This window comes from Streptomyces sp. NPDC049954 (assembly GCF_040656295.1).
GTDB lineage: Bacteria > Actinomycetota > Actinomycetes > Streptomycetales > Streptomycetaceae > Streptomyces.
Genome location: NZ_JBFALS010000016.1, coordinates 1 through 57,671, shown reverse-complemented (window position 1 = coordinate 57,671; position 57,671 = coordinate 1). Strand labels below are relative to the sequence as shown.

41 protein-coding genes and 2 pseudogenes are annotated in these 57,671 nt (G+C 73.3%); 24 read left to right on the top strand and 19 right to left on the bottom strand.

The genetic code is table 11. The features are described 5' to 3' along the window. Positions 1 to 144 precede the first annotated feature (144 nt). Both AB0J21_RS28755 and AB0J21_RS28750 read left to right on the top strand, forming a co-directional pair. Positions 145 to 336: a ferredoxin gene (locus tag AB0J21_RS28755; RefSeq protein ID WP_363149061.1), complete on the top strand. Its 192-nt coding sequence runs from the start codon at positions 145 to 147 to the stop codon at positions 334 to 336. Positions 337 to 370: 34 nt separating this feature from the next. Next, a complete protein-coding gene (locus AB0J21_RS28750; RefSeq protein WP_363149060.1) occupies positions 371 to 1,585 on the top strand; it encodes a cytochrome P450 in 1,215 nt (404 codons plus the stop codon). A 188-nt stretch (positions 1,586 to 1,773) separates the two neighbouring features. On the opposite strand, the gene AB0J21_RS28745 is transcribed toward AB0J21_RS28750, so the two are convergent. Continuing rightward, a complete protein-coding gene (locus tag AB0J21_RS28745; protein WP_363149059.1) occupies positions 1,774 to 2,196 on the bottom strand; it encodes a hypothetical protein in 423 nt (140 codons plus the stop codon). Between the two features lie 644 nt (positions 2,197 to 2,840). On the opposite strand from AB0J21_RS28745, the gene AB0J21_RS28740 reads away from it, so the two are divergent. Beyond that, the gene (locus tag AB0J21_RS28740) at positions 2,841 to 6,389 is read left to right on the top strand and encodes a hypothetical protein (RefSeq protein ID WP_363149058.1); all 3,549 of its coding nucleotides are present in this window, start codon (positions 2,841 to 2,843) and stop codon (positions 6,387 to 6,389) included. A 71-nt stretch (positions 6,390 to 6,460) separates the two neighbouring features. Here the strand turns inward: AB0J21_RS28740 and AB0J21_RS28735 are convergent, their stop codons facing one another. Continuing rightward, positions 6,461 to 7,522 carry a LacI family DNA-binding transcriptional regulator gene (locus AB0J21_RS28735; protein WP_363149057.1) on the bottom strand — a complete coding sequence of 354 codons (1,062 nt, stop codon included), beginning with the start codon at positions 7,520 to 7,522 and terminating at the stop codon, positions 6,461 to 6,463. 82 nt (positions 7,523 to 7,604) lie between these two features. Continuing rightward, positions 7,605 to 8,288: an FCD domain-containing protein gene (locus tag AB0J21_RS28730; RefSeq protein WP_363149056.1), complete on the bottom strand. Its 684-nt coding sequence runs from the start codon at positions 8,286 to 8,288 to the stop codon at positions 7,605 to 7,607. Positions 8,289 to 8,603: 315 nt separating this feature from the next. On the opposite strand from AB0J21_RS28730, the gene AB0J21_RS28725 reads away from it, so the two are divergent. From AB0J21_RS28725 to AB0J21_RS28705, 5 genes are all read left to right on the top strand, one after another. Next, positions 8,604 to 9,446, top strand: coding sequence for a fumarylacetoacetate hydrolase family protein (locus AB0J21_RS28725; protein ID WP_363149055.1), 843 nt, complete (start codon positions 8,604 to 8,606; stop codon positions 9,444 to 9,446). Positions 9,447 to 9,802: 356 nt separating this feature from the next. Continuing rightward, positions 9,803 to 10,729: a VOC family protein gene (locus AB0J21_RS28720; RefSeq protein WP_363149054.1), complete on the top strand. Its 927-nt coding sequence runs from the start codon at positions 9,803 to 9,805 to the stop codon at positions 10,727 to 10,729. Between the two features lie 7 nt (positions 10,730 to 10,736). Continuing rightward, entirely contained in the window at positions 10,737 to 12,407 is a 1,671-nt protein-coding gene (locus AB0J21_RS28715) for a bifunctional 3-(3-hydroxy-phenyl)propionate/3-hydroxycinnamic acid hydroxylase (protein ID WP_363149053.1), read from the top strand. Positions 12,408 to 12,501: 94 nt separating this feature from the next. Beyond that, positions 12,502 to 13,257, top strand: coding sequence for a CoA transferase subunit A (locus AB0J21_RS28710; protein ID WP_363149052.1), 756 nt, complete (start codon positions 12,502 to 12,504; stop codon positions 13,255 to 13,257). Between the two features lie 32 nt (positions 13,258 to 13,289). Next, positions 13,290 to 13,919, top strand: a complete 630-nt coding sequence (locus AB0J21_RS28705) for a 3-oxoacid CoA-transferase subunit B (protein ID WP_363149142.1) — start codon at positions 13,290 to 13,292, stop codon at positions 13,917 to 13,919. Between the two features lie 64 nt (positions 13,920 to 13,983). Here the strand turns inward: AB0J21_RS28705 and AB0J21_RS28700 are convergent, their stop codons facing one another. Next, entirely contained in the window at positions 13,984 to 15,726 is a 1,743-nt protein-coding gene (locus AB0J21_RS28700; protein ID WP_363149051.1) for a sodium:proton antiporter, read from the bottom strand. Positions 15,727 to 16,002: 276 nt separating this feature from the next. On the opposite strand from AB0J21_RS28700, the gene AB0J21_RS28695 reads away from it, so the two are divergent. Both AB0J21_RS28695 and AB0J21_RS28690 read left to right on the top strand, forming a co-directional pair. Next, a complete protein-coding gene (locus AB0J21_RS28695; protein ID WP_363149050.1) occupies positions 16,003 to 17,022 on the top strand; it encodes an iron-containing redox enzyme family protein in 1,020 nt (339 codons plus the stop codon). Between the two features lie 289 nt (positions 17,023 to 17,311). After that, entirely contained in the window at positions 17,312 to 17,863 is a 552-nt protein-coding gene (locus AB0J21_RS28690) for a GH25 family lysozyme (protein ID WP_363149049.1), read from the top strand. 78 nt (positions 17,864 to 17,941) lie between these two features. On the opposite strand, the gene AB0J21_RS28685 is transcribed toward AB0J21_RS28690, so the two are convergent. After that, complete coding sequence (locus AB0J21_RS28685) at positions 17,942 to 18,787, bottom strand: NAD(P)-binding domain-containing protein (RefSeq protein ID WP_363149048.1); 846 nt, start codon at positions 18,785 to 18,787, stop codon at positions 17,942 to 17,944. Between AB0J21_RS28685 and AB0J21_RS28680 the strand changes: the two genes are divergently transcribed. Continuing rightward, positions 18,774 to 19,682 carry an ATP-binding cassette domain-containing protein gene (locus AB0J21_RS28680; RefSeq protein ID WP_363149047.1) on the top strand — a complete coding sequence of 303 codons (909 nt, stop codon included), beginning with the start codon at positions 18,774 to 18,776 and terminating at the stop codon, positions 19,680 to 19,682. The two genes, AB0J21_RS28685 and AB0J21_RS28680, sit on opposite strands and share 14 nt — an antisense overlap. Positions 19,683 to 19,718: 36 nt before the next feature. Here AB0J21_RS28680 and AB0J21_RS28675 read toward each other — a convergent pair whose 3' ends face one another. Next, positions 19,719 to 19,931: an EF-hand domain-containing protein gene (locus tag AB0J21_RS28675; RefSeq protein ID WP_363149046.1), complete on the bottom strand. Its 213-nt coding sequence runs from the start codon at positions 19,929 to 19,931 to the stop codon at positions 19,719 to 19,721. A 112-nt stretch (positions 19,932 to 20,043) separates the two neighbouring features. Between AB0J21_RS28675 and AB0J21_RS28670 the strand changes: the two genes are divergently transcribed. Then, positions 20,044 to 20,691 (top strand): GNAT family N-acetyltransferase, encoded by a 648-nt coding sequence (locus AB0J21_RS28670; protein WP_363149045.1) that lies wholly within the window; start codon positions 20,044 to 20,046, stop codon positions 20,689 to 20,691. Positions 20,692 to 20,786: 95 nt separating this feature from the next. Here the strand turns inward: AB0J21_RS28670 and AB0J21_RS28665 are convergent, their stop codons facing one another. The 4 genes from AB0J21_RS28665 to AB0J21_RS28650 all read right to left on the bottom strand — a co-directional run bounded on the left by AB0J21_RS28665 (position 20,787) and on the right by AB0J21_RS28650 (position 24,565). Continuing rightward, entirely contained in the window at positions 20,787 to 21,617 is an 831-nt protein-coding gene (locus AB0J21_RS28665) for a polysaccharide deacetylase family protein (RefSeq protein ID WP_363149044.1), read from the bottom strand. 150 nt (positions 21,618 to 21,767) lie between these two features. Continuing rightward, on the bottom strand, positions 21,768 to 22,274 hold the full coding sequence (locus AB0J21_RS28660) for an ATP-binding protein (RefSeq protein WP_363149043.1): 507 nt from the start codon (positions 22,272 to 22,274) through the stop codon (positions 21,768 to 21,770). Positions 22,275 to 22,506: 232 nt separating this feature from the next. Then, a complete protein-coding gene (locus tag AB0J21_RS28655) occupies positions 22,507 to 23,274 on the bottom strand; it encodes an enoyl-CoA hydratase-related protein (protein ID WP_363149042.1) in 768 nt (255 codons plus the stop codon). 127 nt (positions 23,275 to 23,401) lie between these two features. Next, entirely contained in the window at positions 23,402 to 24,565 is a 1,164-nt protein-coding gene (locus AB0J21_RS28650; protein WP_363149041.1) for an Ig-like domain-containing protein, read from the bottom strand. A gap of 516 nt (positions 24,566 to 25,081) precedes the next feature. On the opposite strand from AB0J21_RS28650, the gene glgX reads away from it, so the two are divergent. After that, positions 25,082 to 27,241, top strand: a complete 2,160-nt coding sequence (gene glgX, locus AB0J21_RS28645; RefSeq protein ID WP_363149141.1) for a glycogen debranching protein GlgX — start codon at positions 25,082 to 25,084, stop codon at positions 27,239 to 27,241. Between the two features lie 11 nt (positions 27,242 to 27,252). On the opposite strand, the gene AB0J21_RS28640 is transcribed toward glgX, so the two are convergent. Beyond that, the gene (locus tag AB0J21_RS28640) at positions 27,253 to 28,542 is read right to left on the bottom strand and encodes a hypothetical protein (protein WP_363149040.1); all 1,290 of its coding nucleotides are present in this window, start codon (positions 28,540 to 28,542) and stop codon (positions 27,253 to 27,255) included. A 167-nt stretch (positions 28,543 to 28,709) separates the two neighbouring features. Next, a pseudogene (locus tag AB0J21_RS28635) lies at positions 28,710 to 29,072 on the bottom strand (ATP-binding cassette domain-containing protein); the annotation flags it as partial. A gap of 196 nt (positions 29,073 to 29,268) precedes the next feature. Here AB0J21_RS28635 and AB0J21_RS28630 point away from each other — a divergent pair. The 4 genes from AB0J21_RS28630 (at position 29,269) to AB0J21_RS28615 (ending at position 36,061) form a co-directional block, all read left to right on the top strand. After that, the gene (locus AB0J21_RS28630; protein ID WP_363149039.1) at positions 29,269 to 31,179 is read left to right on the top strand and encodes an ABC transporter ATP-binding protein; all 1,911 of its coding nucleotides are present in this window, start codon (positions 29,269 to 29,271) and stop codon (positions 31,177 to 31,179) included. Then, complete coding sequence (locus tag AB0J21_RS28625) at positions 31,176 to 33,278, top strand: ABC transporter ATP-binding protein (protein ID WP_363149038.1); 2,103 nt, start codon at positions 31,176 to 31,178, stop codon at positions 33,276 to 33,278. The genes AB0J21_RS28630 and AB0J21_RS28625 overlap by 4 nt, the downstream gene beginning before the upstream one ends. 136 nt (positions 33,279 to 33,414) lie before the next feature. Beyond that, positions 33,415 to 34,011 carry a hypothetical protein gene (locus AB0J21_RS28620; protein ID WP_363149037.1) on the top strand — a complete coding sequence of 199 codons (597 nt, stop codon included), beginning with the start codon at positions 33,415 to 33,417 and terminating at the stop codon, positions 34,009 to 34,011. Positions 34,012 to 34,501: 490 nt separating this feature from the next. Then, on the top strand, positions 34,502 to 36,061 hold the full coding sequence (locus AB0J21_RS28615) for a M4 family metallopeptidase (RefSeq protein ID WP_363149036.1): 1,560 nt from the start codon (positions 34,502 to 34,504) through the stop codon (positions 36,059 to 36,061). A gap of 115 nt (positions 36,062 to 36,176) precedes the next feature. On the opposite strand, the gene glgP is transcribed toward AB0J21_RS28615, so the two are convergent. After that, positions 36,177 to 38,816: an alpha-glucan family phosphorylase gene (gene glgP / locus AB0J21_RS28610; RefSeq protein WP_363149035.1), complete on the bottom strand. Its 2,640-nt coding sequence runs from the start codon at positions 38,814 to 38,816 to the stop codon at positions 36,177 to 36,179. A 591-nt stretch (positions 38,817 to 39,407) separates the two neighbouring features. Here glgP and AB0J21_RS28605 point away from each other — a divergent pair. The 5 genes from AB0J21_RS28605 (at position 39,408) to AB0J21_RS28585 (ending at position 48,423) form a co-directional block, all read left to right on the top strand. Next, on the top strand, positions 39,408 to 41,408 hold the full coding sequence (locus tag AB0J21_RS28605) for an alpha-1,4-glucan--maltose-1-phosphate maltosyltransferase (protein ID WP_363149034.1): 2,001 nt from the start codon (positions 39,408 to 39,410) through the stop codon (positions 41,406 to 41,408). After that, positions 41,405 to 43,129 (top strand): maltose alpha-D-glucosyltransferase, encoded by a 1,725-nt coding sequence (gene treS, locus AB0J21_RS28600; protein ID WP_363149033.1) that lies wholly within the window; start codon positions 41,405 to 41,407, stop codon positions 43,127 to 43,129. The genes AB0J21_RS28605 and treS overlap by 4 nt, the downstream gene beginning before the upstream one ends. Before the next feature lie 355 nt (positions 43,130 to 43,484). Beyond that, positions 43,485 to 45,047, top strand: coding sequence for a maltokinase (locus tag AB0J21_RS28595; RefSeq protein ID WP_363149032.1), 1,563 nt, complete (start codon positions 43,485 to 43,487; stop codon positions 45,045 to 45,047). A 205-nt stretch (positions 45,048 to 45,252) separates the two neighbouring features. After that, on the top strand, positions 45,253 to 47,598 hold the full coding sequence (glgB, locus tag AB0J21_RS28590) for a 1,4-alpha-glucan branching enzyme (RefSeq protein ID WP_363149031.1): 2,346 nt from the start codon (positions 45,253 to 45,255) through the stop codon (positions 47,596 to 47,598). Between the two features lie 99 nt (positions 47,599 to 47,697). Next, positions 47,698 to 48,423: a 5-formyltetrahydrofolate cyclo-ligase gene (locus tag AB0J21_RS28585; RefSeq protein ID WP_363149030.1), complete on the top strand. Its 726-nt coding sequence runs from the start codon at positions 47,698 to 47,700 to the stop codon at positions 48,421 to 48,423. 157 nt (positions 48,424 to 48,580) lie between these two features. On the opposite strand, the pseudogene AB0J21_RS28580 reads toward AB0J21_RS28585, so the two are convergent. The 6 genes and pseudogenes from AB0J21_RS28580 to AB0J21_RS28555 form a co-directional block, all read right to left on the bottom strand. Beyond that, positions 48,581 to 48,790, bottom strand: a pseudogene (locus AB0J21_RS28580) (cyclase); the annotation flags it as partial. A gap of 282 nt (positions 48,791 to 49,072) precedes the next feature. Further along, on the bottom strand, positions 49,073 to 51,322 hold the full coding sequence (locus AB0J21_RS28575; RefSeq protein WP_363149140.1) for an AAA family ATPase: 2,250 nt from the start codon (positions 51,320 to 51,322) through the stop codon (positions 49,073 to 49,075). A 209-nt stretch (positions 51,323 to 51,531) separates the two neighbouring features. Then, complete coding sequence (locus AB0J21_RS28570) at positions 51,532 to 51,879, bottom strand: thioredoxin domain-containing protein (RefSeq protein ID WP_363149029.1); 348 nt, start codon at positions 51,877 to 51,879, stop codon at positions 51,532 to 51,534. Further along, on the bottom strand, positions 51,876 to 52,310 hold the full coding sequence (locus tag AB0J21_RS28565; RefSeq protein WP_363149139.1) for a MerR family transcriptional regulator: 435 nt from the start codon (positions 52,308 to 52,310) through the stop codon (positions 51,876 to 51,878). Before AB0J21_RS28565 ends, AB0J21_RS28570 begins: the two co-directional genes overlap by 4 nt. A gap of 83 nt (positions 52,311 to 52,393) precedes the next feature. Then, on the bottom strand, positions 52,394 to 53,203 hold the full coding sequence (locus tag AB0J21_RS28560; protein WP_363149028.1) for a carbon-nitrogen hydrolase family protein: 810 nt from the start codon (positions 53,201 to 53,203) through the stop codon (positions 52,394 to 52,396). 270 nt (positions 53,204 to 53,473) lie between these two features. Then, complete coding sequence (locus AB0J21_RS28555; RefSeq protein ID WP_363149027.1) at positions 53,474 to 54,895, bottom strand: cation:dicarboxylase symporter family transporter; 1,422 nt, start codon at positions 54,893 to 54,895, stop codon at positions 53,474 to 53,476. 292 nt (positions 54,896 to 55,187) lie between these two features. Between AB0J21_RS28555 and AB0J21_RS28550 the strand changes: the two genes are divergently transcribed. Both AB0J21_RS28550 and AB0J21_RS28545 read left to right on the top strand, forming a co-directional pair. Further along, positions 55,188 to 56,828, top strand: coding sequence for a sensor histidine kinase (locus AB0J21_RS28550; protein WP_363149026.1), 1,641 nt, complete (start codon positions 55,188 to 55,190; stop codon positions 56,826 to 56,828). 26 nt (positions 56,829 to 56,854) lie between these two features. Continuing rightward, on the top strand, positions 56,855 to 57,544 hold the full coding sequence (locus tag AB0J21_RS28545; RefSeq protein ID WP_363149025.1) for a response regulator: 690 nt from the start codon (positions 56,855 to 56,857) through the stop codon (positions 57,542 to 57,544). Positions 57,545 to 57,671 lie beyond the last annotated feature (127 nt).

Here is a 57,671-nt window from a genome sequence, read left to right as displayed (position 1 = left end):
GCACATCGCGGCCGGATCCTCCTCTGGCCAAAAGATGCCCTCTACACGCTTCGGCTCCTTCCCCGGTGCGGGGCCGGAGGCATACCTTCCGCGACAGGAGCTTGCTTTTGTTAAGTAACGTACGGCTCCGCGATCGGAGGCATCGTGCACATCACCGTGGACACCGAGAAATGCTGCGGATCGGGCCAGTGCGTCCTGTCCGCTCCCGCCGTCTTCGACCAGCGGGACGAGGACGGGGTGGTGGTCCTCCTGGACGAGCGCCCCGCCGAGGAGGAGCACGCGGCGAGCGAGGAGGCCGCGCAGGTCTGCCCCGCGGGGGCCATCACGCTCAGCTGACCTTCCCGCACCACCCGATGACGGAAGGAAAACCGTGACCCAGAGCCCTACCGCCACCCCCGCCTGGACCACCCGGCGTGCTCCCGGCTGCCCCTTCGACCCGCCGCCGGCCGCCAGCCGTCTGCTCGCGGAGGAACCCATCGCCCGGGTGACCCTGTGGAGCGGCGCCACCGCCTGGCTCGTGACCCGGCACGCGGACCAGATCGCGCTCCTGCGCGACAAGCGCGTCAGCTCCGACAACACCCGCGCGAACTTCCCGAACACGAGTCCGGCCGGGGAGGCGATGCGCTTCCGCAACCGCTCGTTCATCAACATGGACGGGCCCGAACACAGCGAGCACCGGCGCAAGTTCACCGGGGACTTCAGCGTCAGGCGGATGCGGGCCCTGCGCCCGCGCATCGAGCGGATCATCACCGAACTGCTCGACGGCATGGAGAGGACCGGTCCGCCCGCCGATCTCGTCACCTCGTTCGCCCTGCCCCTGCCCTCGCTGGTCATCTGCGAACTCCTCGGCGTCCCCTACGAGGACCACGACTTCTTCCAGCGCGCGAGTTCCGTCATCATCGACACCAGGACCGCGCCCGAGGCGGCGCTCAAGGCGAGCACGGAACTCTCCGACTACCTCGGCGACCTGACCGAGGCGAAGCTCAGGAACCCCGGGGACGACCTGCTGAGCCGGCTGGCGAGCGAGTACCTGGCCACCGGGCGCGCCACCCGCGAGGACTGCGCCAAAGAGGCCCGGCTGCTCCTGGTCGCCGGGCACGAGACCACCGCCAACATGATCGCGCTGGGCACCTGCGCGCTCCTCCAGCACCCCGCCCAGCTCGCGGCGGTCCGTGACGGGGACGCGGACCTCGTGGGCGGGGCGGTCGAGGAACTGCTGCGGTACCTGTCCATCACGCACCAGGGACGGCGCCGGCTGGCGATGGCGGACATCGAGATCGGCGGCGTCCTCATCAGGGCGGGCGACGCGGTCATCTGCGCCAACGACGTCGCCAACCGGGACCCCGAGGTCTTCGACGAGCCCGACGAGCTGAACGTGGAGCGCCGGGGCCGCCGGCACATCGCCTTCGGCACCGGCCCCCACCAGTGCCTGGGCCAGAACCTCGCCCGGATGGAACTCCAGCTCGCCTACCCCGCCCTGCTCAGGCGTTTCCCCGGACTGCGGCTGGACCGTCCGCTGAAGGACATCCCCTTCCGCGACGACATGATCGTCTACGGGGTGTACGAGTTGCCCGTCTCCTGGTGACCCGGCCTCGCGGCGGGCGGGACGGGCGGCGACGGGGCTTCGCTGGGGTACGCGTCGCCGCCCGGCGGCCGGGCCACTGAGCGTGGTCCCGGTACGGCCGCGCCCGGACACGCGCGGTCCGCACGGCATGAGGACGGCATGAGGGGCGATGCCGGTGGCATCGCCCCTCATGGTCTCCGTGGCGCGGGCTAGTGCCCGTGCAGGTGGAGACGTCGCCCGTGCCCGGCGGGCTGGGTCGGCCTCGCCGTGGGCGAGGAACCGCGGCCGCCGTTGGCCTGTTCCCGGTGCTCGTCACGTGCGGCGCGCTCCCGGTGCTCGTCGTCCAGCTGTCCGCGAAGACGGTCGCGTTCGGAGACCGCGTCGCGCGCCTCGTGCTTCTTCTTGGTCCGGCGCGCGAACAGGGCCGCGCCGCCCATCATCATCCACACCCCCAGACCGAAGATCAGCGCGAGAGCCAGTCCGCCGCAGAACGCGCCGAGCGTGCTGATGGTGAACGGATCGCTGCCGAAGAGGGAGACGGTGTAGTCCGGCCCTCCGGAGAGGTTGAAGGCGATCAGCAGTGCGGTGAACGCCGCGGCTGCCGCTGCCAGCAGGAGGCCAATGATCAACATTGGCGGCACCTCTTCACTACGAGTAGTTGCCCGCCCGCGTACGCACGGGCCTGTCAGGCCAGGGGGGCGGCTCGCCGCTCCCGTCGTCCCGCGCCGGGCCCCTCGCACGAGGTTCCCGGCCGGCCGGTCCGACGCCTCTTCCCACGGTGCTCCCCCTGTCCCGCGCCCGCATCTCGGGCAGCCGCGCGGACGGAGCGCGGCCTCGTCCCGGTCGTACGCCGCGTGACGCCCCTCGCACCCGGGGTGTGCCTCGCCGGGTTCGCCGTCGCCCCGTTCTTCCGGTACTATCGATCTTGAGCGAACGGCCAAGTCCCGGCCGTGACTCATGCGTTGGTGGTCCAAGGAAAGACGCCCCGCTTCCTGCGGGGAGATGCAAGTGCAAGGCTTGCCCAGCGCTCCAAGGAAACGCAAGAAAGTCCCTCCCCGGTGTTCCCGGGGAGGGACTTTCTTGCGTTTCCCGCGCTTTCGGCGACTCCCCCGGCCCTCGGTGGCCCCGGGACGGCCGCGCGCGGGCCCGGGGGCTGTACGGCGTAGGGTGCCGGGGCGCGCGGGACGCGTCGGCACGGCCGTCCACGCGCGGGTCAGCCGCACGAGCCGCACCAGCGGTTCCGGGTGTTCCCCCGGGACCTCAGGAGGTACCCGCCATGACGTCCGACCGCTTCCTGTGGCAGGCGCACCCCGCCGAAGGACCCGGACCCTGGCCCGTCGAGGACGGAGTGCCCACCTTCCGTACGGACGGCGGTGGTCCGGGGAAGGTGGCCTGGCCCGCCGTGCACCCGGGCATCCATGACGCGGACGGCGGTCACCGCGCGCACCGCGTCCTCGCCTCGTTCACCGTCGAACGGGCCGAGGACGCCGTGCTGCACCTGGAGTTCGCGGCGGAGCGCGGGCCCTGCCCGGACCTGGAGATCGTGGTGGACGGCCAGTACCGCGGTCTCCACCACCTCACCGTGCGGCGCGAGGACCGGAGCAGGACGGGCGAGCCGGGACCGGTCGCGGGCCACGGCGGTCTGCGCGTCGAACTGCCCGCGCGGTGGCTCGGTCCCGGGCGCCACGAGCTGAGCGTCACCACGGTGCTGGACGAGTCCGCGGCCACCGGCGCGCCCCGCCCGGCGTCCGGGGCACCCGCGTACCGGCCCGGTGAGGAGCTGCCGCCCTCGCGCGCCCACTACGGGAAGTGGTTCGGCTCCTACCTGCGCTGGACCGCCGTACGGCTGGAGCGGGCCGGTGGCCCGCTCCGTCGCGGAGTGGAGTGGAGCCTGCGGGCCACCCCGCTGTACGTGCACGGCGAGAAGTGCGGGGAGCCGGAGCCGGTGCCGCTGGTGGAGCTCACGGCGCACCTGCCCGCGGGCGCCGGGCCGCCCGGTGACCTCGCCCTCCACCACGGCGGGCACCGCGTCGAGGTGCCCGGCGCCCCGGGCGGGCGCGATTTCGGGATGGTCCGGTGGCGGCTCCCGGTGCCCGGCTTCACGCGGGCCGCGGACTTCTCCGTGCACGCGGACGGAGAGGTGGTGCACCGCGCGCGTCTGGTCCCGGCCCGCCGCTGGACGCTGCACCTGATCCCGCACGTGCACCTCGACCTCGGCTTCACCGACACGCAGGCCAAAGCCGTCGAGCTGCACTGCCGCAATATCGACCGGGCGCTGGACCGGCTGGCGACGGACCCGGCCTTCCGCTTCAGCGTGGACGGGTCGGTCGTCGTCCAGGAGTACCTGCGCACCCGTTCGCCCCGGCGCGCGGCCCGTCTGCGGGAGGCCGTGGCCGCGGGTGCGATCGGCGTGAACACCTTCCACAGCAACCTGCTGACGGGCGTCACGCACCTCGAAGAGCTGCGCCGGGCCCTGGACTTCGGGCTGACGCTGCCGCCGGGGCCCGGCGCGGTCCCGCGCTACGCCAACATCACGGACGTACCGACCTGGACGGGGGTGCTGCCGTCCGTGCTGCGCGGCGCGGGCGTCGACGCGTTCGTGGGGATGTCGAACCACCACCGGGCCGCCACCGAGGACAGCGACGAGGTGCACCTGGCCTCGCCGGTACGGTGGCGGGCGCCCGACGGGAGCGAGGTGCTGGCCCATTTCGCGGACCACTACTCGCAGGTGCGTTTCATCGCGGCCGATCCGCAGTCGGTGGCGGGCGCGGTGAACGGGCTGGAGCGCTATGTGGGGCGCTACGAACGGGCGGACTACCTGCCCTCGGACCTCGCGCTGATCGGCACCCACGCCGACAACGAGGATCTCGCCGACGGTGACACGGGCTTCGCCGGGCGCTGGAACGCCGCCTTCGCGTACCCCCGGATACGGGTCTCGACGTTCGCCGACTACCTGGGCGCGATCGAGCCCCTGCGGGACCGGCTGCCGGTGCACCGCGCGGAGGGCGGCAGTTTCTGGGAGGACGGGCCGGCCTCCTCGGCGGCGGACGCCGCCGCCTACCGGCAGGCCCAGGTGCTGCTGCCGGTGGCCGAACAGCTCGGCGTCTTCGCCCAGTTGCTGGACGAGCGCTACCGGCCCCACCGGGAGGCGCTGGACCGCGCCTGGGACGGTCTGATCACCGGCGCGGAGCACTCGTGGACCTGGGCCCGTGCCACCTCCCATCCGCACGCCCCGCAGGTCGAGGACCAACTGCGCTGGAAACGGCGGGCCATCGACGACGCGGCCCGCATCTCGCTGGACGAGAGCCGCCGCTCGCTCAGCCAGCTCGCCGAGGCGCTGGGGGTGGACGGGCCGAGCGTCCTGGTGCACAACCCGCACCCCTGGCCGGCCCGGCTCACCGCCGAACTCGACCTGCCGCGAGGCAGTGTGCCCCTGGACGCGCACGGCCGGCCCGTTCCCCTCGAAGTCCTCAGCGACTGCGCGGGGATGCTCCGCGTACGCCTCCTGTTGGACGAGCTGCCCGCCTACGGTTACCGCTGCCTGCCGTTGACCGACAGCGCCGGCACGGTGCCCGCCGGGGAACGGTCCGGCACGGAGCCGGACGAGAACGGGGGCGGGGACGAGGCCGGGGTACCGGCGTACGGCGGGTTCCCGGACGAGCGCGCGCCGGTGCGTCCGGTCCGGGACGCGCGGACCGTGACCAGCGGGGCGTGGGAGGTGCGGCTGCGCGCCGGGGACGGGCTGCCGGTCGGCCTGCGGCACCTGCCCTCCGGGCGTGAACTCCTCGATGCGGCAGCCCCGTTCGCCCTCGGTGAGCCGGTGCGGCTGCGGGCCGCCGCGGCGGCGGACAGCGCGCCCCACGACCGGACGATGATCGGCCGGCTCGACTCCCGCTACACCGCGGGCGGTCCGACGCCGCTCGCCGAGGAGCGGCCCGCACTGCGGCTGCTCGGGGCGCGCGACACCCCGGACGGGGTACGTCTGCGCTGGGCGGGCTCCGGCGCGGGGCTGAGCGCGGTCACTCTGGAGCTGCTGCTGAGCGACCGCGCGCAGCGCTGTGAACTGAGCGTGGAGCTGACCAAGCAGCCGGTCCTGGACATGGAGTCGGTGTCGCTGGCCTTCCCGTTCCTGGTGCAGGAGCCGACCGTGCGCTACGACCGGCAGCTCGGCTGGGTGACACCGCGCGTGGACCACGGGCCCGGAGCGTCCAACGAGTGGCTGAGCGCCGTCTCCGCCGTCACCGTCACCTCGCCGGACGGTCCGGGGGTGGTGTGGTCGGCCCCGGACAGTCCCCTCTTCTCCTCCTCCGACCTCGTCCGGGGCACCTGGCCGCGGCGGTTCTCGGAGCGCGACGGGCAGCTGTACGCCTACGTGATGAACAACTTCTGGCCGTGCAACACCCCGCCCGCCCAGTCGGGTCCGGTGCGCCTGCGCTACGTTTTCGCGCCGGTCGCCGGGCACGACCCGGAGGCCGCCTCGCGGTTCGGCGCCGAGGCGCGTCTCGGCGCCCTGGCCCAGGAGACCGGTCCGCTGGACCGGTTCCCGGCCGGACGGGAACCGCGGTTCGCCGAGGGCCGGCTGCTGGACCTGGGCGAGCTGCCCGGCTGCCGGGTCGCCCTGTCGGCCGGGGCGCGGGGCCGTCTTCTGGTGCGGCTGGCGAACCTGCGCGCCGAGGACCACGAGGTCGTCCTGCGCCTCCCGGACGGGTGGTGGCCGGTGGGCGGGGCTGATGCGCCGGCCGGCAAGGAGGGCGCCCTGCGGGTGCGGCTGCCGCGCTTCGGCCTGGCACAGGTGCTGCTCGACGGCCCCGGGGACGACCGGTGAGGCGCGTCCGGACGGGGCCCGGCGGCACCGGGTGAGGCGCGTCCCGACGGCCCGGGAGCCGGTGGGACGGGTCAGGCGCGGCCGGCCGTGGACTCACGGACGTGCAGGCGGTGGCCGACGACGTGTTCGCGGGCCGGGAGCGTCGGGTCGTCCATGCGTTCCTGGAGCAGGCGCAGGGCGGTGCGGGCGATCGCGTCCTTGTCGGGGGCGACGCTGCTGAGGCTCGGCACGCTGAACCGGCCCTCGTCCACGTCGTCGAAGCCGATGACCGCGATGTCCTCGGGGACCCGCAGGCCCCTCTCGTGCAGGACGCGCAGGGCGCCGAGGGCGAGCAGGTCGTTGAAGCAGAACACCGCGTCCGGGGGCTGCGGCCGCTCCAGCAGCGCGGCCATCGCCCGGGCCCCGTCGCTGCGGTGGTAGCCGATCGTCTCGCCCTCGCGGCCGGTGTCGACGGGCAGTCCGGCGGCGCGCAGTGCCTCCTGGTAGCCGGTGGAGCGCAGTTGGGGCGTGCCGACCTCGGTGTCCCGTTGCAGTCCGATGGCGGCGATCCGGCGGCGGCCGAGGCCGATGAGGTGCTCGACGGCCTCGCGGGCGGCGCGCACGTTGTCGACGGCGACGTGGTCGGTGAGGCCGTTGCTCGGGCGTTCCCCGATAAGGACGACGGGCATGCTGCGCAGGTGGTCGGCGAGCGCCTTGCCGCGCAGGGTCAGGGGGTTGAGGACGATGCCGTCCACGACGCGTTCGCCGAGGGCGGTCAGCACGTCCTGCTCGCGGCGCCGCTCGCCGAGGGTCTGCTCGATGAGGATGGTGCAGGTGCCCTCGGCCTCGCGCAGGAAGCAGCGGGAGAGCTCGGCGAAGTAGGAGTTGTCCATCTCGGGGACGACGAGCCCCACCATGCCGGTGCGGCCCCTGCGCAGGTTGCGCGCGGAGCTGTTGGGGCGGTAGTCGAGGACCCGGATCGCGTCGAGGACCCGCTCCCGGGTCGCCGGGGTGACGTGCACGAACTCGTTGATCACGTTCGACACGGTCTTCGGGGAGACCCCGGCGAGGGCGGCCACGTCCTTCATCCCCACGCTGCGGCGGGCTCCGGGTGTCGTGCCTGCTCCCGCGCGGCGCCCTTTCGTCGTGGCCATGGCCCCATGCTAGAACACCGTGCTCAGCGGCCCTGTGGTCCCTGGGGCGCACCGCCGCCTCGCCCCGGCGCCCGGCTCGGGCTCACTCCTCGGCGAGGCTCGTGTTGTGGGAGTGGATGAGGCGCAGCGCCGCCTCCCCATCCCGCCGGTCGAGGGCGTCGACGAGATCGGCGTGCAGGCGGTGACGTGCGGTGATGTACTCGTGCAGCGGGATTCCGCTGAGCGGCAGGACGGTCAGCGTGTGGGACTCGATGAGGTCGAGCAGGTTGCTGTAGACCGAGCGCAGCAGCGCGTTCGGGCTGATCTCGGCGATCCTCGCGTGCAGCCGCCAGTTGGCGTGCACGAAGGCGACCGGGTCGGTGGTGGTGACGGCCTCGGCCATCGCGGCGAGCGGTTCGCGCAGCGCGGCGATGTCGGCGGGCGAGGCGTGCCACAGGGCGTCCTCGATGAGCAGCGGGTCGAGCGCGTCCCGTATCCGCACCGCCTGGGCGACGTCGGCCTCCTGGGCGTCGAGGGCGAGCAGGGAGTGGCCGAGCCGCACCATCGGTGACTGCTCGGCGGTGAACACCCCGCCGCCGGGGCCCGGCCGCACGGTGATCAGGCCCCGGGCCTGGACCAGGCGCAGCGCCTCGTTGAAGGTGCCGACGGAGACCTGGCAGCTCTCCCGCATCTCCCCCTTGGTGCCCAGACGCGTTCCCGGGCCCGCCTTCTCGGCCAGCTCTGCGAGCCGGTGTGCGGCGGTCTCGGCCCGGCTCGCGGTGCCCATGCGGCTGCTCCCCTCGTCGGCGGCCTTCCCTGAAGTCCGCCGCAGTGTGAACCTGACGGTGGTCCGGTCGCGCTCCGGGACCCGGTTCCGGACCCGGTCGTGGGCCTGAACCCCGACACGGCACCGGACGTGATCCCTGAATTGATTATGAAGGTTACCCGCCGAAAGTCTTGACGTCACCGGTCACGTACGCGCAACATCAACGTAATCATCATGCTGAATTGAACCGGCGAGGGCGCCGGACCGGCTGACTCCCGGTCGTGGACCCGCGTGCGGTTCTGATCGGCTCCTCAGACAGACCCCCGGGAGCACGCCGTGCGCATCGCCAATCTCCGTAACCGTCTCGTCCTCGTGCACGAGGGCCTGGCCATCGACGTGGAGCAGGCCAGCGACGGCCGCTTCTCCTCGGACCCGCAGGCCGTCTACGGCCGCTGGGAGGAGTTCCTCGGCTGGGCGAAGGAGGCCCGGCTCACCGGCGGCGTGGCCTTCGAGGCCGCCGAGCTGGGTTCCCCGGCGCCCGCCCCGCGCCAGACCCTCGCCATCGGCCTGAACTACCGCGACCACGCCTCCGAGTCCGGCTTCGAGGCGCCGACCGGGCAGCCGCCGGTGTTCACCAAGTTCGCCTCCAGCATCAGCGGTCCGGTCACCGAGGTGAAGCTGCCCGAGGGCGGCCGCACCGACTGGGAGGTCGAACTGGTCGCGGTCATCGGCAAGGAGGCGCGCGGGGTCTCCCAGGAGGACGCCTGGCAGTACGTCGCGGGCCTCGCGGCGGGCCAGGACATCTCCGAGCGCGTGATCCAGCTCGCCGGTCCCGCCCCGCAGTTCAGCCTCGGCAAGTCCTACCCGGGCTTCGCCCCGATCGGCCCGTGGCTGGTCACCCCGGACGAGTTCGCGAACCCGGACGACCTGGAGCTGAGCTGCACGGTCAACGGCGAGGAGGTCCAGAAGGGCCGCACCCGTGACCTGATCTACTCGGTCCCCGCGCTCATCGCCTCGCTGTCCGCGGTGCTGCCGCTGCTGCCCGGCGACGTCATCTTCACCGGCACCCCGGCCGGCGTGGGCCTGGGCCGCGACCCGCAGCGCTGGCTGCACGAGGGCGACGTGCTGGTCTCCTCGATCGAGGGCATCGGCGAGCTGCGCCAGACCTTCGTGGCCTGATCCGTACGGGGACGGCGTCCGCACCGCCGTCCCCGTGCCGAGCCGCGTACGGGTTCCGTGCCCGACCCCGTACGGGGCCCGTACCGGCACCCCTCCCCGGCACCCGCCCGGTGTCGCGGGACCGAGCACCTCTTCGTGGCAAGGCCCGGCGTGCGGCCCGGAGCGATCCGGCGCACACCCCCAGGGCCCCCTCACTCCCCGTACGCCCGGCTTCCCCGCCCGCCCGTACGCCTCCCCGCCGCGACGGCCTCCGCCTCCGTCGCGGGCGGACCTCTCCGCACCGCCCGTCCCCGCCCCGCAGGGCGGAGCCCGCCCGTCCCCGCTTCCCACTCCATCTCGCCTCTCAGGGAGTACCCATGGCGCTCCATCGCCTGACCTCCATCACCATGGGGGTCCCCAATGTCGCGGAGACCTCCGCGTACTACGCGGACTTCGGGCTCGCCCCCGACACGGACGGCTGGTTCCGCACCCGGGACGGGGGGCGGCAGCTGCGCGTGGTCGCGGCGCCGACCCGCCGGCTGATCGAGGTCCGCATCGGCGTCGACGACCAGGACGACCTGGACGCGGCGGCCTCGCGGCTGGCCCGGCTGAACGTCCTGTCCGAGCGTGGCACCGACAGCCTCACGGCCTACGAGAAGGTGACCGGCGTCCGGGCCGTGCTGGAGGTCCTGCCCCGGTTCACGCAGGAGACCGTACCGGCGACCCCGTACAACGGTCCGGGCCGTGTCGAGCGCGCCGGGGGCCGGGCGCCGGGGGTGCTGCGCACCGCGGCGGTGGCCCCGCGCAAGCTCGGGCACGCCGTCCTCGGTTCCACCGACTTCGAGACGACCACGTCCTTCTTCCGGGACGGTCTCGGCTTCCGGGTGAGCGACTACATCAAGGGCGAGGGCGCCTTCATGCGGTGCTCCACCGACCACCACAACATCCTGGTGCTCAACGCCCCGGTGGACTTCCTGCACCACACCTCCTGGCAGGTCGACGACGTCGACGAGGTGGGCCGGGGCGCCTTCGCGATGCTGGAGGACCACCCGGAGCGGCACGTGTGGGGGCTCGGCCGGCACCACGCGGGCTCGAACTTCTTCTGGTACCTCAAGGACCCGGCGGGCAACTTCTCCGAGTACTACTCCGACATGGACTGCGTCGTGGACGACCAGCTGTGGAAGCCGGAGGTGCTCGAAGGGGCCAGGGGCCTGTTCAACTGGGGCCCGCCGCCGCCCCCTTCGTTCCTGCGCCCCGACGACCTCGCGGCCATCATGACCGGCAACCACAGCCCGAAGGGGTGAGAGCGGTATGAGCACCACCACCACGACCGGGGCGCAGTCCCCCGCCGTCCACGACATCGCCGTCGTCGGCTTCGGGCCCGTGGGCCAGACGCTCGCCCTGCTGCTGGGGCGGGCCGGTCACGACGTCCTGGTCCTGGAGCGCTGGCCGCACTCCTACGACCTGCCGCGCGCCGTCCACTTCGACCACGAGATCGCCCGGATCTTCCAGGCGGCCGGGGTGTCCGAGGAGGTCTCGGCGGTCACCGACCCGGTGCCGGACTTCTACGAGTGGCGCAACGCCGCCGGTGAGGCCCTGGTGCGGATCGACTGGTCCGGCACCGGTCCCTCGGGCTGGCCCACCGCGAACTTCTTCAGCCAGCCCGAGCTGGAGGGCGTGCTGACCCGCGCCGCCGAGGCGCTGCCGAACGTCACGGTGCGCCGCGGCCGGAAGGTCGTCGCCCTGGAGGAGCACGGGCCGGCGGAGGGCGGCGACGGATACGTCACGCTCACCAGCGAGGTGCACGGCGGCGGCGTGGAGAGCGACCGCGCCCGGTACGTCATCGGCGCGGACGGGGCGAACAGCTTCGTGCGCGAGCACATGGACACGACCGTCACCGACCTCGGTTTCTTCTTCGACTGGCTGATCGTGGACGTGCTGCCGCACGACCGCGAGGAGGTCTGGTCGCCGATGAACTGGCAGCTGTGCGACCCGGCCCGCCCCACGACCGTGGTCTCCGGCGGACCCGGGCGCAGGCGCTGGGAGTTCATGCGGCTGCCCGGGGAGACCAAGGAGCAGCTCAACACGGAGGAGGCGGCCTGGGAGCTGTTGCGTCCGTGGGGCCGCACTCCCAAGAACACGACGATCGAGCGGCACGCCGTCTACACCTTCCAGGCCCGCTGGGTGGACCGCTGGCGCGCGGGCCGCCTGCTGCTCGCCGGGGACGCGGCCCACCAGATGCCGCCGTTCGCCGGGCAGGGCATGTGCTCGGGGCTGCGCGACGCGGCGAACCTGAGCTGGAAGCTGGACCTCGTGCTGCGGGGGCTCGGCGACCCCGGGGTGCTGGACAGCTACACGAGCGAGCGCAGCGCGCACATCCAGCACGCGATCAGCATGTCGATGGCGCTGGGCCAGGTCATCTGCGTACTGGACCCGCAGGAGGCGGCCGCGCGCGACGCGCGGATGACGGCCGCCGGGGCCCACCCGGCCACGGCCCTGCCCCCGATGCCGCCCGAGGTGCTGGGCGACGGCGTCCTCCAGCGCGGGCCGGACGGCCGGCGGGCCGAGTCGGTGGGGCACCTCGCGCCCCAGTGCCGGATGACGCTCGACGGCCGCACGGCGCTGCTCGACGAGCTGACCGGCGGCGGGTTCGCGCTGCTCACCGACGGACCGGACCCCCTGTCCGGAGTGGGCCCGGAGGAGACCGAGTTCTTCCGCTCGATCGGCGGCACGATCGTGCGGATGTACGCCGACGAGGCCCCGGAGGGCGGCTACCTGGACGTGGACGAGGCGCTCCTGCCCCATCTGCGCGAGCACGCGCACGTGGCGGCGCTCGTCCGGCCGGACTTCTACCTCTACGGGACGGCGCGGGACGCCTCGGGCGTACGGGACCTGCTGCGGGGGCTGCGCGCGCAGTTGTCCGGGGAGCACACCGGTTCGGGGCGCGAGGACGCGCCGGTCGCGCTGATCACCTCCGCCTGAGCGGCCGGGGCGCGAGCCACCCCGGCCTCTCTTCCAGAGGCTTTCCCAGAGAGTTTTTCAGAGACTTTTCCCAGAGACGCTGAGGTTTCTTTCCATGGACAAGACGGTCGCGACCGCCGCCGAGGCGGTGGCCGGTATCGGCGAGGGCGCCTCGCTCGCGGTGGGCGGGTTCGGGCTGTGCGGAATACCGGACACCCTGATCCGCGCCCTGCACGCGGCGGGCACGGGGGGTTTCTCCGTGGTCTCCAACAACTGCGGGGTGGACGACCGGGGGCTCGGCATCCTGCTGGGTTCCGGCCGCATCGCGCGCGTCACCGGCTCCTACGTCGGGGAGAACAAGGAGTTCGCCCGGCAGTACCTGGCCGGTGAGCTGGAGGTCGAGCTGACCCCGCAGGGCACGCTCGCCGAGCAGTTGCGGGCCGGGGGCTGCGGCATCCCCGCCTTCTACACCCCGGCGGGCGTGGGCACCCAGATCGCCGAGGGCGGGCTGCCCTGGCGCTACGCCCCGGACGGCTCGGTCGCGGTGGCCTCGCCGCCCAAGGAGACCCGGGAGTTCGACGGGCGGACGTACGTCCTGGAGCGCGGGATCACGACGGACTTCGCACTGGTGCGGGCGGCGCGCGGCGACCGGCACGGCAACCTGGTGTTCGAGAAGACCGCGCAGAACTTCAACTCCCTCGCGGCGATGGCGGGCCGGATCACGCTCGCCGAGGTCGAGGAGCTCGTGGAGCCCGGCGAACTGGACCCGGGCGCGGTGCACGTCCCGGGGGTCTTCGTGCAGCGGGTGCTCGCGCTGAGCCCCGGGCAGGCCGCGGACAAGGCGATCGAGAAGAGGACGGTACGGCTGTGACGGCTCCCACCGGGAAGCTCACCCGCAACGAGATGGCCGCACGGGCCGCCGCCGAACTGCGCGACGGCGACTACGTGAACCTCGGTATCGGCCTGCCCACGCTGGTGCCGAACTTCGTCCCCGAGGGCGTGCACGTCGTGCTCCAGTCGGAGAACGGGATGCTGGGCGTGGGCCCGTACCCGGCCGAGGACGAGGTGGACGCCGACCTGATCAACGCGGGCAAGGAGACGGTGACGGCGCTGCCGGGCGCCGCCTACTTCGACTCCGCGCTGTCCTTCGGGATGATCCGGGGCGGCCACATCGACACGGCGATCCTGGGCGCGATGCAGGTCTCGGCCGCCGGGGACCTGGCCAACTGGATGATCCCGGGCAAGATGGTCAAGGGCATGGGCGGGGCGATGGACCTCGTGCACGGCGCCCGCCGCGTCATCGTCCTGATGGAACACACGGCACGCGACGGCAGCCCGAAGATCGTCGGGGAGTGCTCGCTGCCGCTGACCGGCAAGGGCTGTGTGCACCGGATCATCACGGATCTCGCGGTCATCGACGTCACCGGGCGGGGCCTGGTCCTCGTGGAGACCGCCCCCGGGGTGAGCGTCGCCGAGGTCGAGGCCGCGACGGCGGCTCCCCTGCTGACCGCCACGGCGGTGGCCGGGGCCTGAACCCCCCTCCGCCGTACGGCCGTGGGCGCGCGATCTCCGGGTCGCGCGCCCACGGCCGTACGGCTCACACCTCCCCGGCCTTCTCGGCGAGCTGCTGGAGCCGGGCCTCCTCCAGGTCGACGGCGTGCTGGGCGCGGGTGATGACCCGGGAGCTGTAGACACCGGTGGAGCGGGCCGCCTGGAGGGTGTCGTGCTCGGCGGCGAGGACGTCGAGGCGCAGCCGGCGGTACTGCTCGCGCCGCGAGGCCCGGTGTTGTCGCCACTCGTCCTCTCCGTCCGCCAGCGGGGCCCCGCGCTGGAGTCCGGCGCGCAGGAGGCTGTCGGAGCGGACCTTGTCCACGACCTCGGGCGCGGGCGGGTCCTCGGAGCGGGCCGCCGCGTCGAGGGCGGCCGCGGCGGCCTGGGACAGTTCCTCCAGGAGCCGCCCGTACTCCTCGCGCAGCCGGCCCGGATCGTCTCCGGGGACCTTGACGAGGCGGATCACGGTGGGCAGCGTGAGGCCCTGGAGGAGCAGCGTCGTGACGGCGACGACGAAGGCAACGAGGATGAGCTGGGGCCGGGCGGGCGTGTCGGCGGGCAGGGTCTGGGCCGCCGCGAGGGTCACCGCGCCGCGCATGCCGGCCCACGCGAGGACGGTGCCGCCGCGCCGGCCGAGCGTCTGGGTGAGCCGGAAGTCCAGGTCGGCGCCGGCCTTGGTGATGCGGCGGGCCCGCCACCGGGCCCTGCGTCCGCCGTGTCCGTCCTTCAGCTCGGGTACTTCGTGCAGGGCCTTGCGCAACCGGTTGACCTCGGGTTCGGCCTTCGCGGCGCGGCGGGCGTCCTGGTGCAGTCCGGCGACGAGCGGGGCGACGAAGACGATCCGGGCGAGGATCACGAGTCCGGAGGCGGCGAGCCCGATGAGGACGCCCCGGCCGACCGAGAGCCCGTCCTCGCGCACCGACTCCAGGAGCGGTTCCAGACTCAGGCCCATGAGCAGGAAGATGGCGCTCTCCAGGAGGAAGGCGAGGGTGCGCCAGTTGGTGGCCTCGCTGATGCGGTCCTGGGCGGGCAGGAAGCGCGGCGACTGGTGGCCGGTGATGAGCCCGGTGACGACGACGGACAGCACCCCGGAGGCGTGGAGTTCCTCGGCCGGGAGGTAGGCGACGAAGGGGATGACGAAGGACACGGCGGTGTTCAGCACGGTGTCGGGCAGCAGGGAGCGGACGCGGACGTTGAGCAGTCCCACGCCGGTCCCGACAGCGATGGCCACGGCCACCGAGTAGAGGAAGGACCCGCCGACCCCCCACAGGGAGACGGTCGAGGAGGTCGCGGCGACGGCGGAGCGCAACAGGGTCAGTGAGGTCGCGTCGTTGACCAGCCCCTCGCCCTCCAGGACGGTCAGCAGCCGGCCGGGCAGTCCGAGTCTGCGGCCCACGCTGGTCGCCGCGACGGCGTCGGTGGGGCTGATGACGGCGCCGAGCGCGAAGGCGGTGGGGAGGTCGAGGCCGGGCAGCAGCGCGTGGAAGAGCCAGCCGGCGCCGAGGGTCGTGACGAGGACGAGGAACACGGCGAGGCCCGTGATGGGCTTGAAGTTCCGCCGGAAGTCCTGGGCGGGCATCGTCACGGAGGCGGAGTACAGCAGTGGGGGCAGCACCCCGGCGAGCACCCACTCGGGCTCCAGCTCGACGTGCGGCACTCCGGGGACGAAGCCGAGCGCCGCGCCGAACACGACGAGGCTGAGGGGCGCGGCCAGGCCCAGGCGGCCGGAAAAGGCGGCCACCAGGACCACGGCGACGATGCCGACGACGGCGATCAGGGTGGGCTGCACGGCGGCCCCCAGGCAGTGTGGACGAGGCGGTACGGGGCGACGCCCCACACCGGACAGAGACCGTAGAACGGTACATTTCCCCTGCCTGGCGCCCCTTGACGGACACCGGCGCAACCGGGCGGGGCACGGCGGCCCGACGGGCCGGGCCGTGCGGCGGGGCGCGGAAGGCGGGGCGGGGGAAACGGGGCACGGGGCACGGGGCGCCAACCGGGTGACGGGGCCGCCGGGCGCGGCGGCCGAGTGGTGGGGGCACGCGAAGCGGCGGAGGGTTGGGGCATGACGACGGTGACACGTGACCCCGCCGAGCCGAGCCGAGCGCGACCCGCGCTGCCCGAGCCGCGCGGCGATCTGTCCGCGCATCTGCTCGCGGCGCTGCGCGGCGGCCGCGAGGCCCCGCCGTGGGGTCCGCAGGCGGCCCGCGCCGACGCCCTGGGCGAGGACCTGCAACTGGCCCTCTACGTCCTGTACGGACTGCACCACCACGGTTTCGAGGGGCTGCCGGACACCCTGGAGTGGGAGCCGAACCTGCTGGGCCTGCGGCGTTCGCTGGAGCGGCGCTTCGTCGAGGCGCTGCGCGGTCTGACCCGCGGCAACACGGACGTGGCGGGGGCGCTCGCGGACCTGCTGGCCGAGCCGGTCGGTTTCGACCCGACAAGCGTGAGCCACTACCTCGAACGCGAGGGCGAGGCCTGGCAGCTGCGCGAGTACACGGCGCTGCGCTCGCCCTGCCACCTGTGCGAGGGCGACGCGTACGCGTGGGCGCTGCCCCGGCTGCACGGCGCCCCGCGCGCCGGGCTCGTGCGCTCGCTGTACGACAGCGCGGGCGGCCCCGGGGGCGCGGACGGCTGGGCACGGCTGTACGCCGAGCTGATGGTGGAGCTCGGTCTGGAGCCGGCGTACGGCGGTTATGCCGGCGTGGCGCCGGGGGAACTGCTCGCGGTGGTCAACGCGGGTTCGCTGTTCGGCCTGCACCGTTCGCTGCGCGGAGCGGCGGCCGGACGGTTCGCGGCGATCGAGATCACCTCCCCGCCGGCCTCGCGGCGGCTGTCACAGGCGCTGCGCAGGACCGGGGCCGGCCCGGGCGCGGTGCGCTTCCACGAGGTGCGGGCGGCGACCGGCGCCGACCACGAGGAGACGGTGCGCGCCGACGTGATCGGCGACCTGCTCGCGCGCGAGCCGGAGCTGGAGCGGGACGTGGTCCTCGGAATCGAGGCCAACACGCTGCTGGAGGACCGGCTCGCCGCAGTTGTGCTGGAGCGCTGGCGGGACAACCGCACGGCGCTGCTGGCCCCTTAGGTCCGGCGCCCGGGGCCCGCCACGGGGAGGTCTGCCGCCGGCGGGGTCCTCCGCGCCCGGCGCCCGCGCCCCGTGGCGGTACGCGATGCGGCGCCCGGGGCGGCCGGCCGCGTACCCGGGCGCCGCCCGCCCGGGTGAGGACACGGACAAAGCAGCGCATCCCGGAACACCGGCCGCCCCGGATACGAGGGGCGGCCCGGGGGAAGAGGAATCCTGACCCCCGTTTCCCGTCGGGCTCGTACCGGCGGGAGGGGGCCGTCCCTCAACTGCCCCAGGGAGGCAGCCGCTTATGCTCCACGGCATCGATGTCAGCGCGTTCCAGGAGTCCTTCGTCACGGAGAAGGTGGACTTCGTCGTCATCAAGTCGACCGAAGGCCGCTCGTACACGAATCCGAAAGTGTCCGCGCAGGTCAAACGGGCGAGGGACGCCGACTGCGTGGTCGGGTTCTACCACTTCCTGTGGCCGGGCGACATCGACGCCCAGGTCGGGCACTTCCTCGACAGGACGCCCGAGAAGGAGGGGGATCTGCTCGCCGTCGACTGGGAGACGACGGGGGACGGCACCCGGGCGAGCAACAAGGAGAAGGACCAGTTCCTGCGCGCGGTGAAGAAGGAGCGCCCCGGGCACCGGGTGCTGCTCTACTGCAACCGGACCTTCTGGCTGACCCACGACACGACCTCGTACGCCGGGGACGGTCTGTGGATCGCGGACTACGTGGACGCCGGGAAACCGCGCATCGAGGCGGACTGGCGCATCCACCAGTACACCGACCACCCGCTGGACCGGAACGTGGCGGACTTCAAGGACGCGGACGACCTGCGGGAGTGGGCGCGCGGCTGACCTTCCCCGGCGCACCCCTGGCGTCCCCGCCGGCCGGGCCGGGCCGCTGCGCCGAGCGGTCCGGCCCGGTCGTACGGCTCAGGCGCGGAAGTCGGCGGGGCGCTGCGGGGGCGCCTCGGCGAGCGCGGCGCGGACACCGGCCGCGTCGGCGGACAGCCCGTACACGGGGGTGCCGGGCTGCTGGCGCCAGGACTCGTCGAGCCCGCCGGCGTCCACGGCGTCGAAGCCGATCTCGTCGACGAGGCGCAGGACGGCCTGCTTGGCCTCGGTGTCGTCCCCGGCGACCGGCAGGGCGTAGCGGCCCTCGGTGCCGGGCGGGGTGGGCTGTTCGGTGATGAGGTGGGCGTAGATGTTGTTGAACGCCTTGACCACGGGGTGGCCGATCTGCCGCGCGGTCCAGGCGCTCTCGGTGAGCCCGTCCTCGATCTCGGCGATGCGCCCGTCGCGCTGCTGCGGGTAGTAGTTGCCGGTGTCGATCACGGTGACCCCTTCGGCGGCGCCGTCCAGGAAGCCCTTGGGCAGGCCGGGTACGGCCTTGAGCGGGATGGTGACGACGACGATCTCGGCCCCGTCCGCCGCGTGCGCCGCCTCGACGGGGGTGGCGCCGGTCTCGGCCGCGAGCTCCGACAGGGTCTGCGGGCCGCGCGAGTTGGCGAGGGCCACCTCGTGGCCCAGCGCGGTGAGCCGCCGGGTGAGCTGACCGCCGATGTTCCCCGCGCCGATGATGCCGATCTTCATACCGGAACACTCCCTGCTGGTGCATCGCGTCCGCGCCGCCTTCCGTACCGGCCGCGCGCCTGCCGTCAGAGCCCAACCGGGCCCGCGGAGGAGATATTCCGGACGGTCCGGTGGTTCACCTGTCAGACGGAACAGCGGCTCGGGCGATGGGAGGAGTAGCGTGCCGGGCGTTATGACGACGATCACCACGGGCGGCGCCGCCGCCTCTCCCAGGACCCCGGAAGAACCGGACGCGCAGGCAGGACCGGCGACCGCGACCGCTGACGTGAGCCCCGCCCCGGAGCCCGGGAGCCCGGTGCTGTGCGCGCAGGAGGTGGCCGTCGTACGCGAGGGCGCCACGCTCCTGGACGCGGTGTCCCTCACGGTGCGCCCCGGTGAGCACTGGGCGCTGCTCGGCGCCAACGGTGCGGGCAAGAGCACCCTGCTGAGCCTGCTGGGCGCGCTGGTCCATCCGACGCGGGGCCGGGTCGAGGTGCTGGGACGGCAGCTCGGCCGGGTCGACCTGCGCGAGCTGCGCTCCTACGTCGGGCACGTCAATCCGCGCCATCCGCTGCGCTCCTCGCCGACGGTGCGGGACGTCGTCCTGACCGGGCTGACCAACAGCCTGGAGCGGCCGCCGCGCTGGACGCCGACCGGGGAGCAGCGGGAGCGGGCCGAGGAACTGATCGGGACGCTGGGTCTCGGCGAGCGGTCCGGGGCGCGCTGGCCGACGCTGTCGCAGGGCGAACGGGGGCGGGCGCTGATCGCGCGGGCCCTGATGCCGGAGCCCCGGCTGCTGCTGCTCGACGAGCCGGCGACGGGTCTGGACGTGGCGGGCCGCGAGCAGCTCATCGAGAGCCTGGAGACGCTGGCCGCCGAGCGGCCTCAGCTGGCCTCGGTCCTCGTCACCCACCACCTGGAGGAACTGCCGCCGGGCACGACGCACGCGCTGTTGCTGCGCGGCGGCCGGACGCTGGCCTCGGGGCCGGTCGGCGAGGTGCTGTCGAGCGAGCGGATCAGCGCGTGCTTCGGGCATCCGGTGACGCTGGAGCACCGCGAGGGGCGCTGGAGTGTGCGGACGGCGGCGCGCGGGCGGCGCTGAGCCGCCCGCCGCGCGGCGGGCCCGGGGCGGGGCGTCCTACTTGCTGATGCCGGCCCAGAACTCGTCGAAGGACAGCAGCTTGTCCCCGTCGGTGTCCTTGGCGCCGATCACGGCCTCGGCCACCGAGGCGGTGACGTAGAAGTTGCCCATGCGGGCCATGGCCGACTTGTACTCGTCGGCGGTGATGAAGCCGTCCCCGTCGGTGTCGAACTGCTCGAACGTCCTGCGTGCCTCTTCGATGTCCGCCATCGGCGCATCCACCCCTTCTCGGTGCTTCGTGTCGCTGGTCAGATTAACCGGCTGCCGGACGGGGCCGGCCGGGGGTGCGGCGGGCGCAGGAGACAAGAAGGGAGCGCGGGCCGTGACGGGTTCCGTGGCACAGGTGCTGGACGCGGTGGCGCGGGGGGTGTTTCCCGCGCCGGACGGCTCGACGACGGTGCTGCCGCAGTGCAGCGGCCGGGAGGCGGGGGTGCTCGCGTTCACGGCGCACTCGGTGGTCTTCGTGGACGAGGACCCGGGGTGGGTGCGCCGGACGCTCGCGGGCCTCGACTGCGATCCGCTCGCGGCGAGTGTGCACCCGTCGTTCCTGGGCGCGCTGACGGGGCGTACGGGGCGGCACATGGACACCGTCGACCTGCTGACCGTGGCGGCCGCCCTGCCGGGCCCGCCCCCGTTGCCGCTGCGGGAGATCACCGATCCGGGGCATCCGAGGGTGGCGCGGGCGCTGCGGCGGCGCGACGAGGTACGGGTGTGGGCCGCGGAGGGCGGTCTGCTCGTACTGGGCCGGGGGCTCGCGGGGCGCTGGGAGGCCGCGATCGAGGTGGACGCGCCGGTGGGCGCCGGTCACCGTCCGGGCCTGGGCCGGGCGCTGGCCGGCGCCGCGCGGCACCTGGTGCCGGACGGCGCGGTGGTGTGGGCGCAGCAGGCGCCGGGCAACGCGCGCAGCGTCCGGGCCTTCCAGGCCGCCGGGTACCGGCCGGTGGGCGCGGAGGCGCTGCTGTGGCGGTGAGCGGGGCCTGCGGCATCGGCGCGGCGGGCGCTGCCGGGCGGGCGGCGCGCGGCGGGCCCGGTACCGGTCCGGGCCCGCGCTGTCCCTCTCCCGTCTCAGGCGAGCAGCGCGCTCGCGGTGCCGACGTCCAGTCCGCGCCGCTGAAGTCCGTCGAGGATGTCCGGGAGGGCTTCGAGGGTTCCGCTGCGGCCCATGTTCAGGGTGATGATGCCGCCGGGCCTGGCCGCGTCGAGCACGCGCCGCGTGACGGTCGCCGAGCCCGGGTCGCGGTAGTCGAGCGGGTCGACGTCGTAGGACAGGACGTGCGGGTAGCCCGCCTTGCGGGCCAGGCCCCGTACGACGGTGCTCGCGTCGTGGGCGCGGGAGGGACGGAACCAGGCGCCGATGCCGCCGGTGAGCCGCCGCAGCCTGCGGGCGCAGTCCTCGATCTCGGCGCGCGCCTCGGCCTCGGACAGGGCGTTGATGTCGCGGTGGTGCTCGGTGTGGTTGCCCAGTTCGTGGCCGCCGTCGAGGATCGCGCGGGCCAGCCCCGGATCGGCGCCGAGCCAGGTGCCGACGGCGAGGACGGTCGCGTGGACGCGGTGTTCGGCCAGGGTGCGCAGCATCGCGCGCGCCGTCCTCACCTCGCCGTTGCCGTCGAAGGTGAGCGCGACGCGGGTCCGGTCGCGGGGGCCGTGCTCGATCTGCTCGGGCCGTCCCGGCAGTCGGCGCGGGGAGCGGCCCTCGGCGGCGGAACCGCTCGCGGGGTGAGCGGATTGCGCGGCCCCGCCGGCGAGCGGGCTCGCCGTGGCCGGGGCGGTGGGGGACGCGGAGGCGGCCGGGGCGGTCTTCCCGGAGGAGGGGGAGCAGCCCGTGGCGAGCAGCGACGGGAACACGGCGAGTCCCGCCCCGGCGGTCAGCACCCGGCGGCGGTGGAGGGTCGTCATGGGCTCATTGAAAGTCCGGGTGGCCCCGTTGCCCCGGAACGACCTGGTGAAAGTAGGCGTACGCCGGGGAGCGCGCGCCCGCCCCTCGCACGCCCCACCGCACGTGCGCGGCACGCGCACCCTGCCGGACTCCGTACCGGAGGGGAGCGCTCAGCGGTCGCCGACGCGCAGTTCGAACCAGGTCTTCTTGCCGACCGGGAGCAGGTCGACGCCCCAGCGCTCGGAGAGCCTCTCGACGATCATCAGCCCGTAGCCGCTCATGACCGCCGTCCCGAAGGAGGGCATGACGCAGGGCAGCCCCCGGGAGGGGTCGCGCACCTCGACGCGGAGCCGGCCGGGCCGGCGGTGCATGCGCAGGCCGAAGTGGCGCGCGCCGGTGTGCCGTACGGCGTTGCCCACGAGTTCGGACACGAGCAGGACCGTCGTCTCGGCGAGGGCCGGGGGCAGCCCCCATTCGGCCGTCACGACGAGGGCCGCCAGGCTCCTGGCCTCGAAGGCCGCCTCCGGCTGGGAGGGGACCCGGATCTCGGACTCCGCCGGGTTTCCGTACAACTCCATTGCCCTGAGCCCGTGTTCGTCCTGCGCGGTCGGCGTCCACCGCGTGGCGGCCGCGCTGCCCACCCGCTTCGACTGCTCGATACTCTCCAGCCCCGACATGCCCTCCATCATGGCGGGCGAGGGGGTGGCGCGTGGGCGTTCCGCAGGAATATGACCCCCGGGAGGGGCGCCCCCAGGGGTCACGTCTGGCATATGTCGTGGGCAAACAGGGCGCTCTGTCATGGTCTTGGACCTGCGTTAACCCCTTGCTCACGGCCGATCACGCTGAAGTGATCACCTGCTTTCTTAAGGTGCGCTTAAGACAGGTATAAGGTTCCGCGGCGCGCGTGGCTCAGCGGAAGGTGGCCTTGCCGGGGCCGTCCTCGACGAAGCTGCGCATCCCGCTCTCGCGGTCCTCGGTCGCGAACAGCCCCGCGAACCACGTGCGTTCGAGGGCGAGCCCGGTCTCGATGTCGGTCTCCAGACCGCCGTCCACGGCCTCCTTGGCGGCGCGCAGGGCGAGCGCGGGGCCCTTCGCGAGCCGCGCGGCCCAGGCGTGGGCCTGCTCGTGGACCTCCTCGGCGGGTACGACGCGGTCCACCAGGCCCAGGGACAGCGCCTCCGTCGCCCGTACGTGGCGGCCGGTGAAGATGAGGTCCTTGGCACGGGAGGGGCCGATGAGGCGGGCCAGCCGCTGGGTGCCGCCGGCGCCGGGGATGAGCCCGAGCTGGATCTCGGGCTGCCCGAACTTCGCGTCCTGCGCGGCGATCCGGAAGTCCGCGCACAGCGCGAGTTCGCAACCGCCGCCGAGGGCGTAGCCGTTGACGGCGGCGACCACGGGCTTGGGGATGCGGGCGACGGCCGTGAAGGCCTCCTGGAGGGCGCGCGAGCGCAGGACCATGGCCGTGTGGTCCATGTCCCGCATCTCCTTGATGTCGGCCCCGGCGGCGAAGACCTTCTCGCCGCCGTACAGGACGACGGCGCGCACGTCGTCCCGGCGGCCGGCCTCCTCGGCCAGCTCGCGCAGCCGGTCCTGGATCGCGATGTTGAGCGCGTTCATGGGCGGACGGTCCAGGCGGATGGTGCCGACTCCGTCGCCGACCTCGAAATGCACAGTCATGACGGCACCTTAGATGCCGGAAGGGGCCCCGGGCCCTCCCCAGGGGTGTCGGTTCGACCACGTCACGCGTGGTTCCCGGGGAGCGGGCGGCGGGGCCCCTTCCTGCGGCGTCAGCCGGCCGCGGCGCTCACTTCTCCCACTGGTCCCACGGCAGGTTCCAGGCGTTGAGGCCGTTCCACCACTGGATGGTCTTGTCTGCGGAGTTCCTGACCGTGACGACGTCACCGATCATCGAGTGCCCGTAGAACCAGGCGGCCGGGGTGCTGGTGCCGCCGCCGCGCGCGTCCAGCAGGCCCACGCAGCCGTGGCTCGCGTTGGCGTTGCCGAAGGTGCCCGCGCCCGACCAGTAGTTGCCGTGGATGAAGGTGCCCGACGTCGACAGCCGCATCGCGTGCGGGACGTCCTTGATGTCGTACTCGCCGCCGAAGCCGACCGTCTCCCCGTTCATGCGGGTCACCTGGTACTTCTCGCTGATGACCATCTGCCCGTTGTACGTCGTGGTGCCGGGGCCGCCCGCCGTGATCGGGATCGTCCGCAGCAGCTTGCCGTCCCGCTCGACCCGCATCGTGTGCTTCTTCGCGTCCACGACGGAGACCTGGCTGCGGCCCACCGTGAAGCTGACCGTCTTGGACTGCTTGCCGTAGACGCCGGGCCGGCCCTCGACGCCGTCCAGGGAGAGCTTGAGGGTGACCTTGGTGCCGGGCGCCCAGTACTTCTCGGGCCGGAAGTCCAGCCGGTCGTTGCCGTACCACTTGTGCCGGATCTCGACCGCGGGCTTCGAGGTCACCGTGACGGCGCGCTCGACCGCCGAGGGGTCGGTGATGCCGCGCGTGAAGTGCAGCGAGACCGGCATGCCGACGCCGACCTTCGAACCGTCCTCCGGCGTGTAGTAGCCGACGAAGGTGTTCTTCGGGACGAGCGTCCTGAAGGTCGAGTCCTTGGCCGCCGCACGCCCCTCGGAGTCCTTCGCGACGACGTGCACCTTGTACTCGGTGGCCGCCGCGAGGTGCAGCGCCGGCTCCCAGGCCGCCCCGCCCTTCGTGATCCGGCCGGGCACCGGATTGCCCTTGGTGTCGGTCACCTTCACCTCGGTGAGCTTGCCCCGGCTCGCGCCCACACGCAGCGCCCCGCTCGTGTCCACGTCCTTCGCGCCGTCCTTGGGCGCCACCTCGACGACCGCCTGCGAGGCCGCCGCGCTCGCCTGCGCGCCCTTGGGCGCCCGGTCGCCGTTCTTGCCGTCCGCCCCGCCGTCGCCGCCGCCCCCGCAGGCCGTCACCAGCGTCAGCGACATGCCGAGCAGCAAAGCCGACAACGCCCTTCGGCCGCCGCGCCGCCCCGTGCGCGCCGTGGTCATCGGTCGCCCGTTCACACCCGTGTCTCCCCTCGGACCGCCCGGGCCTCGTCCACCCGCGCCCCGCGTCAGATAACCACACCGATCGGCGAACGCGACCCTCGCGAATGTCACCATTACGTTCCAACCTGTCCGGCCAACTCCCCTCGCGACCTGCCTTTTCCTCGCGTGGGGCGGTCCTGGCGGGGCGGACGGCGCGGAAGGTGATCCGGGCGCCGCGCGGGGGAAGAACTAGAGGAGGCACAACCACGGGGAGACGCGGCCGGGACGCCGCACGCCGAGCGCGCCGCGCACGGCGCCCACCCGTGCCCCGGAGCCGCAGGAGGCCGACAGGTGACGAGCGCAGCCGAGCAGAAGGACCTGGGGCGGGCCGCGGAGCACCCGGCCGGCACCCCCGACGAGGGTCCCGGGCCGCCCGGGGCCGGTTCCCGGGCCGAGTCGGCCCGGGGCACGGCGCTGCCAGGCGCGCCGACCCCGCTGGGCGCCCGGTTCCACGCCGGTCCCGGCGGCGCGGGCGGCACCAACTTCGCGCTGTGGGCGGGCGGCGCGGAGGGCGTGGACCTGTGCCTGTTCGACGACGAGGGCCGCGAGACCCGCTGCGAACTGGCCGAGCGGTCCAACCAGATATGGCACGGACACGTCCCCGGGGTGCTGCCCGGCACACGGTACGGCTTCCGGGTGCACGGCCGCTGGGACCCGTGGACGGGCGCGCGCTGGAACCCGGCCAAGCTGCTGCTCGACCCGTACGCGCGGGCGGTGGACGGGGACTTCAGGCTGCCGCCCGAGGTGTACGGGCACGTGCGGGACTGGCCCGAGCAGCACGTCGCGGACACCGTGCGCGACGACCGGGACTCGGCCCCGTACGTCCCCAAGGGCGTCGTCGTGCACGACGAGTTCCCGGCCGAGGAGTGGATCGACGACCGCAGGCCGAAGACTCCGTGGGCGGACACCGTGCTGTACGAGGTGCACGTCAAGGGCTTCACCCGGCGCCACCCGGGGGTGCCCGAGCACCTGCGCGGGACGTACGCGGGGCTCGGGCACCCGGCGGCGATCGAGCATCTGACACGCCTGGGGGTGAGCGCCGTCGAGCTGCTGCCGGTGCACCAGTTCGCGCACGAGGACCACCTGCTCAAGCGGGGCCTGCGCAACTACTGGGGCTACAACTCGATCGGCTACTTCGCCCCGCACGCCGGGTACGCGGCACGCGGCAGCCGGGGCGAGCAGGTCGGGGAGTTCCGGGACATGGTGCGCGCGCTGCACGCCGCGGGGATCGAGGTGATCCTCGACGTGGTCTACAACCACACGGCGGAGGCCGACGAGCGCGGGCCGATGCTGTCGCTGCGCGGGATCGACAACCGCGGCTACTACCGCCTCCAGCAGGACCCGCGGCACTACACGGACTTCACGGGCTGCGGCAACACGCTCAACGTCGTGCAGCCGCACGTGCTGCGCCTGATCACGGACTCGCTGCGCTACTGGGTCGCGGAGATGGGCGTGGACGGCTTCCGCTTCGACCTCGCGGCGGCCCTCGCGCGGGCCGGGCGGGACGGGGCGGAGCAGAGCGTGGACATGTTCTCGCCGTTCCTCGCGGTGATAGCGCAGGACCCGGTGCTGCGCCGCGTCAAGCTCATCGCCGAGCCCTGGGACGTGGGCAGCGGCGGCTACCAGGTGGGCGCCTTCCCGCCGTTGTGGGCGGAGTGGAACGACCGCTACCGGGACGCGGCGCGGGACTTCTGGCGCGGGGCGCTGCCCGACGCGCGCGACCTCGGCTACCGGCTGTCGGGCTCCAGCGACCTGTACGCGTGGGGCGGGCGCAGTCCGCAGGCCTCCGTCAACTACGTCACGGCGCACGACGGGTTCACGCTGCGCGACCTCGTGAGCTACGACCACAAGCACAACGAGGCGAACGGGGAGGACAACCGCGACGGAAGTTCCGGCAACCGCTCGTGGAACTGCGGGGTCGAGGGCGAGACGGACAAACCCGAGGTGACCGCGCTGCGGCGGCGGCAGTTGCGCAACCTGCTGTCGACGCTGCTGCTGTCGACCGGGGTGCCGATGCTCGTGGCGGGCGACGAACTGGGCCGCACCCAGGGCGGCAACAACAACGCGTACTGCCAGGACAACGAGATCGGCTGGATGGACTGGTCGCTGCTCCAGGAGCCGGGCTGGCGCGAGCTGTGCGCGCTGACGGCGCGGCTGATCCGGCTGCGCCGCGAGCATCCGGTACTGCGCAGGCGGGACTTCTTCACGGGCCGTCCGGTCCTCGCCGAGGGGCTGCGGGACCTGGCCTGGTTCACGGCGCGGGGTACGGAGATGACGGAGGACGACTGGTTCGCCCCGGCGCCCACCCTCGGCATGTACCTGTCCGGGCAGGACATCCCCGGGCGGGACGAGCGCGGGGCCCGGGTGCTGGACGACAGTTTCCTGCTGGTCCTGCACGCGGGCGCCGAACCGGCGGGCTTCACCCTTCCGGACCGGCCGTGGGCGGGCGCCTGGGAGGTGCTGGTGGACACGTCGGCCGAAGAGCAGGAGGAGCCGCCGGGGACGGTGCACGCGGCGGGGGCCCGGCTGGAGGTGACGGACCGCTCCTTCCTGTTGCTGCGGGCGCGGCCGTAGCAACCGCTCGCTCAGGAGGCCGGGCGGTGGGTGGAGACGAGGCAGTCGTAGGAGCCGGTGATCCTCAGCCGGGCCCCGGGCGGCAGGGAGCGGCCGGGACCGGGTTCGCCGGTGAACTTCTTCTTCCCGCCGGTGACCGCGAACGTGGTCTTCCCGATCGGCACCACGGTGGCCGGGTCTGCGGTGGCGGAGGGGTGCTCCCGGAGCGCGGCACGGCAGGACTCGGTGCCCCAGCGCCGCTCGTCGTAGTCGGCGGCGACGGGGGTGCGCACGGTGTGGTGGACGGGGGCGCCCTCGTACTTCCACAGATCGTGCGGGTCGGCGCAGTCCACGGGGAACAGGACCCGGCTGCCCCGGCCGAGGAGCTGGGTGTCGGCGCACCGGCCGTCCTTGAGTCTGCGGGCCGGGACGAGGACCTCGCCGGACAGGAAGATGGCGTGCGCCCCGGGGAAGGACTCGCGCTGCCACTTGCCGAGACGGGTCAGCCGCAGGTCGGCGTGGAGCGCGGGGACGTCGTCGAGGAGTCCCGCGGCGTGCAGGAGGCCGAGTTGCGGGGCGAGGTCGGCGCTCATACCCAGCAGCCTTCCCTGTCCGTCGAGTTCGACGGTGGCCCGGAATCCCTTGCCGTGGCCGAGCCGGTCGGCGCGGCGCACCGGACCGGCGAGGGCGGCGGGCAGGACGTCGGCGGCGTGCGAGGCGGGCACCTCGACGGTGTAGCGCCGGCCGCCTCCCCGTACCCGGTCCGGCTTCCCGACGGGCTTCGCGGCGGTGAGGACCTCGGCCAGGGTGCCGCCGTAGGGCAGGACGGCGCCGTTGAGCCGGTTGATGTCGTGGTCGCCGGTCATGCCGAACTTCTTGCGTTCGGCGGCGCTGAAGCGCAGCCAGGTCTGCTGCTCGGCGCCGTCGACGCGGACGTAGACGCCGCCTCCGCCGCGCAGCGCGTAGGTCTGGTCCCAGTCGCGCGGGCCGGTGCGACCGCCGATGGCGGTGGCGTCCCGCTCGGGCAGGGCGGCGGGGACGCGGACGGCGCGGTCCGCGTATCCGGTGTCCTGGTCCCAGTCGACGCGGCCGGTCGTCGTGTCGGTCGCGGTGTCCGGCCCCGAGCCGTAGACGAGACGGGAGGTGAAGGAGGCGGTGAGCGCTTCCTGAGTGGTGCGGGCCGCCGCGTCGAGCTGCCGGCCGAGGGGCTTGCCGTACACCGGGTGCGGGTCGCTGAAGGGGTTCGCGGAGCACGCGGCGGTGCCCGTGAGAAGGGCACCGAGGCCGAGCGCGAGCGCGGCCCTCCGCCGTATTCGCCGCATGGGCCGTGCCTCCGCTCCGTTCCCGGGTCCCGCGCCCGCCGGTGCGGACGGACCACTGCCGGGCGAACGGCGCCCGGCCCGAAGGGGAATCCTACGTGTCCCCCACGAGACGCCGGGACGCGGACCGGGCGGGGGTATCCGGACCGGGCGAGGAGGCTGCGGTCTCAGTCGGCAGGGCGTGGACAGAAGGCCGCGTACAACTCCAGGGCCTCACGCACAGTGATTTTCGGCTGGAGCTGGGTCTCCTGGAGCTGGGTGCCCAGGATCAGGGTGAGCCGGTCGTGATCGGCGACGGGGTCCAGTCCGGCGACCCGGACGCTGCCGGAGTCGGGACGGCGCAGGCCCTCGACGCATTCGACGGTCGTCGTCTTGCCCGCGCCGTTGGGGCCCAGGACGCCGAAGATCTCGCCCTCGGCGACGGTGAAGCCCACGCCGTCCACGACGGGGCGCCCGCCGTAGCTCTTGCGCAGGTCACGGACGTCGACGAGCGGAGCGCCCGCGCGGCCGGGGGCGGTTGCGGTGTCGGTCATACCGCGAGCATCGCGGCCGGACGCCGGCGCGCGGTATCCGCCGAACCGCTCGGCCCGGCATCAGCCGATCGGTTGACCGGGGCCGCGCGGACGCGCTTTCCGCCCCCTGCGGCGGCGACACGGAAAGGGCCGGAAGACGACGGGCGGCGAAAAATCCGATGGGCATTGTCAGTCGCGGAACGTAATCTCGCCGGTGATGGATGAATCACTCACGAAGTCGCGGGGCCGCTCGGCGGTGCGGACCCTGCTGCGCCTGTGGCCGTACGTGCGGCCCGTGCGCGCCCGGCTCGCGACCGCCGCCTTCGTGGCGATCCTCGCCTCCTGCGTGGCGCTCGTCATCCCGCTGGTGCTCAAGGCCCTCGTGGACGGTCCGGTGGCCGAGCACGATCCGGGCGGGGTGTGGCTCGGTGCGCTGGGCCTGCTGCTGCTCGGGGTGGTGGAGGCGGTGCTGTTCGGCCTGCGCCGCTGGCTGGTGGCGCGTCCGCTCGCGGGGGTCGAGGCGGCGATGCGCCGCGACCTGTTCGGCCGGCTCCAGCGACTGCCGATCGCCTTCCACGACCGGTGGGCCTCCGGCCAGTTGCTGTCGCGTGCCACGACCGACCTGATGATGCTCCGCATGTTCCTCGCCTTCCCGCTGACCTTCCTGCTGGTCAACGGGGCGACGATCCTGGTGGGCGTGCTGATCCTGCTCGCGCAGGAGTGGACCCTCGGCCTGGTCCTGCTGACCCCGCTGATCCCGCTGGTCTTCCTGTGCGCGTACTTCGAGCGGCGCTACAGCGTCGCGGCGCGGCGCGCCCAGGACCAGGTGGGGGACGTGACGACGGTGGTCGAGGAGAGCGTCCTGGGCATCCGCATCGTCAAGGGCTTCGGCCGGCACCGCAGCCAGGCGGAGTCCTTCCGCGAGCTGACCCGCGCCCTGCGCGGCACCGAACTGGACAAGGCCCGCCTGCTCGCCGCGATCTGGGGCGTCATCACGACGCTCCCGGAGCTGTCCATCGCGGCGGCGCTGGTGCTCGGCACGGTGCAGGTGGCGGACGGCGACCTCTCCGCGGGCACGCTCGTCGCGTTCCTGTCCACGGCGCTCGCGCTGCGCTGGCCGGTCGAGTCGATCGGCTTCCTGCTCGCGATGTCGCAGGACGCGGCGGCAGCGGCGGAGCGGTACTTCGAGGTGATGGACGAGGAGGTCGAGCAGGAGACGCACGGGGCGCACGGAGTGCACGCCGAGGAGCCGGAGGCGGTGGTGGCGGCCGGGGCGGGCCTGCGCTTCGAGGGCGTCTCCTTCCGCTATCCGGACGCCCCGGAGGACTCCCCTCCCCTGTTGCGCGAGGTCGACCTGCACATCAGGACCGGCGAGACCCTGGCCCTGGTGGGCGCGACCGGCAGCGGCAAGACGACACTGACCGCGCTGGTCCCCCGCCTGCACGAGGCGACCTCCGGGCGCATCACCCTGGACGGGCAGGACATCACCGCGATGCCCAGGGAGCGGCTGCGTTCGATGGTCGCGGTGGCCTTCGAGGAGCCGACCCTGTTCTCGGCGAGCGTCGCGGAGAACGTCCTGATGGGCGCGGGGCACGAGGCCGGGGAGCAGGAGCTGGAGCAGGCTCTGGACGTGGCGCAGGCGCAGTTCGTCGGCAGGTTGCCGCACGGTGAGCGCACCGAGGTCGGCGAGCAGGGGCTGAGCCTGTCGGGCGGTCAGCGCCAGCGGCTGGCCCTGGCCCGCGCGGTCGTGGGCGGTCCGCGCTTCCTGGTGCTCGACGATCCGCTCTCGGCGCTGGACGTCAACACGGAGGCGGCGGTCGAGGCGGCGCTGCGCCGGGTCCTGGAGGGGACGACCGCGCTGGTGGTCGCGCACCGCCCGTCGACGGTGCAGCTCGCCGACCGGGTGGCGCTGCTGTCGGGGGGCCGGATCACGGCGGTCGGCACCCACCACGAACTTCTGCGCGAGAACGCGGAGTACGCCTGGCTCATGTCCGGCGCGGACGGGTCCGGCGGGGCGGACGGAGCGGACGGGCCGGACCTGGCGTCCGGGGCGTACGGGGCGGGCCGGACCGACCGGCCGGAGGTCTCCGCCGCGGCGGGTGGCGAGGATCGGGAAGGACGAGGATGACGACGCGACCGGAGCGCTCGGCCACCGGGGGCGAGTTCACCGAACAGGAGCCGGCCGAGGGCGGCTTGAGCAGCGCGAGTGCCTTCGCCGAAGACGGCCTGGCGGACGTCGCCTTCGAGGGGGAGGTCCTGGAGCGCACGGCCGCGCCCCCGGCCGCCCCCGCTCCCGCCGACGCCCCCACCCCCGTCCCCGCGCCCCTTCCGGGTTCCCCGCACGGCGACCTCGCCCCGCCGCCGGCGGCGGACCGCGCAGCGGAGACCATCGAAAGACCGCAGTCCGCACCGGAGCCGACGCGCGGGACGCCGCCCCCGGACCCCTTCGACCAGGACGACCTGCCGACCCCGAAGGGCGCGACCCGGGACCTGCTGCGTTCGCTGCTCGCGCCGATGCGGGCGCGGGTCGCGGGGGTCAGCCTGCTGCTGCTGTTCCAGCAGGCCGCGGTGCAGGCGGGTCCGCTGCTCGTCGCCTACGCGATCGACAGCGGGGTTCCGGCGCTGCGCCGGGACGACTACGGCCCGCTGATCGCCCTCGGCGCGGGCTACGTCCTGTGCGCGCTGGCCTCCGGCGTCCTCCAGTTCGCGTTCACGAAGCTGTCGGGCCGGGTCAGTCAGGACGTCCTGCTGGACCTGCGCGGCCGGATCTTCCGGCACGCGCAGTCGCTGAGCGTCGACTTCCACGAGCGGTACACCTCGGGCCGGCTCATCTCCCGCTCCACGACCGACGTCGAGTCCCTGCGGGAACTGCTCAACGAGGGGTTGCAGGAACTGATCACGGTCCTGCTGTCCTTCCTCTCGATCTCGGTGCTGCTGCTGTGGCTGGACTGGCGCACCGGATCGGTGGCCGTCCTGTCCTTCCTGCCGCTGTACCTGCTGGTGCGGGCCTACCGGCGCCGGGCGGGCCGGGTCTACGCACGGCGCTCGACGGCGGTCGCCGGGGTCATCGTGAAGTTCGCCGAGACGATGAACGGCATCCGCCCGGTGCGCGCCTTCCGCCGGGAGGACGTCAACGACGCGGAGTTCGACCGGCTCAACCGGGTGCACGAACGCAGCAACGGGGACGCGCTGCTGGAGATGGCCCGCTATGTGACCGGCTCCCGGCTCACCGCCAACACGGCGGTCGCGGGCATCGTGCTGTGGGGCGCGTACCGCGTCGCGGGCGGATCGATGGAGCTGGGCGCGCTCGCGGCGACGGCACTGTACCTGCGGCGGCTGTACGACCCGATCGACCGGCTCGGCCAGTTCCTCAACTCGTACCAGTCGGCGGCGGCCTCCCTGGAGAAGATCGCTGGTCTGCTCGCCCAGGAGCCCGGGGTGCCCGAGCCGGTGGCCCCGCGTGAACTGCCGCCGCTGGCGACGGATCTGCCGGGCCGCCGCGTCGACTTCGAGGAGGTGCGCTTCGCGTACCGCACCGGCGGCGAGGTGCTGCCCCGCTTCAGCCTGTCCCTGCCGGCCGGGCAGACCGTGGCGGTCGTCGGTTCCACGGGGGCGGGCAAGTCGACGCTGGCCAAGCTGCTGGCCAGGTTCTACGACCCGACCGAGGGCCGGGTCCTGCTCGACGGCACGGACCTGCGCGATCTGCCGGTGCCCGAACTGCGGCGCGGGGTGGTGATGGTCACCCAGGAGGCCTTCCTCTTCTCGGGGACGGTCGCGGAGAACATCGCGATCGGCCGCCCGGAGGCGAGCCGGGCGGAGATCGAGCAAGCGGCGAAGGCCATCGGCGCCCACGACTTCATCGACTCCCTGCCCGAGGGCTACGACACCGATGTCCGCAAGCGCGGCGGCCGGATCTCGGCCGGCCAGCGCCAGTTGGTGGCCTTCGCCCGCGCCCTGCTCGCCGACCCGGCCGTGCTGATCCTGGACGAGGCGACCTCCTCGCTGGACATCCCCGGGGAGCGCGCGGTGCAGGACGCGATGGCCACGGTGCTGCGGGGCCGCACGGCCGTCGTGATCGCCCACCGCCTGTCCACCGTCGAGATCGCCGACCGGGTCCTGGTGATGGAGTCGGGCCGCGTCGTCGAGGACGGCTCCCCCGCCGAACTCATCGCGGGCACCGGCACGTTCGCCGGACTGCACCGCACCTGGCGGGAGAGCCTGGCGTAGCTGTGGCCGCAGCCGTGGCCGCTCCTCGTGCGCACGCGCGGCGCGGCGGCGGTACGGTCGGCGCGGGACGGCGGGCATCGCCGGGGCGGGCGCCGGAGGGCACGCGGTCCACGGGCCCCGTCGACGAAGGGGAATCGTGGGCGACTTCTACGAGCGGATCATCGATGTCGAGGTGAGCGGTGAGGAGGCCGCCGCGCTGGCCGGGCGCGTGGTCGACTGGCTGGTCGGCGAAGGGGTGCTGACGCGCGAGCGCACCCGGGACGGGGTGTACAGCCTCGGAGCCGAGGACGGTCACGTGCCGGGGCCCGGTTGGGCGCGCGCCGTGGCCGACCCCTCCGACGCGGACTGGCTGCCGGGGCCGGTGGCCGTCCTGCTGGGCCGCTCCCACCACACGGGCGGGCAGGGGCAGTACGAGGCGGAGTACGCGGAGTGTCCACGCTGCGGGAACCGCGCGGTGATCATCGCGTACCCGGAGGCCCTGGAGGCCGATCCGGCGGTGTGGCGCCCCTTCGAGGAGGGCATCGAGGCCTGGCGCGAGACCGGCGTCGGCAGCGCACCGTGCGCCTCGTGCGGGGCGCTGGTGCCGGTCACGGAGTGGGGGTGGGACTCCGCGTTCGCCCTGGGCGCCCTGGCCTTCGACTTCTGGGGCCGGCCACCGCTGTCGTCGGCGTTCCTGGCCGGGTTCGGGCGCCGTCTGGGGCATCGCACCGTGGAGTTGTCGGGCAAGTTCTGACCGGCGGGCCCCGGCCGGTGCGGACGGGACCGGCGCGCGGGCAACCTGTCACCGGCTCCCGCAGGCCCACCGCCACCGCGTCACTTTCCGGCCATCCGGCCGCATACGGCTCGCTCAGGCGGACGTTGGCCCGGCCGGCGCCCGGTGTTCGTCCCGGGACCACCCCGCGGCCCTTCTTCCTCAAGGTCTGCGGGCTACCGGCCCGTAACCGGGACATGCCCGGCGGTCCCCCTCCGGATAGCGGACCCGGGCGCACGGCAGGCGGACGGGTTCCGGCCAAGGTGCCTCTGTGGTCATGACATGTACAGCCCCCGGATGGAAGCCTGGCTCCCGCATCACCGCATCACCGCATCACCGGCCCACCGCCGCACGGCATTCACTCGCGCCAACTCGCCCCGCACGGCTACTCGTTCAGCGCCTTCGCGGTCCAGACGGCCCCCACGGCCGCCCGGCCCGTCCCCCCACCGGAAACGAACGACTGGGAGCCCGCGTGTTGTCCCGTATATCGAAGACGTCCCTGGCCGTAGGTACCGCTGTCGCCTCCGCCGCGCTGCTCGCCTCGGGGCTGGCCGGTCCGGCCGGCGCCGCCGAGCCCGTCCCGGCAGCCACCCCCCTCAAGATGACCGCCTCGCTGCGCGCGGGGCTGGTCCAGGACGCGCAGGCCGACGCCCCGGCCGCCGCGAGACAACTGGGCCTGGGCGCCAAGGAGAAGCTCGTCGTCAAGGATGTCGTCAAGGACCGTGACGGCACCGTCCACACCCGCTACGAGCGCACCTACGACGGGCTGCCGGTGATCGGCGGCGACCTCGTCGTGCACAGCGCGAAGAGCGGGAAGCAGCTCGGCGTGACGAAGGCGAGTTCGGCGAAGCTCGCCGTGGACACCGCCCCGGCCACGCTCAAGGGCGCCCCGGAGGGCGCGCGGAAGATCGTCTGGGCGGCCTCGGGTACGCCCTCCCTCGCCTACGAGGCGGTCACCCACAGCGTCAAGAAGGACGGCACCCCCTCCGAACTGCACACCGTGACCGACGCGAGCAGCGGAAAGCGGCTCGCGCGGTGGGACGGCGTGCACACCGGCACCGGCGAGAGCCAGTTCAGTGGCACCGTCACCGTCGGCTCCACGAAGTCGGGCAGCGGCTACGAGCTGACCGACGCCGAACGCGGCGGCCACAAGACGTACGACCTGAAGAACGGCACCAGCGGCACCGGCACGCTGTTCACCGACGCCGACGACACGTGGGGCGACGGCACCACGAACGACGCGGCGACCGCCGCCGTGGACGCGGCGTACGGGGCGGCCGAGACCTGGGACTACTACGAGGAGGTGCACGGCCGCTCCGGGATCGCCGGGGACGGCAAGGGCGCCTACTCACGCGTGCACTACGGCAACAACTACGTCAACGCCTTCTGGCAGGACTCCTGCTTCTGCATGACGTACGGCGACGGGGCGGGCAACAAGGCGCCGCTGACCGCGCTCGACGTCGCGGCGCACGAGATGACGCACGGGGTGACGGCGGCGACGGCGGGCCTCGTCTACAGCGGGGAGTCCGGCGGGCTCAACGAGGCGACGAGCGACATCTTCGCGACCGCGGTCGAGTTCCACGCGGGCAACGCCGAGGACCCGGGCGACTACCTGATCGGCGAGAAGATCGACATCAACGGGGACGGTTCCCCGCTGCGCTACCAGGACAAGCCGAGCAGGGACGGCGCCTCCGACGACTACTGGTCGGCGGGGCTCGGCAACAAGGACGTGCACTACTCCTCGGGCCCGGCCAACCACTTCTTCTACCTGCTGTCGGAGGGCAGCGGCGCGAAGACGGTGAACGGCGTGAGCTACGACTCGCCGACCTTCGACGGCTCGAAGGTCACCGGCATCGGCATCGACAAGGCCGAGCAGATCTGGTTCAAGGCCCTGACCGAGTACATGACCTCGACGACCGACTACGCGGACGCCCGGGAGGCGACGCTGAGCGCGGCGGGCGACCTGTACGGCGCGGACTCGGACGAGTACGCGGCCGTGGACGCCGCGTGGGCCGGGATCAATGTGAGCTGAGCCCCCTGCGGGCAGCGGAGAGGGGTGGTGTGCCGTCCTCGGCGCACCACCCCTGTGGCGTGTCCCCGGGCGATCGCTCCGCCCGGGGATCCACCGCCCCCTTCCGCGTTCCGGGTCAGCGCAGGAGCACTCCCGCCGTCTCGCCGGTGACCTCCGGCGGAACCGCGAGCAGGCCGAGTTCCGCGGGTGAGGCGAGCAACCGGTGCGCGGGCAGGACCCGCACGGTGTAGCCGAAGCTGCCGGTCCGGTCGAGGGCGAGCGGCCCCTCGTAGGTCCAGCGCCCGTCGAGGTCGGGGCCGCCGACCGGCTTGAGCGGGGCGGTGCGCGCGTCGGCGATGCGGTCGTCGGCGTCGACCCGTCCGGAGACGGCCTGCACCTCGACGTCCTCCGGGGCGAGCGGACCGAGCGCGACCCGTACCCGCAGCGCGAGGGTCGCGCCGTACTCCGCGCCGGACCCGGCCGAGGAGGTCTCGGGCTGTTCCACGCCCACCTGCGGCCAGGCCGTCCGCACCCGCCGCTTCCACTCGGCGAGTTCGCGCGCGGGCTGCGGTTCGAGCGCGCGGTGGGCGCGGGCGGCGGGAGCGTACAGGTTCTCGACGTAGTCGCGGACCATGCGTCCGGCGAGGACCTTGGGCCCCAGCGAGGTGAGGGTCGAGCGGACCATCTCGATCCAGCGCCGCGGCGGTCCGCCCTGCGCCCGGTCGTAGAATCGCGGCGCGACGTGCTGCTCGATGAGCTGGTAGAGCGCGCGGGACTCCAGTTCGTCGCGGCGGTCCTCGTCGAGGGCGGCGCTGCCGTCGGCGGTGGGAATGGACCAGCCGAAGTCCGGCTCGTACCACTCGTCCCACCAGCCGTCGAGCACCGACAGGTTCAGGGCGCCGTTGAGCGCGGCCTTCATCCCGCTGGTGCCGCAGGCCTCCAGCGGGCGCAGCGGGTTGTTGAGCCACACGTCGCAGCCCGGGTAGAGCTTCTGCGCCATGCCCATGCCGTAGTCGGGCAGGAAGACGATGCGGTGGCGCACCCGGGGGTCGTCGGAGAAGCGGACGAGTTCCTGGACGAGGCGCTTGCCGCCGTCGTCGGCGGGGTGGGCCTTTCCGGCCACGACGATCTGGATGGGCCGTTCGGGGTGCAGCAGGAGCCGGGTGAGCCTTTCCGGGTCGCGCAGCATGAGGGTGAGCCGCTTGTACGAGGGGACGCGGCGGGCGAAGCCGATGGTGAGGACGCCGGGGTCGAGGACGCCGTCGATCCAGCCGAGTTCCGCCTCGCCCGCGCCGCGCTGGCGCCAGGAGGCGGCGAGCCGGGAGCGGACCTCGGTGACCAGTTGCCCGCGCAGCTCCCCGCGGACCTCCCAGATGTCCTGGTCGGGGATGTCGGCGACGGCGTCCCAGCGGGCGGAGCCGCCGACGGCCATGGCCTCCTCGGCGCGTTCGGCGCCGATGTGGCGGGCGCCGAGCGCGGCGACCTCGGGGGCGACCCAGGTCGCGGCGTGCACCCCGTTGGTGATCGAGGTGATGGGCACGTCCTCGGCGTCGAATCCCGGCCACAGTCCGGCGAACATCTGCCGGCTGACCTGTCCGTGCAGGGTCGAGACGCCGTTGGCGCGCTGGGCCAGGCGCAGCCCCATGACGGCCATGTTGAACAGGTGCGGCGCCCCGCCCGGGTAGGTCTCGCGGCCCAGGCGCAGGATGTCCTCGACGTCGAGCGAGGGCAGTTCGGCCTGGGGGCCGAAGTGGCGGGCGACCAGCTCCGCCTCGAAGCGGTCGATCCCGGCGGCGACCGGGGTGTGGGTGGTGAACACCGTCCCGGCGCGGACGGTCTCCAGGGCGGTGTCGAAGTCGAGGCCGGGAGCGCCGTCGGTGCCGGCGCCCAGTTCGTGGATGCGTTCGAGGCCGAGGAAACCGGCGTGGCCCTCGTTGGTGTGGAAGACCTCGGGTGCGGGGTGGCCGGTGAGCCGGCAGTAGGCGCGGACGGCGCGGACGCCACCGATGCCGAGGAGCATCTCCTGCAGGAGCCGGTGTTCGCTGCCGCCACCGTAGAGCCGGTCGGTCACCTCGCGGGCGGCCCGGTCGTTGTCCTCGACCCCCGAGTCGAGCAGGAGCAGCGGGACGCGTCCGACCCGGGCCTGCCAGATCCGGGCGCGCAGCCCGCGGCCGCCGGGCAGCGCGAGGCTCACCTCGGCGGGGGTGCCGTCGGCCTCGCGCAGCAGGCTCAGCGGCAGTTCGTTGGGGTCCAGGACGGGGTACTGCTCCTGCTGCCAGCCGTCCCGGGACAGGGACTGGCGGAAGTAGCCGTGCCGGTAGAGCAGCCCGACGCCGACGAGCGGGACGCCGAGGTCGCTCGCGGACTTGAGGTGGTCCCCGGCGAGGATGCCGAGCCCGCCGGAGTACTGGGGCAGGGCGGCGGTGACGCCGAACTCCGGCGAGAAGTAGGCGACGGCCTTCGGCAGCGCGCCCCGGGTCTGCGCCTGGTACCAGCGGGGCCCGGTCAGGTAGTGGTCGAGCTGTTCGGCGACGGCGGCGAGCCGGTCGAGGTAGGCGGGGTCGGCGGCGAGTTCGGCGAGCCGGTCCTGGGGCAGCGCGGCGAGCAGCCGCAGCGGGTCGCCGCCGCAGGCCGCCCACAGCCCGGGATCGGCGTCGCGGAAGAGGTCTCGGGTCTCCGTGTGCCAGGACCAGCGCAGGTTGCGGGCCAGCGCGCCCAGGGGCCGCAGCGGTTCGGGAAGCACGGGACGTACGGTGAATCGACGGATGGCCTTCACGTTTCCACCTTCGCAGGGGACGTACGCGGTCAGGGACGAAGCGGACGTCCGCCCCACGCTCACCGACGTTAGCGGCAGCACCCCGGGGCGGGCCACGGCGCACCCCGGGGGCTGGTGTGCCTGAGGGCGCGCCGGGGGCGGGAGCGGCGGGAGGCGGACCGATCCCGAAAGATTCACCTCGTCCTAACCTCTTTGCCCAGTTCCGCTCGCAGACCGCCGTCCGTCCCTGAAGAATCATCAGGGACGGGCGCGATCACCTGACGGGGATTCCGGTTCCGGTCCCGTCGGTGTGTGACGGTGCCGGAAACGTGTGCGTCCTTACGCGCGAGTAGTTAACACAGCGTCGGGTTGCCCATACGGATTGCAGGGGAAGGCTCCAGCGGTAGCCCGCCGCAGGACCCCAGCAGCTCCCCCCTCATCCGCCCATTCGGGTGAACGCGGACAGGAGCGGTCATGGCCACAGCGCGCCAGCGAAGGAAACGAGCGAACCACCAGTCAATGGCGCCGTCCTCGGTGCCGATACACCGGGCCGAGGCGAAATCTTCGGCCGACGCCTCTGCCCCCGCACCCGTACTTCCCTCAGGTGATGCCGTGAAATCCCCGATCGGTCGCATCCCCGTGCTGGATGTGTCCCCTCTCGTCGACTGTGGCCGACGCCCCGCGAAGGCGGTCGTCCACGAGACCTTTCTGATCAGCGCGACCGTGTTCCGCGAGGGCCACGACGCCGTCGCGGCGAACGTGGCGCTGCGCTCTCCCGACGGCCGCAGCGGCCCGTGGACCCCGATGCGCGAGCTGGCTCCCGGTACCGACCGCTGGGGCGCGTACGTGACCCCCGACATGGAGGGCCGCTGGACGTACAAGGTGGAGGCCTGGAGCGATCCGGTCGCCACCTGGCGGCACACGGCGGGGATCAAGATCCCGGCCGGCATCGACACCGAACTCGTGCTGGAGGAGGGCGCGCTGCTCTATGAGCGGGCCGCGAAACGGGTGCCGAAGCCGGAGGGCCGCCGCGAGACGGTGCTGGAGGCGGCCGACGCGCTGCGCGACACCTCCCGCTCCCCCGCCGCCCGGCTCGCCGCCGCCCTGGCCCCGGAGGTGGACGCGGTCCTGGGCCGGTTCCCGCTGCGCGAGCTGGTCAGTTCCTCGAAGGCGCTGCCCCTGCGGGTGGAGCGGCGCCGGGCCCTGGTCGGCTCCTGGTACGAGCTGTTCCCGCGCTCCGAGGGGGCGGTGGTCGAACCCGGCAGGCCGCCCGTCTCGGGGACCTTCGAGACGGCCGCACGCCGGCTGCCCGCGGTCGCCGCGATGGGCTTCGACGTGGTCTACCTGCCGCCGGTCCATCCGATCGGCACCACGTTCCGCAAGGGGCGCAACAACTCCCTGGACCCGGCGCCCGAGGACGTGGGCGTGCCGTGGGCGATCGGTTCGCCGGACGGCGGGCACGACGCGGTGCACCCGGACCTCGGGACGATCGAGGACTTCGACGCCTTCGTGCGCCGCGCCGGTGAGCTGCGCCTGGAGATCGCGCTGGACTTCGCGCTCCAGTGCTCCCCGGACCACCCGTGGGTGCAGAAGCACCCGGAGTGGTTCCAGCACCGGCCCGACGGTTCGATCGCGTACGCGGAGAACCCGCCGAAGAAGTACCAGGACATCTACCCGATCGCCTTCGACCAGGACATGCCGGGGCTGATCGCGGAGACGACGCGGGTGCTGCGGTTCTGGATGGACCACGGGGTGCGGATCTTCCGGGTCGACAATCCGCACACCAAGCCGGTGGTGTTCTGGCAGAAGGTCATCGCCGACATCAACGGCACCGATCCGGACGTGATCTTCCTGGCGGAGGCGTTCACCCGGCCCGCGATGATGCACACGCTCGGGAAGATCGGCTTCCAGCAGTCGTACACGTACTTCACCTGGCGCAACACGAAGCGGGAGCTGACGGAGTACGTGACGGAGCTGTCGGGTGACGCGGCCTCGTACATGCGTCCCAACTTCTTCGCGAACACCCCGGACATCCTGCCCGGCTACCTCCAGGACGGCGGGCGCCCGGCCTTCGAGACGCGGGCGGTGCTCGCGGCGACGCTCTCGCCCACCTGGGGGATCTACGCCGGGTACGAGCTGTGCGAGAACGCGCCGCTCAAGGCGGGCGGCGAGGAGTACCTGGACTCCGAGAAGTACCAGCTCAAGCCGCGGGACTGGGAGGCGGCGGAACGTTCCGGCCGCAGCCTGTCGCCGCTGATCACCAGGCTCAACCGCGCGCGCCGCAGGCACCCGGCGCTCCAGCAGCTGCGGGACGTCCACTTCCATCACGCCGACAAGGAGGAGGTGATCGTCTACTCCAAACGGGCGGGCGGCGACACCGTGCTGGTGGTCGCGAACCTCGACCCGCACCACACCCAGGAGGCCACGGTCTCGTTGGACATGCCGGCACTCGGCCTCGACTGGCACGAGACCGTTCCGGTGCGCGACGAGCTCACCGGCGAGACATACCACTGGGGCAGGGCCAACTACGTGCGCCTAGAGCCGGGCATCACGCCCGCGCACGTCTTCGCCCTGCGACCGTCCCCGTTGATCGGAGGGTCACCCGCATCATGATCGTCAACGAACCCGTCCCCGACAAGTTCGAGGACACACCCACCAAGGACCGCGATCCCGACTGGTTCAAGCGTGCCGTCTTCTACGAAGTGCTGGTGCGGTCCTTCCAGGACAGCAACGGCGACGGCATCGGCGACCTCAAGGGCATCACGGCGAAGCTGGACTATCTCCAGTGGCTGGGGGTGGACTGCCTGTGGCTGCCCCCCTTCTTCCAGTCCCCGCTGCGCGACGGCGGGTACGACGTCTCGGACTACACGGCGGTGCTGCCGGAGTTCGGGGACCTCGCGGACTTCGTGGAGTTCGTGGACGCCGCGCACCAGCGCGGGATGCGCGTGATCATCGACTTCGTCATGAACCACACGAGCGACCAGCACATGTGGTTCCAGGAGTCCCGCAAGGACCCCGACGGCCCCTACGGCGACTACTACGTCTGGGCCGACGACGACAAGGCGTACAAGGACGCGCGCATCATCTTCGTCGACACGGAGGCCTCCAACTGGACCTTCGACCCGGTGCGCAAGCAGTACTACTGGCACCGGTTCTTCTCGCACCAGCCGGACCTCAACTTCGAGAACCCGGCGGTGCAGGAGGAGATCCTCGCGGCGCTGCGGTTCTGGCTGGACCTCGGCATCGACGGCTTCCGGCTGGACGCCGTGCCCTACCTGTACGCGGAGGAGGGCACGAACTGCGAGAACCTGCCGCGCACCCACGAGATGCTCAGGCGGGTACGGGCCGAGGTCGACGCGCACTACCCGGACACGGTGATCCTCGCCGAGGCCAACCAGTGGCCGGAGGACGTCGTCGACTACTTCGGGGACTTCTCGAAGGGGGGCGACGAGTGCCACATGGCCTTCCACTTCCCGGTGATGCCCCGCATCTTCATGGCGGTGCGGCGCGAGTCGCGCTACCCGGTCTCGGAAATCCTCGCGAAGACCCCGGCGATCCCCTCGGGCTGCCAGTGGGGCGTCTTCCTGCGCAACCACGACGAGCTGACGCTCGAAATGGTGACGGACGAAGAGCGCGACTACATGTACTCCGAGTACGCCAAGGACCCCAGGATGCGGGCCAACATCGGCATCCGCAGGCGCCTGGCCCCGCTGCTCGACAACGACCGCAACCAGATCGAGCTGTTCACCGCGCTGCTGCTGTCCCTGCCCGGCTCCCCCATCCTGTACTACGGGGACGAGATCGGCATGGGCGACAACATCTGGCTCGGCGACCGGGACGCGGTGCGCACCCCGATGCAGTGGACCCCGGACCGCAACGCCGGGTTCTCCTCGTGCGATCCGGGCCGTCTGTACCTGCCGACCATCATGGACCCGGTCTACGGCTACCAGGTGACGAACGTCGAGGCCGCGATGTCGGCTCCGGCCTCGCTGCTGCACTGGACCCGCCGGATGATCGAGATCCGCAAGCAGAACCCGGCTTTCGGCCTCGGCTCGTATACGGAACTTCCGTCCTCCAACCCGGCGGTGCTCGCGTTCCTGCGCGAGCTGCCCTCGGCCGACGGCCAGAGCGACGACCTCGTGCTGTGCGTGCACAACTTCTCGCGCTTCGCGCAGCCGACGGAGCTGGACCTGCAGTCGTTCGCGGGCCGCCATCCGGTGGAACTCATCGGCGGGGTGCGGTTCCCCGCCATCGGGGAGCTGCCGTACCTGCTGACCCTGGCGGGCCACGGCTTCTACTGGTTCCGGCTGCGCAAGGACGCCGCGCCGCTGTAGTACGGCCCTCGCGCAGCCCCTGAACAGGGGCCGCGACACGCGGGCGGGCGGGGCGGCTGCGGTCGCCCCGCCCCCCGCGTACCCGTATGGTTTCGGCCAGGGAAATCCCGTACACAACCCGGACGTCCGATGGGTCCCGACCCGCATACTGTGTCCGACCCTGGGCACCCTCCCGGATACCGGTACCACCGGACGGGTCGTATCTCCTTTCGACTCGTCGCTCGTACGGACCACTTCCCTACTGCCCCGCCGGTCACCGTGGGGCTGCGCGCACTGTCCGCTCGCCGGATGCCGATTCCGGGGCACGGGCGCGCGATCCTGCAGGTGTACCCGGGGAAAGGACGCGACCGCCGCCATGTCGGATGCTCCCAGCACGCTCGTTCCTTCCCCCCAGCCCACTCCGGAACCGGGGGAACTGCTCGCCTCCCTCGACCCCCTGCTGCGTTCCTGGCTGCCCCGGCAGCGCTGGTTCGCGGGCAAGGGCCGCCCGGTCACCGGATTCGAACTGGTCTCGGCCACCGAACTGCTGCCCTGGGGCGGCGACTCGGGCACGCCGGGGCTGCTGCACCTGCTGGTGCGCGCGGGCCAGCACTCCACGGAGACCGCCGCCGACCTCAGCGCCGACTGCTATCAGCTCCTGCTGGGCGTGCGCCGCGAACTGCCGCCGCGACTGGCGGCCGCCCTGATCGGCCGGCTGGAGCAGGGGCCGCTCGCCGGGTACACCGTGTACGAGGCGCTCCAGGACCCGCGCCCGGCGGAGCTGCTGCTGGAACGCATGCGGCTGCCGGGGCGCCAGGGCGATCTGCGCTTCGGCCGCGACTCGCGCGCCGCCATCCCGGTCGGCCTGCCCCCGAGGGCCCTGGGTTCCGAGCAGTCGAACTCCTCGCTGGTCTACGGGGACACCCTCATCCTGAAGCTGTTCCGCCGTGTCGTGCCGGGCGCCAACCCGGACCTGGAGCTGCCGATGGTGCTGGCCCGTCAGGGCTGCACCCGGGTTCCGGCCCCGGTCGCCTGGATGCAGGCAGAACCGCAGGAGGCACCGGCGACGACACCGGCCGAGCCGTACGTCCTCGGTGTGCTCCAGCCCTTCCTGAAGGGCTCCGAGGACGGCTGGGAGCGGGCGCTGCGCAGGCTCGCCGCGGATGAGGACTTCACGGCCGACGCGCACGCCCTGGGCCGTGCGACCGCCGAGGTGCACACCGCGCTCGCCGAGGCGCTGCCCACCGTGACGCTGGGCCGCGCGCAGCTCACCGCGCTGGCCTCCGCGATGGAGCAGCGGCTGCAGAGCGCCGCCTCGGCCGTCCCGCAGCTGCGGCCGTACGTGCCCGGGCTGCGGGACGCCTTCGCGCGGCTGGGCCGGGCCGGGGAGGAGGGCAGGACGTGGCAGGCGCAGCGGGTGCACGGCGATCTGCACCTGGGCCAGTGCCTGCGTTCCGCGGACGGCTACTGGTCGGTCATCGACTTCGAGGGCGAGCCGGCCCGGCCGCTCGCCGAACGCCGGATGGCCTTCCCGCCGGTACGGGACGTGGCCGGAATGCTGCGCTCCTTCGACTACGCGGCCCGTTCGCACGAGCCGTGGGCACCCGAGTGGGCGAACGACTGCCGGGCCGCCTACTGCGCGGGGTACGCCGAGGTCTCGGGGCAGGACCCGCGGCAGGACGCGGACCTGTTGCGCGCCTACGAGACCGACAAGGCCGTGTACGAGGTGCTGTACGAGGCGCGGCACCGTCCCGACTGGCTGCCGGTGCCGCTCGCGGCGATCGAGCGGCTCGCGGGCGGCGCGGGCCGGCTCGCCCCGCCCGGCGGCCCGCCGGTGCCCGTCTCCACGTCGGGCCGGACGCGGGCGCGCGGCCGGGAGGGCGCGGCCGGGGCGCGCGGCGAACCGTGGCCGGGCCGCCGCCCGACGCGCTTCCACTGAACCGCGACGCGTTTTCGCTGCACCGCGACGCGTTTTCGCTGAGCCGCCCGACGCGTTCGCGCCGAGCCGGGCGGCAGGGGCCGTTCCGTGCCAGGCTCGCCCCGAGGGCCGCCTCACCGCGCCCGCGTGTCCTCCCTGCGGCCCCCGGGTCGCGCGTCCCGTCGTCCGTCCGTTCGTCCGTCCCGTCTCCGAGGAGGTTTCTCCCGTGACCCCCCGCTCGTCGTCCTCCCGCAAGATTCCCAAGAAGGCCAAGCCGCAGAAGCCGCCGGCCGTTCTGCCCGCGCCCAAGGAGGAGCCCGGCGAAGCGGCGCTCGCCCTGACCCCGGACGCGCCGGCCGGGCCCGCCGCGGCCCCGTCCTCCGCGGCCGTCCCGGACGGGGACCGGCACCGGCTGCTCGCCGGGACCCACCACGACCCGCACGCGGTGCTCGGCGCGCATCCCGCGCCGGGCGGCTCGGGCTGTGTCGTACGGGCCCTGAAGCCGCACGCCTCCGCGGTGGTGGCCGTCGACGAGGACGGCACCCGCACCGAGCTGCACGCGGACGGCGAGGGGTTCTTCTCGGCGGTGCTGCCCGGCCCCACCCGCCACCGGCTGCTCGTGACCTACCCGGGCCGGGACGAGCCGCTGCTGTGCGAGGAGCCCTACCGCTTCCTGCCCGCGCTCGGCGACCTCGATCTGCACCTGATCGGCGAGGGCCGGCACGAGGAGCTGTGGCGGGCGCTGGGCGCGCGGATCATGACGGTCGACGGGGTGACGGGCACCCGGTTCACGGTGTGGGCGCCCAACGCGCGGGGCGTGCGGGTGATCGGCGGTTTCAACTACTGGGACGGCGTGGGTCATCCGATGCGCTCGCTCGGCGCGACCGGGGTGTGGGAGCTGTTCCTGCCCGGCGTCGGCGAGGGCGAGCTGTACAAGTACGAGATCACCCGGCCGGACGGTTCCCTCTCCCGCAAGGCCGACCCGATGGCCCGCAGGACCGAGGTGCCGCCCGCGACGGCCTCCGTGGTCGACGCCTCGCACTACGAGTGGCAGGACGCGGACTGGCTCGCGCACCGCGCGGACCGGCCCCTCCACGAGGCGCCCTTCTCGGTGTACGAGGTGCACCTGGCGTCCTGGCGGCCGGGCCTGACCTACCGGCAGCTCGCCGAGGAACTGCCCGCCTACGTCAAGGAGACGGGCTTCACGCACGTCGAGCTGATGCCGGTGGCCGAGCATCCCTTCGGCGGCTCCTGGGGCTACCAGGTCACCGGTTTCTACGCGCCGACCTCGCGCCTGGGCACCCCGGACGACTTCCGCTTCCTGGTCGACGCGCTGCACCGCGCGGGCATCGGGGTCCTCATGGACTGGGTCCCGGCGCACTTCCCGCGCGACGAGTGGGCGCTCGCGCAGTTCGACGGCCGCCCACTGTACGAGCACGGCGACCCGCAGCGCGCGGCGCACCCCGACTGGGGCACGCTGGTCTTCGACTTCGGCCGCACCGAGGTGCGCAACTTCCTTGTGGCGAACGCCACTTACTGGTGCGAGGAGTTCCACATCGACGGGCTGCGGGTGGACGCCGTCGCCTCGATGCTCTACCTCGACTACTCGCGCGAGTACGGCCAGTGGTCGCCGAACGTGTACGGCGGCCGGGAGGACCTGGACGCGGTGCGTTTCCTCCAGGAGATGAACGCGACGGTCTACCGCCGCAACCCGGGGGTCGTGACGATCGCCGAGGAGTCCACGGCCTGGGACGGCGTGACCCGGCCCACCGACCAGTCGGGCCCCGGCGGTTTCGGCGGGCTCGGCTTCGGGCTGAAGTGGAACATGGGCTGGATGCACGACTCGCTGGAGTACGTCGCCAAGGAGCCGGTGCACCGCAAGTACCACCACAACGAGATGACCTTCTCGATGGTGTACGCGTACAGCGAGAACTACGTGCTGCCCATCTCGCACGACGAGGTCGTGCACGGCAAGCAGTCGCTCGTGTCGAAGATCCCGGGCGACTGGTGGCAGCGGCGGGCCACCGTCCGCGCCTACCTCGGCTTCATGTGGGCCCATCCCGGCAAGCAACTCCTCTTCATGGGGCAGGAGTTCGCGCAGGGCTCGGAGTGGTCGGAGGCGAGCGGCCCGGACTGGTGGCTGCTGGACCCCGACTACCCGGCCCAGGCGGACCACCGGGGCGTCAAGGACCTGGTGAGCGAACTGAACGCGGTGTACCGGGGGGCGCCCGCGCTGTGGCAGCGCGACACCGACCCGGGCGGCTTCTCCTGGGTCGTGGGCGACGCCGCCGAGGACAACGTCCTGGCCTTCCTGCGCTACGACAAGGAGGGCGCCCCGCTGCTCGCGGTGAGCCACTTCTCCCCGGCCGTACGCGAGGACTACCGGCTCGGCGTCCCGGAGGAGTTCGGCGCCTGGCAGGAGGTCCTGAACACGGACGCCGAACGCTTCGGCGGCTCGGGGATCACCACCCCGCAGCCCGTGAAGACGGACCCCACGGCCGCCCACGGCCGCCCGGCCAGCCTGCGCCTGACCCTGCCGCCGCTCGCGACGGTGTGGCTGCGGCCGGTGTGAGACCGGTTTCGAGTTCGGTTTGAGGTGAGGGGGCGGGGCCGCCGATGGAGCGGGCCCGCCCTCCGCCGTCACGCCGCTGGGCGAACGGAGGAGACACCGGTGGCAGCCAGTTCCCTGGACCGGGCCAAGCAGGCGGTGCGCACGCAGGTCTGGGACGCCCTGACCGCCGCACACGCCGTCCACGACGCCTCCGTCCACGGCCGCATCCCCCACTTCAAGGGCGCCGAGGAAGCGGCGACACGTCTTGCGGCACTCCCGGCCTGGCGCCGCGCGAGCTTCGTCAAAGCCGTGCCGGACAAGGCCCAACTCCCCGTACGGGTAAGGGCTTTGGAGGAGGGCAAGACGGTCTACATGGCGGTACCGAAGCTGGCCGCTCAAAAACCCTTCTACCTCCTCGACCCGGCGGCTCTCACCGTCCCGCCCGCCGAGGCCGCAGTCGGCCGCACCGCCGCCGCGATCGCCCCCACTGTCGAGGTCGACGCCCTCCGGCCCCTGGACCTGATCGTCCTCGGCAGCGTCGCCGTCAACCGCGACGGTGCCCGTGTCGGCAAGGGCGCCGGCTACTCCGACATCGAGTTCGCCCTCCTCACCGAGGCCGGACTGGTGAGCCCGGAGACGATCGTCGTCACCACCGTCCACGCCCTCCAGGTGACCGACACGCCGGTCCCCACCGCCGGGCACGATGTGAGCGTCGACCTCATCGTGACGCCCGACGAGACACTTGTCTGCACCGGCTCCCACCGGCCGTCCGGGATCGACTGGGCCGTTCTCGCAGCGGAGAAGATCGCCGAGATCCCCGCGCTCGCGGCGCGGAGACCCGCATGACGTGAGCGGTCAGAGCGTCGTGGACAAATAGGCGTTGCGCGAAGTGATCAGCCGGGGCATGTACCAGCCGAGAACGGCGCGGTCGGCCACGCGGCCGAGGACGCCCAGGGGGGGAGGCGAACTCGATCGTGGCGGTCATGACGGTGCCGCCCTTGCCGTCCGGCTCGAAGGTGTGGGCGTGGCGCCAGCTCCTGAACGGGCCGGACACCTGCTCGTCCACGAAGTACCTCGGCGGTTCCCAGGAGGTGATGCGGGCGGTGAGCTGCCAGGCCAGGCCGGAGTGCCGGGCCCGGAAGGTGACGGACTGGCCCAGGGTCAGGGCGCCCCGGGTGGTGCCGCCGACGGCCTGTTCACCCGAGGAGGCCATCGACCGGGTGTGCGCCTCCACGTCGAGGCATGCGGCGAACACCCGCTCGGGCGGGCCGACAGGGGCGTGACGATCTCGAAGCGCCGCACGCGCTCTCCCGCGCGTCGACCGGTGGACGGGGCCTTGGCCGCGATCACCCGGGCCCGCCGCCGGGAGGTTCGCGTGTCTGTCCCCTCACCGATGGCCGGTCCGTCCGGAGCGGCCCGGTGTGTGTGCAGGGTAATAGGGGTGACGGACCGGCCCCGCACCGCCCGGCCCGTCAGCCCCCGCGCCTGTCCCCCCTTACGCCTTCAGCGCTATGGCCAGCGCGTCCGGGAGCGGTTCGGTGTGCAGCAGGCCGAGTCGCTGGGTCGCGCGGGTCAGCGCGACGTACAGGTCGCTGTCGGCGTACTGCTGCGGTTCCACGACCAGGACCTCGTCGAACTCCAGGCCCTTGGCCTGGCGGGGGTCGAGCAGGACGACGGGGCTCGTGAGGTCGGGCGAGGCCCCGGCGGACACCTCGGGCAGCCGGCTGACCAGGGTGTGGTGCAGTGCGCGCGGGGCGATGACCGCGAGGCGTCCCGCGCGCGGGACGGCCTCGGCGACCGCCTCGGCGACGGCGTCGGGGAGGGTGCCCTCCGTGCTTGCGCGCACCCACGGCCGTACGCCGGTGGAGCGCACCGAGCGCGGCGGCTCGAAGGCCGGGTTCATGGAGCGCGGGACGGCGGCGGCCAGGTCCATGATCTCGGTGGGCGTGCGGTAGTTGACGTCCAGCCGGTGGAAGGCGTAGCGGTCGCCGACGTAGGGGGCGAGGATCGCGTCCCAGGTGCCGAGGCCGGCCGGGTCGGCGGTCTGCGCGGGGTCGCCGACCAGGGTCATCGAGCGGCCCGGGCTGCGCCGCATGAGCAGCCGCCAGGTCATCGCGGACAGTTCCTGCGCCTCGTCGACGATGATGTGGCCGAAGGCCCAGGTGCGGTCCTCGGCGGCGCGTTCGGCGGCGCTGCGGTGGTCGTCCTCCTCCTGCCGTTCGGCGAGGCGTTCGGCGTCGATGAGGTCCTGGACGCCGAGGACCTCGGACTCCTCGTCCTCGAACTCGTAGGTCCTGGAGGCGTGCGCGACGTCCAGGACGCCCTGCGCGAAGGCGACGTCCTCGCGGCGGCGCCGTTCGGTCTCGGCGCGGCGCACGCTGTCGTCCTCGCCGAGGAGTTCGGCGGCCTCGTCCAGGAGCGGTACGTCGGCGGGGGTCCAGGGCGCGGGCGTGAAGGTGCTGCCGGACCAGGTGCCGGGCGCGCGGCGGATCGCGTCGGCGTCCGCGTCGGGCAGGTGGGTGGGCTCGGCGAGGTAGTCGGTCAGGAGGCGTTCGGGGCTCAGCCGGGGCCACAGCGTCTCGATGGCCTCCTGGACGGCGGGGCTCGCGGCGACCTCCTTGCCGAGTTCCGCGATGTCGGTGGGGTCGAGGAGGTTGGGCCCGCCGTAGGGGTCGGCGCCGATGCGGTCGGCGAGCTGGGCGGTGAGCGCGTCGATGATGCGGAAGGCGAAGTGCGGGCGGGCCAGGTTGTGCGGCAGCAGCGCGGCGCGGGCCCGGTCCCTGGCCTCGGCGGCGGTGGCCCGGTCCAGGGTGAGGGTGCCGTAGTCCTCGTGCGCGATCTCCAGGACGGGCTCGGGCAGTGCCTCCCGGTCGGCGAGGGCCCGGGCGAGCACCTCGGCCATGCGCGCGGCGCCCTTGACGGCGGCGGCGCGCGGGGTGTCGGTGCCGGTCGCGCGGACGCCGGGGTACAGCTCCGCGGGGGTCGCGAGCCAGACTCCGGTCTCGCCGAGGGAGGGCAGGACCTCCCCGATGTAGTTGAGGAAGGCGCCGTTGGGGCCGACGATCAGGACGGCGCTGCGGGAGAGCCGTTCGCGGTGCGTGTAGAGGAGATAGGCGGCGCGGTGCAGGGCGACGGCGGTCTTGCCGGTGCCGGGGCCGCCCTCGACGACCAGCACGCCCTGGTGCGGGGCGCGGATGATCTCGTCCTGCTCGGCCTGGATGGTGCGCACGATGTCGCCCATCCGGCCGGTGCGGGCGGCATTGAGCGCGCCGAGCAGCACGGCGTCCCCGCTGGGGTTCTCGAACTCCCCGGGGGCCGCGCCGTCGAGGTCGAGCGTCTCGTCGTGCAGGGCGGTGACGGTCCGGTCCTTGGTGGTGAGGTGCCGGCGCCTGCGCACGCCCATCGGGGTGTGCCCGGTGGCGAGGTAGAAGGGGCGGGCGACCGGGGCGCGCCAGTCGATGAGCAGCGGGGTGCGTTCCTGGTCCTCGGCGCGCAGTCCGATGCGCCCGATGTGGTGGCTCTCGCCGCCGCGCAGGTCGACGCGGCCGAAACAGAGTCCGTCCTCGACCCCGCCGAGTTCGGCGGCCGTCCTGCGGTACTCGAACGCGGCGACGTCGCGTTCCAGTTTGGCCTGGTGGCCCTGCCCGACCTGCCCGAGAGCGGATCGCGCGGAGCCCTCGGCGCGGGCGCGCAGGGCGTCGAGACGGGCGTGGAGGAGATCGACGTATTCCTGTTCGGCCCGCAGTTGTGCGGCTCCGCCGCCGTTTTCGGTCGCCTCGTGTGCCTCGGTTGACAATGCAGCTCCTCGCCGGATAAGGTGTAAAGAGAAGGTCGTTGTGTGGCGAATCGCTCGGCACACGGAACTGACCAATATACGCAGCCACATGCCCCGGCCGTCAAGCGGCCAGGGCATTTTTTGTGCGCTCTTCGCCTCGGTTCCGGCGGGCCCCGCGCTCAGTCCCGGCCGAGGATGCGGTCGAGTTCCTCGCGCAGTCTGCGGCCCGAGCGGGCGCCGACGACCTGGCCGACCGGCTCCCCGTCCTGGAAGACCACGAGGGTCGGCATCGACAGGACGCCGTACTCCAGGGTCGTGTCCGGGTTGGTGTCCACGTCGAGCTGGACCACCTTGAGCCACTGCCGCTCCGCCTCCGCGAGCGCGTGGAGCACCGGCGCCATCTGCCGGCACGGCGGGCACCAGGCCGCGGTGAACTCGACCAGGACCGGGCGCGGGGACAGCAGCACCTCCGCCCCGAAGTCCTCGTCGGTCACCTCGGGCACCTCGCTGCGCCGTGTCGCTGTCATGTGGGGGCCACCTCTCCTGCCAGTTCGCATCGTGGGCCGGGGGTTCCCGGTCCGGCGGTGTCCTCGGCGAGTGCGCGTACCGCCCGCTCGGCGCGCTCCAGCTGTCCGCCGACCGCCGCCCGTACGGCGACCAGTCGCTCGATCAGCTCGTCGAGTTCGCCGAGCTTGCGCCGGTAGACCCCGAGCGAGGCCGGGCACGAGTCCCCCTCGGGGTGCCCGGCACGCAGGCACTCCACGAAGGGCCGGGTCTCCTCCAGGCCGAACCCGAAGTCCTGGAGCGTCCGGATCTGCCGCACGAGCCGCAGGTCCTCCTCCCCGTAGGTCCGGTAGCCGTTGCCGTCCCGGCGCGCGGGCAGCAGTCCGCGCGCCTCGTAGTAGCGCAGGGTCCGGGTCGTCGTCCCGGCCCGCGCGGCCAGTTCACCGATACGCATCTCACCGCTGGGCATGACAGGAACGTAATCCTTGACGCCGGGGTCAAGGCCAGCGCGGGAGACCGATTCCCGGCAGGCGGCGCTCAGACGCCCGGCAGGCGGCGGTTGGCCAGCACCGGGATCGTCTTGCGCACCGCTTGGGTCTCCGCCGGGTCGACCTCGGCGAACAGCAGCTCGGGGGCGGCTCCGGCGGCGGCCCGCACCGTGCCGTCGGGGCCCGCGAGGAGGCTGTGCCCGATGCCGGTGGGCGCCTTGCCGGGGGCGGTGGCCCCACCGGCCGCGCCGTGCGCCGGGTCGGCCTGCCCGGCGGCGGCCACCCACAGCGTCGCGTCGAGGGCCCGGGCCCGTACCAGCAGCTCCCACTGCTCGCGCTTGCCGGGGCCCGCGCCCCACGAGGCGGGCAGGACGGTCAGGTCGGCGCCCGCGTCGGCGTGCGCGCGGAAGAGTTCGGGGAAGCGCACGTCGTAGCAGGTCGCGAGGCCCGTACGGACACCGTCGACCTCGATGGTGACGACCTCGGAGCCGGGGGCGACCGTACGCGACTCCTCGAAGCCGAAGGCGTCGTAGAGGTGGATCTTGTCGTAGGCCGCCTCGACACCCGGTCCGGTGGCCAGCAGCGTGTTGGTGACCCGGCCGTCGGGCGCCGGGGTGAACATGCCCGCGACGACGACGATCCCGTGGCGGGCCGCGAGCGCGCGGACCCCCTCGGCCCACGGGCCGTCCAACGGCTGGGCGAGGGGGCCGAGGGGGATGCCGAAGCAGGCCATCGACGCCTCGGGGAAGACGACCAGCCGGGCGCCCTCGTGGGCGGCGCGGCGGGTGTACTCCTCGATCAGTTCCAGGTTCCGCGCCGGGTCGGGTCCCGTGGTGAGCTGTGCGAGCGCGATCCTCATCGGTGCGCTGCCTCCTCGTCGTCGCTGTCCTGTCCTCGGCCGGCCCCTCGGCGTTTCGGCCCCTCGGTCTGTCGCGGAGCCGCTCCGCCGTCTCGCGGGTCCGTCCATCCTCTCGTGGGTCCCGGCCGTCGTCACCCTTGCGCCTGTCCCCGGCCGCTGCCCGGCATGCCCGTGCGGGAGCCGGTACGCACCGGGAAGCGGGCGGCGCCGGACAGATCGGATCTGTCCGGCGCCGCGCTTCCCTGGGGACGGGGTCGTGTGCCGCCCGGCTCAGCCCTTTCGCGTGTCCACGGACGGTGCGGGCGTCCGCTCGTGCTGCTCCGGTACCCCGGCCTCGGGTTCGGGCTCGTCCGCCGGGCCGTGGTCGTCCACGAGGGTCGTCTCGTCGAAGGGCCTGCGGCCGGCCAGGACCTCGTCGACCTGGGTCTTGTCGATCTCCTTGGTCCAGGTGCCGATGAGGACGGCGGCCACCGCGTTGCCGGCGAAGTTGGTCATGGCGCGGGCCTCGCTCATGAAGCGGTCGATGCCGACGATCAGGCCGACGCCGTCGACCAGTTCGGGCCGGTGCGACTGGAGGCCGCCCGCGAGGGTCGCGAGGCCGGCGCCGGTGACGCCCGCCGCGCCCTTCGAGGCGATGATCATGAAGACGAGCAGGGAGATCTGCTGGCCCACCGAGAGCGGCTGGTCCATCGCCTCGGCCACGAAGATCGAGGCCATGGTGAGGTAGATCGCGGTCCCGTCGAGGTTGAAGGAGTAGCCGGTCGGCACGGTGATGCCGACGACCGGACGGCTCACCCCGAGGTGCTCCATCTTCGCGATGAGCCGGGGCAGCGCCGACTCGGAGGAGGAGGTGGAGAGGATGAGCAGGAACTCGCGGCCCAGGTACTTCAGCAGCAGCAGGATGTTGACGCCCGCGACGAAGCGCAGCATCGCGCCGAGGACGACGAGGACGAACAGCAGACAGGTCGCGTAGAAGCCGATCATGATGACGGCGAGCGACTTGAGCGCGTCCACGCCGGTCTCGCCGACCACGGCGGCCATCGCGCCGAACGCGCCGACCGGGGCCGCCCACATGATCATCGACAGGACCCGGAAGACGAGCCGCTGGAGATGGCCGACGCCGCGCAGGACCGGCTCGCCGGAGCGGCCGAGGGCCTGGAGACCGAAGCCGACGAGCAGGGCGATCAGCAGGGTCTGGAGCACCTCGCCGCTCGTGAAGGCGGAGACCATGGTGGCCGGGATGATGCCGAGCGCGAAGTCGGTGAGCGATTCGGAGTCGCCCGCCGTCTGCGCCTCACCGGCGTGCCGCACCGCCTCGGTCAGGTGCAGGCCCTGGCCGGGCTCCAGGAAGTTGCCGACCAGGAGGCCGATGGCGAGCGCGACGGTGGACATCACGAGGAAGTAGACGAGGGCGAGTCCGCCGACCGCGCCGACCTTCGCGGCCTTGCGCACCGAACCGATGCCCAGCACGATCGTGCAGAAGATGATCGGCGAGATCATCATCTTGATGAGGTTCACGAACCCCGTGCCCAGCGGCTTCAGTTCGACGGCCACCCCGGGGGCGGCGAAGCCGAGGACGATCCCGAGGACGACGGCCCCGATCACGGCCAGGTACAGGTAGTGGGTCCGGTCCCGCCGGGCAGCGGGCGCCCGCGGTCCCTCGGGTGCCTGGGGTGCCTCGGTTGCTGACACGGGGTGCCTCCTTGAAGACGTCATCGGCTCTGTCGGCTCTGTCTCGGCTCTGTGGCTCACCCCGGCCGCCCGTCCACGCCCTGGCCGGTCGAGCCGGTGGTCCGGGCGGATTCGGCGGATCGGCTGAGGCGGTCCGGCCCGCCCGGATACGCTGCTGCGGTCGCGGCTCACGGTCTCCGCGCGCCTCCGGGCTGCCGCGATGATTCCGCAGCCGGTGAGCCCCGTCACCCTTGTGTTCATTGAGTTCATGACGGGGGTCGGCGCCCACCGCGGACACGGGCACACTGGGCGGATGCGTCTGTTCCGTCCCCGCAGCCTGGCCGGCCAGCTCTTCGCGATGCAGGTCGTCCTGGTGGCGGTCGTGGTGGCGGGCTGCGCGCTGTTCACCTACCTGAGCGACCGCTCGCAGGCGCGCCGCTCCGCCCAGCAGCAGGTGACCGCCGCGGCCCGGGCCGTCGCGGACTCCCCCTCGGTGCGCGAGGCGATCCGCACGCCCGCGCCCACCGTGCGGCTCCAGCCGTACGCGGAGAAGGTCAGGGTGGACGCGGACCTCACCTTCGTCACGATCATGTCGCCGGCCGGCATCCGCTGGTCCCACCCGACGCCCGGCCGGATCGGCGAGCGCTTCCTCGGGCACACGGGCCCCGCCCTGCGCGGGCAGACCTTCTCGGAGACGTACAGGGGGACGCTCGGCACCTCGGTGCGGGTCGTGACGCCGGTCAGGGACGGCGGGCGGATCGTGGGCCTGGTGAGCGCCGGGATCGACGTGGGGACGATCAGCGAGCGCGTGCGCGAGCAGCTGACGGCCCTGTGCGCGGTGGCCGCCGCCGCCCTGCTCCTCGGCGGCACGGGGACGTACGTCGTGAACGCGCGGCTGCGCCGTCATACGCACGGCATGAACGCGACCGAGCTGAGCCGCGTGCACGACTACCACGAGGCGGCGCTGCACGCGGTGCGCGAGGGGCTGCTGATGCTGGACGGGCGGCGGGCGGTCGCGCTGATCAACGACGGGGCGCGGGAGCTGCTGGGCCTGGGGCCCGGTCGGCACGTGGGGCGCCCGGTCGCCGAACTCGGCCTGCCGCGGGGGCTGACCGGGGCGCTGCTGGCCTCGGAGCCGCGGGTGGACGAGGTGCATCTCACGCGGGAGCGGGTGCTCGTCGTCAACACCTCGCCGGTGCGCGGCGGGGAACGCTCCGGGACCGTGATCACTCTGCGGGACCATACGGAACTGCGGTCACTGATGGGCGAGTTGGACGCGGAGCGGGGGTTCACCCGGGCGCTGCGCTCGCAGGCGCACGAGGCGGCGAACCGGCTGCACACGGTCGTGTCGCTCATCGAACTGGGCCGCGCCGAGGAGGCGGTGGAGTTCGCGACGGCCGAACTGGAGCTCGCGCAGACGCTGACCGACCGGGTGGTGGGCGCGGTCGGTGAACCGATGCTCGCCGCGCTGCTGCTCGGCAAGACGGCGTACGCCCACGAGCACGGCGTCGAACTCGTCGTGAGCGAGGACAGCCGCATCGACGACGGGCTGCTGCCGCGTTCGCTGCCGGGCCGTGACCTCGTGACGGTGCTCGGCAACCTCGTCGACAACGCGGTGGACGCGGCGCAGGGGGCGCCGGGCGCGCGGGTCACCGTCACGGCCCGGGCGGAAGGTATGGGGCAGTTGCTGCTGCGGGTCGCCGACAACGGCCCGGGGCTGTCGCCCGGTCACGCGCAGGACGTGTTCCGGCACGGCTGGAGCACCAAATCGGCGGAGCCAGGCGCGCACGGGCTGGGCCTCGCCCTCGTACGGCAGGCGGTGCGGCGCGCGGGCGGCAGCGTGACGGCGCGCACCGGCGAGGGGGGCGGCGCGGAGTTCACCGTGCGGCTGCCGCTGGACGCCGCCGGGGCGGACGCGGGCGGCCCGGCGGACGAAGGGGTGACGACGGGATGACGAACGGCCGGAGGGAGAGCGGGGCCGTGACCGCAGGGGCCGAGCCGATCCGGGTACTCGTCGTGGAGGACGAGGCGGTCGCGGCGGACGCGCACCGGTTGTACGTCGAGCGGGTGCCCGGTTTCCGGGTCACGGGCGTCGCGCACTCGGCCGCCGGGGCGCGCCGCGAACTGGAGCGCGCCGAGGTGGACCTGCTGCTGCTCGACCTGTACCTGCCGGACGGGCACGGTCTCGGTCTCGTGCGGGCGCTGCGCTCGGCCGGTCACCGCGCCGACGTGATCGCGGTGACCTCGGCGCGGGACCTGGGCGTCGTACGCGAGGGCGTGTCGCTCGGGGTGGTGCAGTACGTGCTGAAGCCCTTCACCTTCGCGACGCTGCGGGACCGGCTCGTGCGGTACGCGCAGTTCCGTACGGCGGCGGGCGAGGCGGCCGGGCAGGAGGACGTCGACCGGGCGCTCGCGGCGCTGCGCGCGCCGAGACCGGCGCAGTTGCCGAAGGGGCTGAGCGCGCCGACCCTGGACCGGGTGACGGGTGCGCTGCGGGCGGCGCCCGGGGAGCTGACGGCGGTGGCGCTCGCGGAGGCGGCGGGGCTGTCGCGGATCACCGCCCGGCGCTATCTGGAGCACCTGGTCGAGCAGGGGCTCGTGACGAAGGAGCCGCGGTACGGGCAGGTGGGCCGCCCGGAGCTGCACTACCGGTGGTCGGCGCGGGGGTGAGGGGCGGCCGGCGCGGGCCGCCCCTCCCGGGTCCGGCTAGTGCCGCAGCAGGCAATGTTCGCCCCGTCGCGACGCCCGGCACGTCCTCTCGCCGCACCGGCCGAAAACCCAAGTACGTCCAGTACTA

Coding starts and splice junctions, on each gene's coding strand:
- AB0J21_RS28710 (WP_363149052.1), top strand. CDS start 12,502: ATGGACAAGACGGTCGCGACCGCCGCCGAGGCGGTGGCCGGTATCGGC.
- AB0J21_RS28740 (WP_363149058.1), top strand. CDS start 2,841: ATGACGTCCGACCGCTTCCTGTGGCAGGCGCACCCCGCCGAAGGACCC.
- AB0J21_RS28675 (WP_363149046.1), bottom strand. CDS start 19,931: ATGGCGGACATCGAAGAGGCACGCAGGACGTTCGAGCAGTTCGACACC.
- AB0J21_RS28720 (WP_363149054.1), top strand. CDS start 9,803: ATGGCGCTCCATCGCCTGACCTCCATCACCATGGGGGTCCCCAATGTC.
- AB0J21_RS28640 (WP_363149040.1), bottom strand. CDS start 28,542: ATGCGGCGAATACGGCGGAGGGCCGCGCTCGCGCTCGGCCTCGGTGCC.
- AB0J21_RS28570 (WP_363149029.1), bottom strand. CDS start 51,879: ATGACAGCGACACGGCGCAGCGAGGTGCCCGAGGTGACCGACGAGGAC.
- AB0J21_RS28745 (WP_363149059.1), bottom strand. CDS start 2,196: ATGTTGATCATTGGCCTCCTGCTGGCAGCGGCAGCCGCGGCGTTCACC.
- AB0J21_RS28630 (WP_363149039.1), top strand. CDS start 29,269: ATGGATGAATCACTCACGAAGTCGCGGGGCCGCTCGGCGGTGCGGACC.
- treS (WP_363149033.1), top strand. CDS start 41,405: ATGATCGTCAACGAACCCGTCCCCGACAAGTTCGAGGACACACCCACC.
- AB0J21_RS28695 (WP_363149050.1), top strand. CDS start 16,003: ATGACGACGGTGACACGTGACCCCGCCGAGCCGAGCCGAGCGCGACCC.
- AB0J21_RS28560 (WP_363149028.1), bottom strand. CDS start 53,203: ATGAGGATCGCGCTCGCACAGCTCACCACGGGACCCGACCCGGCGCGG.
- AB0J21_RS28730 (WP_363149056.1), bottom strand. CDS start 8,288: ATGGGCACCGCGAGCCGGGCCGAGACCGCCGCACACCGGCTCGCAGAG.
- AB0J21_RS28550 (WP_363149026.1), top strand. CDS start 55,188: ATGCGTCTGTTCCGTCCCCGCAGCCTGGCCGGCCAGCTCTTCGCGATG.
- AB0J21_RS28665 (WP_363149044.1), bottom strand. CDS start 21,617: ATGACGACCCTCCACCGCCGCCGGGTGCTGACCGCCGGGGCGGGACTC.
- AB0J21_RS28595 (WP_363149032.1), top strand. CDS start 43,485: ATGTCGGATGCTCCCAGCACGCTCGTTCCTTCCCCCCAGCCCACTCCG.
- AB0J21_RS28680 (WP_363149047.1), top strand. CDS start 18,774: ATGACGACGATCACCACGGGCGGCGCCGCCGCCTCTCCCAGGACCCCG.
- AB0J21_RS28705 (WP_363149142.1), top strand. CDS start 13,290: ATGGCCGCACGGGCCGCCGCCGAACTGCGCGACGGCGACTACGTGAAC.
- AB0J21_RS28655 (WP_363149042.1), bottom strand. CDS start 23,274: ATGACTGTGCATTTCGAGGTCGGCGACGGAGTCGGCACCATCCGCCTG.
- AB0J21_RS28735 (WP_363149057.1), bottom strand. CDS start 7,522: ATGGCCACGACGAAAGGGCGCCGCGCGGGAGCAGGCACGACACCCGGA.
- AB0J21_RS28715 (WP_363149053.1), top strand. CDS start 10,737: ATGAGCACCACCACCACGACCGGGGCGCAGTCCCCCGCCGTCCACGAC.
- AB0J21_RS28660 (WP_363149043.1), bottom strand. CDS start 22,274: ATGTCGGGGCTGGAGAGTATCGAGCAGTCGAAGCGGGTGGGCAGCGCG.
- AB0J21_RS28625 (WP_363149038.1), top strand. CDS start 31,176: ATGACGACGCGACCGGAGCGCTCGGCCACCGGGGGCGAGTTCACCGAA.
- AB0J21_RS28650 (WP_363149041.1), bottom strand. CDS start 24,565: ATGTCGCTGACGCTGGTGACGGCCTGCGGGGGCGGCGGCGACGGCGGG.
- AB0J21_RS28690 (WP_363149049.1), top strand. CDS start 17,312: ATGCTCCACGGCATCGATGTCAGCGCGTTCCAGGAGTCCTTCGTCACG.
- AB0J21_RS28565 (WP_363149139.1), bottom strand. CDS start 52,310: ATGCGTATCGGTGAACTGGCCGCGCGGGCCGGGACGACGACCCGGACC.